This is a genomic window from Sulfitobacter sp. UBA1132 (assembly GCF_002311545.1).
Classification (GTDB): domain Bacteria; phylum Pseudomonadota; class Alphaproteobacteria; order Rhodobacterales; family Rhodobacteraceae; genus Sulfitobacter; species Sulfitobacter pontiacus.
The window spans coordinates 887-55,298 of sequence record NZ_DCAN01000017.1; the positions used below are offsets into that span (position 1 = coordinate 887).

The 54,412-nt window shown below is 57.8% G+C and carries 65 protein-coding genes, 1 tRNA gene and 1 pseudogene; 52 read left to right on the top strand and 15 right to left on the bottom strand.

The genetic code is table 11. The annotated features are described in order from the left end of the window. The 11 genes and pseudogenes from tuf to rplP form a co-directional block, all read left to right on the top strand. Window positions 1–327, top strand: a pseudogene (gene tuf / locus B4F27_RS12610) (elongation factor Tu); the annotation flags it as partial. Window positions 328–647: 320 nt separating this feature from the next. Continuing rightward, on the top strand, window positions 648–965 hold the full coding sequence (rpsJ, locus tag B4F27_RS12615; RefSeq protein ID WP_005849850.1) for a 30S ribosomal protein S10: 318 nt from the start codon (window positions 648–650) through the stop codon (window positions 963–965). Window positions 966–983: 18 nt separating this feature from the next. Beyond that, window positions 984–1,826, top strand: a complete 843-nt coding sequence (gene rplC, locus B4F27_RS12620; RefSeq protein WP_005849843.1) for a 50S ribosomal protein L3 — start codon at window positions 984–986, stop codon at window positions 1,824–1,826. Beyond that, on the top strand, window positions 1,823–2,440 hold the full coding sequence (gene rplD / locus B4F27_RS12625) for a 50S ribosomal protein L4 (RefSeq protein WP_005849841.1): 618 nt from the start codon (window positions 1,823–1,825) through the stop codon (window positions 2,438–2,440). The genes rplC and rplD overlap by 4 nt, the downstream gene beginning before the upstream one ends. Continuing rightward, entirely contained in the window at window positions 2,437–2,733 is a 297-nt protein-coding gene (locus B4F27_RS12630) for a 50S ribosomal protein L23 (protein ID WP_005849839.1), read from the top strand. The genes rplD and B4F27_RS12630 overlap by 4 nt, the downstream gene beginning before the upstream one ends. A 204-nt stretch (window positions 2,734–2,937) precedes the next feature. After that, window positions 2,938–3,813: a DUF1206 domain-containing protein gene (locus B4F27_RS12635; protein ID WP_286759847.1), complete on the top strand. Its 876-nt coding sequence runs from the start codon at window positions 2,938–2,940 to the stop codon at window positions 3,811–3,813. 272 nt (window positions 3,814–4,085) lie between these two features. Beyond that, window positions 4,086–4,928, top strand: coding sequence for a 50S ribosomal protein L2 (rplB, locus tag B4F27_RS12640; RefSeq protein WP_005849835.1), 843 nt, complete (start codon window positions 4,086–4,088; stop codon window positions 4,926–4,928). A 3-nt stretch (window positions 4,929–4,931) separates the two neighbouring features. Continuing rightward, window positions 4,932–5,210: a 30S ribosomal protein S19 gene (rpsS, locus tag B4F27_RS12645; protein ID WP_005849833.1), complete on the top strand. Its 279-nt coding sequence runs from the start codon at window positions 4,932–4,934 to the stop codon at window positions 5,208–5,210. Window positions 5,211–5,213: 3 nt separating this feature from the next. Next, window positions 5,214–5,594: a 50S ribosomal protein L22 gene (rplV, locus tag B4F27_RS12650; RefSeq protein WP_005849831.1), complete on the top strand. Its 381-nt coding sequence runs from the start codon at window positions 5,214–5,216 to the stop codon at window positions 5,592–5,594. Next, complete coding sequence (gene rpsC, locus B4F27_RS12655) at window positions 5,594–6,301, top strand: 30S ribosomal protein S3 (protein ID WP_005849830.1); 708 nt, start codon at window positions 5,594–5,596, stop codon at window positions 6,299–6,301. The genes rplV and rpsC overlap by 1 nt, the downstream gene beginning before the upstream one ends. Before the next feature lie 13 nt (window positions 6,302–6,314). Then, window positions 6,315–6,728, top strand: coding sequence for a 50S ribosomal protein L16 (gene rplP / locus B4F27_RS12660; protein ID WP_005849828.1), 414 nt, complete (start codon window positions 6,315–6,317; stop codon window positions 6,726–6,728). Between the two features lie 92 nt (window positions 6,729–6,820). Here the strand turns inward: rplP and B4F27_RS12665 are convergent, their stop codons facing one another. Then, window positions 6,821–7,285: a hypothetical protein gene (locus tag B4F27_RS12665; protein WP_074634776.1), complete on the bottom strand. Its 465-nt coding sequence runs from the start codon at window positions 7,283–7,285 to the stop codon at window positions 6,821–6,823. Window positions 7,286–7,498: 213 nt separating this feature from the next. On the opposite strand from B4F27_RS12665, the gene B4F27_RS12670 reads away from it, so the two are divergent. Next, complete coding sequence (locus B4F27_RS12670; RefSeq protein WP_005849822.1) at window positions 7,499–7,711, top strand: hypothetical protein; 213 nt, start codon at window positions 7,499–7,501, stop codon at window positions 7,709–7,711. Here B4F27_RS12670 and B4F27_RS12675 read toward each other — a convergent pair. Further along, complete coding sequence (locus B4F27_RS12675; RefSeq protein WP_009825297.1) at window positions 7,708–8,328, bottom strand: TIGR02466 family protein; 621 nt, start codon at window positions 8,326–8,328, stop codon at window positions 7,708–7,710. The genes B4F27_RS12670 and B4F27_RS12675 overlap by 4 nt on opposite strands. A gap of 161 nt (window positions 8,329–8,489) precedes the next feature. Between B4F27_RS12675 and rpmC the strand changes: the two genes are divergently transcribed. The 27 genes from rpmC (at window position 8,490) to B4F27_RS12810 (ending at window position 28,105) form a co-directional block, all read left to right on the top strand. After that, complete coding sequence (gene rpmC, locus B4F27_RS12680; RefSeq protein ID WP_005849818.1) at window positions 8,490–8,696, top strand: 50S ribosomal protein L29; 207 nt, start codon at window positions 8,490–8,492, stop codon at window positions 8,694–8,696. 15 nt (window positions 8,697–8,711) lie between these two features. Beyond that, entirely contained in the window at window positions 8,712–8,951 is a 240-nt protein-coding gene (gene rpsQ / locus B4F27_RS12685; protein ID WP_005849816.1) for a 30S ribosomal protein S17, read from the top strand. 157 nt (window positions 8,952–9,108) lie between these two features. Then, window positions 9,109–9,477: a 50S ribosomal protein L14 gene (rplN, locus tag B4F27_RS12690; RefSeq protein WP_005849814.1), complete on the top strand. Its 369-nt coding sequence runs from the start codon at window positions 9,109–9,111 to the stop codon at window positions 9,475–9,477. Next, entirely contained in the window at window positions 9,477–9,788 is a 312-nt protein-coding gene (gene rplX / locus B4F27_RS12695; RefSeq protein WP_005849812.1) for a 50S ribosomal protein L24, read from the top strand. Before rplN ends, rplX begins: the two co-directional genes overlap by 1 nt. Then, complete coding sequence (gene rplE / locus B4F27_RS12700) at window positions 9,781–10,344, top strand: 50S ribosomal protein L5 (protein WP_005849810.1); 564 nt, start codon at window positions 9,781–9,783, stop codon at window positions 10,342–10,344. Before rplX ends, rplE begins: the two co-directional genes overlap by 8 nt. Before the next feature lie 19 nt (window positions 10,345–10,363). After that, on the top strand, window positions 10,364–10,669 hold the full coding sequence (gene rpsN / locus B4F27_RS12705) for a 30S ribosomal protein S14 (RefSeq protein ID WP_005849808.1): 306 nt from the start codon (window positions 10,364–10,366) through the stop codon (window positions 10,667–10,669). Window positions 10,670–10,681: 12 nt separating this feature from the next. Then, a complete protein-coding gene (gene rpsH, locus B4F27_RS12710; protein WP_005849806.1) occupies window positions 10,682–11,074 on the top strand; it encodes a 30S ribosomal protein S8 in 393 nt (130 codons plus the stop codon). Between the two features lie 10 nt (window positions 11,075–11,084). Then, window positions 11,085–11,618 carry a 50S ribosomal protein L6 gene (gene rplF, locus B4F27_RS12715; RefSeq protein ID WP_005849804.1) on the top strand — a complete coding sequence of 178 codons (534 nt, stop codon included), beginning with the start codon at window positions 11,085–11,087 and terminating at the stop codon, window positions 11,616–11,618. Between the two features lie 11 nt (window positions 11,619–11,629). After that, the gene (gene rplR, locus B4F27_RS12720) at window positions 11,630–11,989 is read left to right on the top strand and encodes a 50S ribosomal protein L18 (RefSeq protein WP_005849801.1); all 360 of its coding nucleotides are present in this window, start codon (window positions 11,630–11,632) and stop codon (window positions 11,987–11,989) included. A 109-nt stretch (window positions 11,990–12,098) separates the two neighbouring features. Further along, window positions 12,099–12,680, top strand: a complete 582-nt coding sequence (rpsE, locus tag B4F27_RS12725) for a 30S ribosomal protein S5 (protein WP_286759848.1) — start codon at window positions 12,099–12,101, stop codon at window positions 12,678–12,680. 2 nt (window positions 12,681–12,682) lie between these two features. Further along, on the top strand, window positions 12,683–12,871 hold the full coding sequence (rpmD, locus tag B4F27_RS12730) for a 50S ribosomal protein L30 (protein ID WP_005849797.1): 189 nt from the start codon (window positions 12,683–12,685) through the stop codon (window positions 12,869–12,871). Window positions 12,872–13,111: 240 nt separating this feature from the next. Continuing rightward, on the top strand, window positions 13,112–13,594 hold the full coding sequence (rplO, locus tag B4F27_RS12735; protein WP_005849796.1) for a 50S ribosomal protein L15: 483 nt from the start codon (window positions 13,112–13,114) through the stop codon (window positions 13,592–13,594). A gap of 120 nt (window positions 13,595–13,714) precedes the next feature. Further along, window positions 13,715–15,079: a preprotein translocase subunit SecY gene (secY, locus tag B4F27_RS12740; protein ID WP_037945112.1), complete on the top strand. Its 1,365-nt coding sequence runs from the start codon at window positions 13,715–13,717 to the stop codon at window positions 15,077–15,079. Next, window positions 15,076–15,723 (top strand): adenylate kinase, encoded by a 648-nt coding sequence (locus B4F27_RS12745; RefSeq protein WP_037965940.1) that lies wholly within the window; start codon window positions 15,076–15,078, stop codon window positions 15,721–15,723. The genes secY and B4F27_RS12745 overlap by 4 nt, the downstream gene beginning before the upstream one ends. 311 nt (window positions 15,724–16,034) lie before the next feature. Then, window positions 16,035–16,403 carry a 30S ribosomal protein S13 gene (gene rpsM, locus B4F27_RS12750; protein WP_005849790.1) on the top strand — a complete coding sequence of 123 codons (369 nt, stop codon included), beginning with the start codon at window positions 16,035–16,037 and terminating at the stop codon, window positions 16,401–16,403. A 15-nt stretch (window positions 16,404–16,418) separates the two neighbouring features. Then, window positions 16,419–16,808 (top strand): 30S ribosomal protein S11, encoded by a 390-nt coding sequence (rpsK, locus tag B4F27_RS12755; protein ID WP_005849789.1) that lies wholly within the window; start codon window positions 16,419–16,421, stop codon window positions 16,806–16,808. Window positions 16,809–16,924: 116 nt separating this feature from the next. Then, window positions 16,925–17,941, top strand: a complete 1,017-nt coding sequence (locus tag B4F27_RS12760) for a DNA-directed RNA polymerase subunit alpha (RefSeq protein WP_005849787.1) — start codon at window positions 16,925–16,927, stop codon at window positions 17,939–17,941. Window positions 17,942–18,072: 131 nt separating this feature from the next. After that, entirely contained in the window at window positions 18,073–18,492 is a 420-nt protein-coding gene (gene rplQ / locus B4F27_RS12765; protein ID WP_005849785.1) for a 50S ribosomal protein L17, read from the top strand. Between the two features lie 138 nt (window positions 18,493–18,630). Continuing rightward, window positions 18,631–20,001 (top strand): trypsin-like peptidase domain-containing protein, encoded by a 1,371-nt coding sequence (locus tag B4F27_RS12770; RefSeq protein ID WP_286759849.1) that lies wholly within the window; start codon window positions 18,631–18,633, stop codon window positions 19,999–20,001. Between the two features lie 4 nt (window positions 20,002–20,005). Continuing rightward, a complete protein-coding gene (locus B4F27_RS12775) occupies window positions 20,006–21,313 on the top strand; it encodes a replication-associated recombination protein A (RefSeq protein ID WP_286759850.1) in 1,308 nt (435 codons plus the stop codon). A 31-nt stretch (window positions 21,314–21,344) separates the two neighbouring features. Next, window positions 21,345–21,725 carry a fluoride efflux transporter CrcB gene (gene crcB / locus B4F27_RS12780; protein ID WP_286759851.1) on the top strand — a complete coding sequence of 127 codons (381 nt, stop codon included), beginning with the start codon at window positions 21,345–21,347 and terminating at the stop codon, window positions 21,723–21,725. Further along, window positions 21,722–22,771, top strand: coding sequence for an RluA family pseudouridine synthase (locus B4F27_RS12785; protein ID WP_005849777.1), 1,050 nt, complete (start codon window positions 21,722–21,724; stop codon window positions 22,769–22,771). The genes crcB and B4F27_RS12785 overlap by 4 nt, the downstream gene beginning before the upstream one ends. After that, window positions 22,768–23,481, top strand: a complete 714-nt coding sequence (locus tag B4F27_RS12790) for an ATP12 family chaperone protein (RefSeq protein ID WP_286759852.1) — start codon at window positions 22,768–22,770, stop codon at window positions 23,479–23,481. Before B4F27_RS12785 ends, B4F27_RS12790 begins: the two co-directional genes overlap by 4 nt. Before the next feature lie 185 nt (window positions 23,482–23,666). Continuing rightward, window positions 23,667–24,683, top strand: coding sequence for an amino acid ABC transporter substrate-binding protein (locus B4F27_RS12795; protein ID WP_037944858.1), 1,017 nt, complete (start codon window positions 23,667–23,669; stop codon window positions 24,681–24,683). Between the two features lie 124 nt (window positions 24,684–24,807). Beyond that, window positions 24,808–26,022 (top strand): amino acid ABC transporter permease, encoded by a 1,215-nt coding sequence (locus B4F27_RS12800; RefSeq protein WP_037944857.1) that lies wholly within the window; start codon window positions 24,808–24,810, stop codon window positions 26,020–26,022. Between the two features lies 1 nt (window position 26,023). Continuing rightward, on the top strand, window positions 26,024–27,319 hold the full coding sequence (locus B4F27_RS12805; RefSeq protein ID WP_009825287.1) for an amino acid ABC transporter permease: 1,296 nt from the start codon (window positions 26,024–26,026) through the stop codon (window positions 27,317–27,319). 15 nt (window positions 27,320–27,334) lie between these two features. Then, window positions 27,335–28,105: an amino acid ABC transporter ATP-binding protein gene (locus B4F27_RS12810; protein WP_005849767.1), complete on the top strand. Its 771-nt coding sequence runs from the start codon at window positions 27,335–27,337 to the stop codon at window positions 28,103–28,105. 31 nt (window positions 28,106–28,136) lie between these two features. Here B4F27_RS12810 and B4F27_RS12815 read toward each other — a convergent pair whose 3' ends face one another. The 9 genes from B4F27_RS12815 to rpmH all read right to left on the bottom strand — a co-directional run bounded on the left by B4F27_RS12815 (window position 28,137) and on the right by rpmH (window position 35,542). Continuing rightward, window positions 28,137–28,634 (bottom strand): SixA phosphatase family protein, encoded by a 498-nt coding sequence (locus tag B4F27_RS12815; RefSeq protein ID WP_340246237.1) that lies wholly within the window; start codon window positions 28,632–28,634, stop codon window positions 28,137–28,139. A 92-nt stretch (window positions 28,635–28,726) separates the two neighbouring features. Then, complete coding sequence (argB, locus tag B4F27_RS12820; protein WP_174226614.1) at window positions 28,727–29,590, bottom strand: acetylglutamate kinase; 864 nt, start codon at window positions 29,588–29,590, stop codon at window positions 28,727–28,729. Between the two features lie 30 nt (window positions 29,591–29,620). After that, a complete protein-coding gene (gene yihA / locus B4F27_RS12825; RefSeq protein WP_286759853.1) occupies window positions 29,621–30,271 on the bottom strand; it encodes a ribosome biogenesis GTP-binding protein YihA/YsxC in 651 nt (216 codons plus the stop codon). A 447-nt stretch (window positions 30,272–30,718) separates the two neighbouring features. Continuing rightward, complete coding sequence (yidC, locus tag B4F27_RS12835) at window positions 30,719–32,533, bottom strand: membrane protein insertase YidC (protein WP_286759854.1); 1,815 nt, start codon at window positions 32,531–32,533, stop codon at window positions 30,719–30,721. A gap of 115 nt (window positions 32,534–32,648) precedes the next feature. Further along, complete coding sequence (locus B4F27_RS12840) at window positions 32,649–33,692, bottom strand: EAL domain-containing protein (RefSeq protein ID WP_286759855.1); 1,044 nt, start codon at window positions 33,690–33,692, stop codon at window positions 32,649–32,651. 117 nt (window positions 33,693–33,809) lie between these two features. Continuing rightward, window positions 33,810–34,637 carry a tRNA 2-thiocytidine(32) synthetase TtcA gene (gene ttcA / locus B4F27_RS12845; RefSeq protein WP_168592998.1) on the bottom strand — a complete coding sequence of 276 codons (828 nt, stop codon included), beginning with the start codon at window positions 34,635–34,637 and terminating at the stop codon, window positions 33,810–33,812. Window positions 34,638–34,732: 95 nt separating this feature from the next. Further along, window positions 34,733–34,954: a membrane protein insertion efficiency factor YidD gene (gene yidD / locus B4F27_RS12850; RefSeq protein ID WP_074634766.1), complete on the bottom strand. Its 222-nt coding sequence runs from the start codon at window positions 34,952–34,954 to the stop codon at window positions 34,733–34,735. Next, complete coding sequence (rnpA, locus tag B4F27_RS12855; protein WP_286759856.1) at window positions 34,951–35,361, bottom strand: ribonuclease P protein component; 411 nt, start codon at window positions 35,359–35,361, stop codon at window positions 34,951–34,953. The genes yidD and rnpA overlap by 4 nt, the downstream gene beginning before the upstream one ends. A 46-nt stretch (window positions 35,362–35,407) precedes the next feature. Beyond that, a complete protein-coding gene (gene rpmH / locus B4F27_RS12860) occupies window positions 35,408–35,542 on the bottom strand; it encodes a 50S ribosomal protein L34 (protein WP_005849748.1) in 135 nt (44 codons plus the stop codon). A gap of 298 nt (window positions 35,543–35,840) precedes the next feature. Here rpmH and B4F27_RS12865 point away from each other — a divergent pair, with 298 nt between their 5' ends. The 4 genes from B4F27_RS12865 (at window position 35,841) to B4F27_RS12880 (ending at window position 39,541) form a co-directional block, all read left to right on the top strand. Beyond that, entirely contained in the window at window positions 35,841–36,575 is a 735-nt protein-coding gene (locus tag B4F27_RS12865) for a TVP38/TMEM64 family protein (RefSeq protein WP_286759857.1), read from the top strand. Next, entirely contained in the window at window positions 36,572–37,990 is a 1,419-nt protein-coding gene (locus tag B4F27_RS12870) for a dihydrolipoyl dehydrogenase family protein (RefSeq protein ID WP_286759858.1), read from the top strand. Before B4F27_RS12865 ends, B4F27_RS12870 begins: the two co-directional genes overlap by 4 nt. An 11-nt stretch (window positions 37,991–38,001) precedes the next feature. After that, entirely contained in the window at window positions 38,002–39,387 is a 1,386-nt protein-coding gene (locus tag B4F27_RS12875; protein WP_074634762.1) for a sensor histidine kinase, read from the top strand. Window positions 39,388–39,464: 77 nt separating this feature from the next. After that, window positions 39,465–39,541: transfer RNA gene (locus B4F27_RS12880), tRNA-Arg, on the top strand. Between the two features lie 208 nt (window positions 39,542–39,749). On the opposite strand, the gene B4F27_RS12885 is transcribed toward B4F27_RS12880, so the two are convergent. The 3 genes from B4F27_RS12885 to B4F27_RS12895 all read right to left on the bottom strand — a co-directional run bounded on the left by B4F27_RS12885 (window position 39,750) and on the right by B4F27_RS12895 (window position 43,111). Continuing rightward, window positions 39,750–40,997, bottom strand: coding sequence for a saccharopine dehydrogenase family protein (locus tag B4F27_RS12885; protein WP_286759859.1), 1,248 nt, complete (start codon window positions 40,995–40,997; stop codon window positions 39,750–39,752). Between the two features lie 30 nt (window positions 40,998–41,027). Continuing rightward, entirely contained in the window at window positions 41,028–42,122 is a 1,095-nt protein-coding gene (gene nspC / locus B4F27_RS12890) for a carboxynorspermidine decarboxylase (RefSeq protein WP_074634760.1), read from the bottom strand. Window positions 42,123–42,250: 128 nt separating this feature from the next. Beyond that, window positions 42,251–43,111: a MurR/RpiR family transcriptional regulator gene (locus tag B4F27_RS12895; RefSeq protein ID WP_009825273.1), complete on the bottom strand. Its 861-nt coding sequence runs from the start codon at window positions 43,109–43,111 to the stop codon at window positions 42,251–42,253. A 114-nt stretch (window positions 43,112–43,225) separates the two neighbouring features. Here B4F27_RS12895 and B4F27_RS12900 point away from each other — a divergent pair, with 114 nt between their 5' ends. From B4F27_RS12900 to B4F27_RS12930, 7 genes are all read left to right on the top strand, one after another. Then, window positions 43,226–43,993: an N-formylglutamate amidohydrolase gene (locus B4F27_RS12900; RefSeq protein WP_005849732.1), complete on the top strand. Its 768-nt coding sequence runs from the start codon at window positions 43,226–43,228 to the stop codon at window positions 43,991–43,993. Next, the gene (locus B4F27_RS12905) at window positions 43,990–44,511 is read left to right on the top strand and encodes a TRAP transporter small permease subunit (RefSeq protein WP_005849730.1); all 522 of its coding nucleotides are present in this window, start codon (window positions 43,990–43,992) and stop codon (window positions 44,509–44,511) included. The genes B4F27_RS12900 and B4F27_RS12905 overlap by 4 nt, the downstream gene beginning before the upstream one ends. Next, the gene (locus B4F27_RS12910; RefSeq protein WP_286759860.1) at window positions 44,501–45,826 is read left to right on the top strand and encodes a TRAP transporter large permease; all 1,326 of its coding nucleotides are present in this window, start codon (window positions 44,501–44,503) and stop codon (window positions 45,824–45,826) included. Before B4F27_RS12905 ends, B4F27_RS12910 begins: the two co-directional genes overlap by 11 nt. A gap of 67 nt (window positions 45,827–45,893) precedes the next feature. After that, entirely contained in the window at window positions 45,894–46,931 is a 1,038-nt protein-coding gene (locus B4F27_RS12915; protein WP_286759861.1) for a TRAP transporter substrate-binding protein, read from the top strand. Window positions 46,932–47,004: 73 nt separating this feature from the next. Then, complete coding sequence (locus B4F27_RS12920; RefSeq protein ID WP_005849725.1) at window positions 47,005–48,366, top strand: glutamine synthetase family protein; 1,362 nt, start codon at window positions 47,005–47,007, stop codon at window positions 48,364–48,366. Between the two features lie 3 nt (window positions 48,367–48,369). Beyond that, a complete protein-coding gene (locus B4F27_RS12925) occupies window positions 48,370–49,746 on the top strand; it encodes an aldehyde dehydrogenase family protein (RefSeq protein ID WP_286759862.1) in 1,377 nt (458 codons plus the stop codon). 5 nt (window positions 49,747–49,751) lie between these two features. Next, window positions 49,752–50,897 (top strand): iron-containing alcohol dehydrogenase, encoded by a 1,146-nt coding sequence (locus tag B4F27_RS12930; protein WP_074634756.1) that lies wholly within the window; start codon window positions 49,752–49,754, stop codon window positions 50,895–50,897. Window positions 50,898–51,049: 152 nt separating this feature from the next. Here the strand turns inward: B4F27_RS12930 and B4F27_RS12935 are convergent, their stop codons facing one another. Then, complete coding sequence (locus B4F27_RS12935) at window positions 51,050–52,168, bottom strand: Do family serine endopeptidase (RefSeq protein WP_286759863.1); 1,119 nt, start codon at window positions 52,166–52,168, stop codon at window positions 51,050–51,052. Window positions 52,169–52,325: 157 nt separating this feature from the next. Between B4F27_RS12935 and B4F27_RS12940 the strand changes: the two genes are divergently transcribed. Continuing rightward, complete coding sequence (locus B4F27_RS12940; protein WP_005849717.1) at window positions 52,326–52,997, top strand: response regulator transcription factor; 672 nt, start codon at window positions 52,326–52,328, stop codon at window positions 52,995–52,997. Beyond that, complete coding sequence (locus B4F27_RS12945) at window positions 52,994–54,337, top strand: sensor histidine kinase (protein WP_286759864.1); 1,344 nt, start codon at window positions 52,994–52,996, stop codon at window positions 54,335–54,337. The genes B4F27_RS12940 and B4F27_RS12945 overlap by 4 nt, the downstream gene beginning before the upstream one ends. Window positions 54,338–54,412: the final 75 nt, after the last annotated feature.

The following is a 54,412-nucleotide window of genomic DNA, read 5'->3' on the forward strand; positions in this document are numbered from 1 at the left end:
GTTGAGCGTGGTCAGGTTCTGTGTAAGCCAGGTTCGGTTAAGCCGCACACCAAGTTCACAGCCGAAGCCTATATCCTCACCAAAGAAGAGGGTGGCCGTCACACGCCGTTCTTCGCGAACTACCGTCCACAGTTCTACTTCCGGACCACAGACGTCACCGGTACCGTTCAGCTGCCAGAAGGCACTGAAATGGTTATGCCTGGCGACAACCTGCAGTTCGACGTGGAGCTGATCGCCCCCATCGCGATGGAAGACGGTCTGCGCTTCGCGATCCGCGAAGGCGGTCGTACCGTTGGCGCGGGCGTGGTTTCCAAAATCACCGAGTAAGCCAACCCGCGGGTCACCCCCGCGCACCGGCAACAAGACGAAGGCCGCTCCCAATCGGGGCGGCCTTTTTCGTGGCTTGAGGGCGTGCGGTGCTAACTGTGACACTACCGCTTTGACCGCGGATTGCGGTCGTACTGGGCGGATTTGAGTGAAACCTCGGATTCCCCCCTTGCCACATGGCGCGACTCGACCTATAGAGCGCAAGTCTCAGCGGGGTGCGTTTTTACGCGCCCCGTTTGATTTACGACAAAACGCAATGAAGGGCCGTGATGAGGCGTCTCTTCCTCTTCGTTTCTACTCCCAATGAGGGATGATGACATATGGCACAAAGCCAAAATATCCGCATCCGTTTGAAGGCGTTCGATTACCGCGTGCTGGATGCGTCCACACAGGAAATCGTTAACACCGCCAAGCGTACCGGTGCATCTGTTCGCGGCCCAATCCCGCTGCCGAACAAGATCGAAAAATTCACAGTTCTGCGTGGCCCACACGTTGACAAGAAATCCCGTGACCAGTTCGAAATCCGCACGCACAAGCGTCTGCTGGATATCGTTGATCCGACCCCCCAGACCGTGGACGCGCTGATGAAGCTCGACCTGGCCGCTGGTGTGGACGTCGAGATCAAGCTGCAGTCATAAGCGTAGGAGGGTAATAATATGTTGCGCTCAGGCGTTATTGCAAAAAAGATGGGCATGACCCGTTTGTTCATGGAAGACGGCAAGCAGATCCCTGTGACCGTTCTTCAGCTCGACAAACTGCAGGTTGTTGCTCAGCGTACCCCCGAGAAGGACGGCTACACAGCTGTTCAGCTTGGTGCAGGTACAGCCAAGGCCAAGCGGACGTCGCAGGCCATGCGTGGTCACTTTGCTGCGGCAAAGGTTGAACCTAAGCGTAAGGTTGCGGAGTTCCGTGTGGACCCCGAAGCCATGTTGAACGTTGGCGAAGAAATCATCGCCGATCACTATTTTGCTGGTCAGTATGTTGACGTTGCAGGCACCTCCATCGGTAAAGGTTTTGCCGGTGCGATGAAACGCCACAACTTTGGCGGTCTGCGTGCGACACACGGTGTTTCGATCTCTCACCGTTCGCATGGTTCGACAGGTCAGTGTCAGGATCCAGGCAAGGTTTTCAAAGGCAAGAAAATGGCCGGTCACATGGGTGCTGCCCGTGTTACCACGCAGAACCTCGAAGTTGTCAAAACTGACAGCGCACGCGGTCTGATCATGGTCAAAGGCGCCGTACCAGGCTCCAAAGGTGGTTGGGTGACTGTTAAGGACGCGGTGAAAAAGCCGTTCCCAGCAGATGCGATCCTGCCTGCCGCTTTGAAATCCGCCGCTGACGAAGCCGCGAAAGCCGCTGAAGAAGCCGCCGCAGCAGCCGCTGCAGAGGCCGAAGCAGAAGCAGCACGCTTGGCAGAAGAGCAAGCAGCGACCGAAGCTGCCGCACTTGCCGAAGCCGAAGCATCCATTGAGTCGGACAAGAAGGAAGGTGACGAATGAAACTTGATGTCATCAAACTCGACGGCGGCGCAGCCGGTTCGGTAGACTTGGACGAGGCCCTGTTCGGTCTTGAGCCACGCGCCGACATTCTGCACCGTGTTGTCCGCTGGCAGCGTAACAACGCGCAGCAGGGTACGCACAAGGTCAAGACACGGTCCGAGGTCAGCTATTCGACCAAGAAGATCTATCGTCAGAAAGGCACCGGCGGCGCACGCCACGGCGCACGTTCTGCACCGATCTTCCGTTCGGGTGGTATCTACAAGGGTCCAACCCCTCGTAGCCATGGCCACGACCTGACCAAGAAGTTCCGCAAACTGGGTCTGCGCCACGCTTTGTCTTCCAAGGCAAAAACCGGCAACCTGGTCATCATCGACGATGTAACATCCGATGGGAAAACAGCTGCTTTGGCCAAACAGGTTAAGAACCTGGGCTGGAAACGCGCGTTGATCATCGACGGTGCCTCGGTAAATGAGAACTTCTTGCAAGCCGCGCGCAACATCGAAGGTCTGGATATCCTGCCGACGATGGGTGCAAACGTCTATGACATCCTCAAGCGTGACACTCTCGTGATCACCAAAGCGGGGATCGAAGCACTGGAGGCCCGTTTGAAATGAGCGCCAAGCACGAACATTACGATGTGATCCGCAAGCCGATCATCACTGAAAAAGCGACAATGGCTTCCGAGCACAATGCAGTCGTTTTCGAAGTTGCGATCGACAGCAACAAGCCAATGATCAAAGAAGCTGTTGAAGCTCTCTTTGGTGTCAAGGTGAAGGCCGTGAACACGACCATCACCAAAGGCAAGGCAAAGCGTTTCCGTGGCCAGATGGGTCGCCGGAAAGACGTGAAAAAGGCTTACGTTACGCTCGAAGAAGGTAACTCCATCGACGTATCCACCGGTCTGTAAGTCAGCCGGGACGTAAAAGTTAAAGGGCCCCTCGCTGCAAGGCGGGGGGCCTTTTCCGTTTTGAGGGCGGTGATGCCTGCATGATACCCGCTGCGCATGTCGCGCGGGAACCTGCCGACCTACGGCGCGTTGACCTTGCACATCACGTCAAAGGAATGGCCCCGCTGAATGGTGGCCGGCTTTGCCCGAAGGGATAGTGCCACTATGTCGACCAACTCCGTCCAGTCCACCCGATCAGAGATCCTGTCCCATAATGACCCCGACGATTTCGCCTGGGCCGTGCCGATCATGCGGACGGGGTATGCCGGGCGCGGATTGGTTTACCTTGTCGTGGCCGGGCTGTCGCTTTGGTCCGTTGTATCTGGCGGTCAGGCCGAGGGCACCAAGTCGACGCTGCAGTCATTAAACGGCGCGACGGGGGTTGCAGTGATCTTCGCGATCGCCACGGGCATGTTCGCCTATGCGATCTGGCGCGCGGTTGATAGCTTTTGGGACCTTGAGGCATATGGCAGCGGGGCCAAGGGCATCGTTGCGCGGTGCGGGATGCTGGTCACCGGCCTGATCCACGGTGCCATCGGTGCACTGGCTGTGACGGTGCTGGGGGTGGCGTCGTCTGGCTCTAGCAGCAAGGAGCTGCTGAACCAGTTTCTGCAGACCACAGCGGGCGTGTGGATCGTGGGCGGGATCGGTCTGGCGACGATGGGCACGGGGTTCTACTATTTCTACAAGGCAGCGTCACAGTCGTACCGGGAGCATCTGGAGGCCAACCACTTTACCCTGCATTGGAATCCGCTGTTGCGTATCGGCGTGGCTGCGCAGGGTGTCGTGGTGCTGATCATCGGTGGTTTGATCGCCTACGCCGCGATGAGTGCCAATGCGTCGAGTGCAGGCGGTATCGATGCGGCGTTTGAGTGGTTGCACCAGCAGGCCTACGGGCGCGTGCTGGTTGGGCTGCTCTGTGCCGGATTACTGATGTTTTCGCTGTTCTGCTTTGTGAATGCGGTCTACCGTATTGTACCGAAGGCTGCCGACCCGTCGGTTGAAAGCGTCGCGCGCAAGGTCAAGGCAATGGCGTCCTGAAGGGCACCGCGTAGGTCTACGTCGGGTTTTCGAGACTATTCCCGAACGCTCCCTTGACCCTCGGCTGATCCTCCCCTAAACGACCCCATCGGCAGTGCCCCGGATTCGTCCGGGGCTGTGTCGTTTTGCGCATTGGTGAGTTCTAGTCAAGCGCGAGGTTGGGCAAAGGGGTTCTTTGTCTGGCATTTCAAATTGGGGACCTTCGGGGCCCTACAACCATCTCGGCACCATCACGACGGGGCCGGGGACAAGCAAAACGGAAGACAGAGAACATGGCACTCAAGTCGTACAAACCGACGACGCCAGGCCAGCGTGGGCTGGTACTGATCGACCGTTCGGAGCTTTGGAAAGGCCGCCCGGTCAAATCCCTTACACAGGGTTTGACCAAATCTGGCGGTCGGAACAACACCGGACGGATCACAATGCGTCGCACAGGCGGTGGGGCAAAGCGCCTTTACCGTATCGTCGATTTCAAGCGCAACAAGCTGGACATGTCCGCGGTTGTCGCTCGCATCGAATATGACCCTAACCGGACCGCATTCATCGCACTGATCCAGTACGAAGACGGCGAGCAGGCTTACATCCTGGCCCCACAGCGTATCGCTGTTGGCGACAAGGTGATTTCCTCGGCCAAGGCCGACATCAAGCCTGGGAACGCTATGCCATTTTCGGGCATGCCAATCGGTACAATCGTTCACAACATCGAAATGAAGCCAGGCAAAGGCGGCCAGATCGCACGCGCCGCCGGTACCTACGCACAGTTCGTAGGCCGTGATGGTGGATACGCTCAGATCCGTTTGTCCTCGGGCGAACTGCGTCTGGTGCGTCAGGAATGCATGGCCACCGTTGGTGCCGTGTCCAACCCTGACAACTCCAACCAGAACTACGGTAAAGCGGGCCGCATGCGTCACAAGGGTATCCGCCCTTCGGTACGTGGTGTTGTTATGAACCCGATCGACCACCCTCACGGTGGTGGTGAAGGCCGTACATCGGGTGGTCGTCACCCTGTTACGCCTTGGGGCAAGCCCACAAAGGGTGCAAAAACCCGCAACAAGAACAAAGCGTCCAGCAAGCTTATCCTACGCTCGCGCCACGCCAAGAAGAAGGGGCGTTAATAGATGTCTCGTTCAGTATGGAAAGGTCCTTTTGTTGACTCTTATGTCCTCAAGAAGGCCGAAGCCTCCCGCGAAAGCGGTCGCAGCGAAGTGATCAAAATCTGGTCGCGCCGTTCCACGATCCTGCCACAGTTTGTTGGCCTGACGTTCGGCGTGTACAACGGTCACAAGCATATCCCAGTAAACGTCAGCGAAGAAATGATCGGTCAGAAGTTTGGTGAGTATTCGCCAACTCGCACCTATTATGGTCACGCAGCTGACAAAAAAGCGAAGCGGAAATAAGCCATGAGCAAGGATAAAAATCCCCGCCGCGTGGCTGACAACGAAGCCCGTGCAAAACTGCGCATGCTTCGCACAAGCCCGCAGAAACTGAACCTCGTCGCCGCGATGATCCGTGGCAAGAAGGTAGACAAGGCCCTGACGGACCTGACCTTCTCGAAAAAGCGGATCGCACAGGACGTGAAGAAATGCCTTCAGTCCGCCATCGCGAACGGCGAAAACAACCACAACCTTGACGTGGATGAACTGGTCGTTGCCGAAGCATATGTCGGCAAGAACCTGATCATGAAACGTGGTCGCCCACGTGCGCGTGGCCGTTTCGGCAAGATCATCAAGCCGTTTTCGGAAATCACGATTGTCGTGCGTCAAGTTGAGGAGCAAGCCTGATGGGTAACAAAGTAAATCCGATCGGTATGCGTCTTCAGGTCAACCGCACCTGGGACAGCCGCTGGTACGCCGATACGAAGGACTATGGTGATCTTCTGCTCGAAGACCTCGCCATCCGTGACTTCATCAAGAAAGAATGTGCACAGGCCGGTATCGCCCGTGTGATCATCGAACGCCCACACAAGAAGTGCCGCGTCACGATCCACACAGCGCGTCCCGGTGTGATCATCGGCAAGAAAGGTGCAGACATCGAAGGTCTGCGTCAGAAAATCGCCAAGATCACCAAATCTGACCTGCACCTCAACATCGTTGAAGTGCGCAAGCCAGAGCTGGACGCAGCCCTTGTTGGTGAATCCATCGCACAGCAGCTGGAACGCCGGGTCTCTTTCCGTCGCGCCATGAAGCGTGCGGTACAGAACGCCATGCGTATGGGTGCCCTGGGTATCCGTGTGAACGTTGCTGGTCGTCTGGGTGGTGCAGAAATCGCGCGTACCGAATGGTACCGTGAAGGCCGCGTGCCGCTCCACACTCTGCGTGCCGACATCGATTACGCGCATGTTGAAGCGTCGACCGCTTACGGCATCATCGGGATCAAAACCTGGATCTTCAAAGGCGAGATCATGGAACATGACCCGGCTGCGCGTGACCGCAAGGCACAAGAAATGCAAGACGGCCCAGCACCACGCGGTGCCGGCGGTCGTCGCTAAGGGGGAATGAAAGATGCTACAACCAAAGCGTACTAAATTCCGCAAGCAGCACAAAGGCCGTATCAAAGGTGTGGCAAAGGGCGGGTCTGACCTGAACTTTGGTACCTACGGTCTGAAGGCTCTCGAGCCCGAGCGTGTAACTGCACGTCAGATCGAAGCTGCTCGTCGTGCCATGACGCGTCACATGAAGCGTCAAGGCCGTGTCTGGATCCGTATTTTCCCGGATGTACCTGTCACCGCAAAGCCCATCGAAGTTCGTATGGGTAAAGGTAAAGGTTCCGTGGATCGTTGGGTCTGCAAGGTCAAGCCAGGCCGTGTTATGTTCGAAATCGACGGTGTCGCCGAGGACGTTGCACAAGAAGCTCTGCGTCTTGCCGCGATGAAGCTGCCTATCAAAACCCGCGTCGTTGTACGCGAAGATTGGTAAGACCTTCGCTTCGACATCTGTCGGAGAATGAATAGAAAAGCCCCCGCTGAGACATCAGCGGGGGCTTTTATTTTTATCGGTCGGTGCGGAGTTTAAGTAAACAGCTTGGCGGGGCGGCGCGCCAGTTTTTGCCAGACCATCGCGATGACAATGGTCATGCCCACGTGCCCCACGAAGGATGACTGCGTGTAGGTGCCAAAACCCATCATGAAGCTACGCCCCATCAGCGGTGCCAAAATACCTTGGGCGACAAACCACAAGATGACTCCGGCCAGGGCGCCCGCGCCGAAATAGCCGAGCTGTGTCATCCGCTTGGTCAGATAGACCACCGCTGCAAATCCTAACGCGCCAATCAGGAAGTGGACGGCGAAGGCCGCGCCGTAAGTCAAGTCGAGGCCCAAAAGCTTTTTGCTTAGCCCGATGACCAGGTTCGCGGGTTCTAGCTTGACGCCGAACAGGACGGGAGAGGCGAGCCATGCGTAGGCCTCGAATGTGAGTTCGCCGACCAGACCGGCAAGGGCAAGGGCGGGCAGGGGGATTTGGTTTGGGGTATCCACGTGGGGCTTCCTTATGTGCGCATCGTTTACGGTAACGGGGTCGAGATGGCACCGGGACACATGCAATCCTAGTCATAAGCTGCTGAACCCGCGGTGACGTGATCCAGCCCGCGGTTTTTGAAACATTAATGCATGATGAATAAGCGGCGGCAGGGTCTAGCCAGCGCAAGGCGTGGCGCATAGGCTCGGGCTAACCTGCCTATAGGAGCTGACATGAAACATGTGCCCAAGCCCACCACCGACGAAGACCTGATCAAAGCGTTTCTTGAGAAGGGGGGGACGATCAAAAAGGGCAAGACCAAGCCGATGCCGGATGATCTGGGGCTTAGCAATAATCAGTGGGGCAATAAGCTGACCAAAGAGGAAAAGGCCGCGATCAAAGAGCAAGAGGCGGCGCGCAAGGCAACGCCGCCCAAACGTGGTTAACCCCAGGCGTAGTTGAACGAGACCGAGATGCGATCGTCTTCGGACATGTTCATCGGCACTTCGTGCCGCAGCCAGCTTTCCCAAAGCAGCACGTCACCGACGACGGGTTCTGCATAGACGAACTGGCGCAGCTCCCGCGGGGCGTCTTTCTTGCGACCGGGGGCAGCCATCATCATCGGCAGCCGCGGATCTTCGAGCTTAAGCGCGCTCGTGCCTTCGGGCATCGCCACATAGGTCGTGCCGGAGATCACCGAATGGGGATGGATATGCGCCGTATGGATACCGCCTTCGGGTAGGATGTTAATCCAGAGGTCTTCCAGCTTGAGCTTGCGCCCGTCCAGATCAAACGCCAGTTCCTTTGCAAAGGCTTTGACGTGTTTATCCAGCGCTTTCTTCACCGTCTTGAAGATCGGGAAGCGCCACGGCAGATCGGTGAGCGACGCATAGCTGGTGTAGCCCGGGAAATCATGCTCCTCGCACCATTCCTGCCCGGCCTCGTCATCCTCGGCGATGGACAGGCACGCGGCCTCCAGCTCGGCCGGATCAACGGGTTGACCGTGCTCGGACAGGGCGGCGCGGTAAAGACGGGTGACGAAAAGGGATTCTATCTGTGACATAGGGTCGTTCTATATCAGCCCGTTCTGGGTGGCGATACGGTTTTATAGAAAGCTTGCTTGCCAAACAGGGGTAGGGCCTGTAGAGGAACCTTTCACATGAACTCCACCAGAATCATGGTCACCCATAAGGGGCCTACTGGTGATGTCGAAAGGAAGAGGCGATGAACGCCAAAGAACTGCACGACAAGACGCCGGATCAACTCCGCGATGAGCTTGTTAACCTGAAAAAAGAATCCTTCAACCTGCGTTTCCAGCAAGCCACAGGCCAGCTGGAGAACTCCGCACGTTTGAAGACCGTTAAGCGTGACGTCGCACGTGTCAAAACCGTTCTGAACCAGAAAGCCGCTGCCGCGGCATCTGCTGAATAATAGGAGCCTGAGAGTATGCCCAAACGTATCCTGACAGGCACCGTGACAAGCGATGCCAACGCACAGACAGTAACCGTATCCGTAGAGCGTCGCTTTACGCACCCGGTTCTGAAGAAAACCATCCGTAAGTCCAAAAAATACCGGGCGCACGATGAGAACAACACATTTAAAGTGGGCGACGCTGTTCGCATCATCGAATGTGCACCAAAGTCGAAAACCAAACGTTGGGAAGTGCTGCAAGCCGCTGAGGCTTAAGGTACTGCTCGCTCGGACCTGAGAGCCTTGTTTCCCTTGACTCTGAGGGCGGCAAGGCCCAAAGGCACGGGCGAGATGCCCATTTCGGGCGGACCAATATAATCGAAACCCTGGGGTTAGGGCACGCATCGCCCCCCAGAAGGTCGGGAGAAACCAAATGATCCAGATGCAGACCAACCTGGATGTTGCTGACAACAGCGGCGCGCGCCGTGTTCAGTGCATCAAGGTATTGGGTGGTTCCAAGCGTAAATACGCATCCGTCGGCGACATTATTGTCGTGTCGGTCAAGGAAGCCATCCCTCGCGGTCGTGTGAAAAAGGGTGACGTGCGTAAAGCCGTCGTCGTTCGCACTGCCAAGGAAGTTCGTCGTGAAGATGGCACAGCCATCCGTTTCGATCGTAACGCCGCCGTCATCCTGAACAACTCGAATGAACCTGTAGGTACACGTATCTTCGGCCCAGTTGTTCGCGAACTGCGCGCCAAAAACTTCATGAAGATTATCTCGCTTGCGCCGGAGGTGCTGTAATGGCTGCTAAACTTCGCAAAGGTGACAAAGTCATCGTGCTTGCTGGCAAGGACAAGGGCAAGACGGGTTCCATCTCGTCCGTTGACCCAAAGGCCAACAAAGCAATCGTAGATGGTATCAACATGGCAATCCGCGCCACGCGTCAGTCCCAGACGTCGCAAGGCGGCCGTATTCCCAAAGCGATGCCCATCGATCTGAGCAACCTGGCGCTGGTTGATGCCAACGGCAAAGCAACCCGCGTTGGCTTTAAAATCGAAGGCGACAAGAAAGTGCGCTTTGCAAAAACCACGGGGGACGTGATCGATGCTTGATAACGCAACATACACACCCCGCCTGAAGGGCGAATACGCGGACAAAATCCGCGCTGCTCTGAAGGAAGAGTTCGGTTACAAGAACGAAATGCAGATCCCGCGTCTGGATAAAATCGTTCTGAACATCGGCTGTGGTGCAGAAGCTGTTCGTGACAGCAAGAAAGCCAAATCCGCACAGGAAGACCTGACAACAATCGCCGGCCAAAAAGCGCTGACAACTGTTGCCAAGAAATCCATCGCTGGTTTCCGTGTACGTGAAGACATGCCTTTGGGTGCGAAAGTGACCCTGCGTGGCGAACGTATGTACGAATTCCTGGATCGTCTGATCACGATCGCAATGCCTCGTATCCGCGACTTCCGCGGCATCAACGGCAACAGCTTTGACGGCCGTGGCAACTACGCCATGGGCTTGAAAGAGCACATCGTGTTCCCCGAAATCGACTTTGATAAAGTTGATGAGACTTGGGGAATGGACATCGTGATCGCCACCACGGCGAAAACCGACGCTGAAGCGAAGGCACTGTTGAAAGCGTTCAACATGCCCTTCACATCGTAAGCGCGGGGAGGATTTAGATATGGCTAAGAAATCCATGATCGAGCGCGAAAAGAAGCGCGAAGCACTGGTCAAGAAGTACGCTGCCAAGCGCGCTGCCTTGAAAGAGATCGTAAGCGACGAATCCAAGCCGATGGAAGAGCGCTTCCGCGCCTCCCTGAAGCTGGCAAAACTGCCTCGCAACTCCAGCGCTGTGCGTCTGCACAACCGTTGCCAGCTGACAGGCCGTCCACACGCTTACTACCGTAAACTGAAAATTTCGCGGATCGCGCTGCGGGACCTTGGCTCTTCGGGCCAAATCCCCGGCATGGTCAAGTCGAGCTGGTAAGGAGCGCATCAGATGAACGATCCTATCGCAGATATGCTGACACGCATCCGTAACTCTTCGCTGCGCGGCAAATCCACCGTCATGACACCTGCTTCCAAGCTGCGTGCATGGGTTCTGGACGTGCTTGCAGACGAAGGCTACATCCGTGGCTACGAAGCAAAAACGGGCGCCGATGGCCACCCCGCGATTGAAATCAGCCTCAAGTACTACGAGGGCGAACCTGTTATTCGTGAGCTGAAGCGGGTTTCCAAGCCCGGTCGCCGCGTCTACATGGGCGTCAATGACATTCCCGTTGTCCGTCAGGGCCTTGGTGTGTCGATTGTCTCCACCCCCAAGGGTGTGATGTCGGATCAGAATGCACGCAGCCAGAATGTTGGCGGCGAAGTGCTCTGCACCGTATTCTAAGGAGAGCAAAATGTCTCGTATTGGTAAAAAACCGGTCGACCTGCCAAGCGGTGTTACGGCATCCGTGAGCGGCCAGACCATCGAAGTCAAAGGCCCAAAGGGAACACGTTCGTTCAAGGCAACTGACGACGTTACATTGGCTGTCGAGGACAACGTGGTCACCATCACACCACGCGGCAAATCCAAGCGCGCACGCCAGCAGTGGGGCATGAGCCGCACAATGGTTAGCAACCTGGTTGCCGGCGTCACCGAAGGCTTCAAAAAAGAGCTTGAGATCCAGGGTGTTGGTTATCGTGCTGCCATGAACGGCAACACGCTGAAACTGAACCTGGGCCTGTCCCATGATGTTGACTATGTGGCACCCGAAGGTGTGACAGTCACAGCCCCGAAACAGACCGAGATTGTGGTAGAAGGCATTGACGAACAGCTGGTTGGTCAGGTCGCTGCGAACATCCGCGCATGGCGCAAGCCCGAACCCTACAAGGGCAAAGGCATCCGCTATAAGGGTGAGTTCGTCTTCCGCAAAGAAGGCAAGAAGAAGTAAGGATCGCACAGATGGCAAACAGCAAAAGACAACTGTTTCTGAAACGCCGCCTGCGCGTTCGGAACAAACTTCGCCGGGTCAACGCAGGGCGTCTTCGCCTCTCCGTTCACCGCTCGAACAAAAACATCAGCGCCCAGCTGATCGACGACGTAAACGGGGTCACATTGGCTTCCGCGTCTTCGATGGAAAAAGACTTGGGCGTTGTTGGCAAGAACAACATCGAAGCAGCGACCAAGGTTGGTTCGGCAATCGCCGAGCGTGCCAAGAAGGCCGGTGTTAGCGAAGCATATTTTGACCGTGGCGGTTTCCTGTTCCACGGCAAGATCAAAGCTTTGGCCGATGCAGCCCGTGAAGGCGGTCTGAAAATCTAAGCGAACGTAGGCGGCGCGGGTCTCGCGCCGCCTCGATGATCCGGGGGCTTTTCCCACTTGGATTGACTCTATGACGCGCGCAAGCGCAGCACCAAAAGGATGATGCCGCATGGCAAGAGATGACAACCGGGGTGGCAACCGCCGCAACCAGCGCGACGAGACACCCGAATTCGCCGACCGCCTAGTGGCGATCAACCGCGTTTCCAAAACCGTTAAGGGTGGTAAGCGCTTTGGCTTCGCTGCACTTGTCGTTGTTGGCGACCAAAAGGGCCGCGTAGGTTTCGGCAAAGGTAAAGCGAAAGAGGTTCCAGAAGCCATTCGCAAAGCCACCGAGCAAGCTAAGCGCCAAATGGTCCGCGTTCAGCTGCGCGAAGGCCGCACTTTGCACCACGACATGGAAGGCCGTCACGGCGCCGGTCGCGTTGTAATGCGCACAGCACCAGAAGGTACCGGGATCATCGCCGGTGGTCCAATGCGTGCCGTATTCGAAATGCTGGGTGTAAAGGACGTTGTATCGAAGTCCATCGGGACCCAGAACCCTTACAACATGATCCGCGCCACCATGGACGGCCTGAAAAAAGAATCTTCGCCACGTGCTGTTGCTCAGCGTCGCGGCAAGAAAGTTGCAGACATTCTGCCCAAGCGTGAGGACAATGTTGAATCGTCCGCACAAGTCGCTGAGGAGGCATAAGCATGGCTAAGACGATCGTAATCAAGCAGGTTGGCTCGCCAATCCGCCGCCCCGCCGACCAGCGCGCTACGTTGATTGGTCTGGGTCTGAACAAAATGCACCGTGTGCGTGAACTGGAAGACACGCCTTCCGTTCGCGGGATGATCCGCAAGATCTCTCACATGGTTGAGATCATCGAAGAAAAAGGCTGAACGCTTTCCTAGAAAGCTAGAGACTTTATAGTGGTCTTGCTGCTCGGTATCGACGCCCCGTGGGAAACTACGGGGCGTTTTCATTTGTCTCGGGCACCTGGGAGTTGGGGCAGGGCTTGAAACCTTTAGGCCTCCCGTCTATACGCCCCAAGTGGCCACCAGTCCGCCACAAGAATCATGCAACGCCGCGTTTGGCCGCTCCCGTCGCTGGGGGCCACATCCGGCAAAAGGAGAAGCGACATGAAACTTCATGAACTGTCTGACAACGAAGGCGCCACCAAGAAACGCAAGCGCGTAGGCCGTGGTCCTGGTTCCGGCACCGGTAAAATGGGTGGCCGTGGTATCAAAGGTCAGAAATCCCGTTCGGGTGTATCGATCAACGGTTACGAAGGCGGTCAGATGCCCTTGTACCAACGTCTTCCAAAGCGCGGCTTTACCAAGCCAAACCGGAAGTCCTATGCCGTTGTGAACCTGGGCCTAATCCAGAAATTCATCGACGCCAAAAAGATCGACGCCTCCGCTGCGATCACCGAGGACGCCCTGATTTCCTCCGGTCTGGTTCGTCGCAAGTTGGACGGTATCCGCGTTCTGGCCAAGGGCGATTTCAACGCCAAGGTTGAACTGCAGGTATCCGGTGCATCCAAATCCGCGGTTGAAGCCGTAGAAAAAGCGGGCGGCAAACTGACCGTCACAGCACCTGCCGCGGCAAACGCAGACGCGTAACCCGACCTTTTGCCTTGTGAGCGGGACGCGTCCCGCTTACATAGTCAATCGAGTTTTCCCAAATGCCGCCCGCCGGAAAACGGCTTGGGCGGCGTTTTTGCAAAGAAAGAGCCCTATATCATGGTATCAGCCGTCGAAAGCATGGCCGCCAACACCAGTTGGTCCGCGTTGGGCAAGGCGACAGACCTGCGCAACCGGATTCTATTCACTCTGGGGTTGTTGATCGTTTATCGCCTTGGCACGTTCATTCCGGTTCCCGGGATCGACGGCACCGCCCTGCGCCAGTTTATGGAAAGCGCGGGTCAAGGCATCGGCGGCATGGTTTCCATGTTCACCGGCGGCGCACTTGGCCGTATGGGGATCTTTGCCTTGGGTATCATGCCCTACATCTCTGCATCGATCATCGTTCAGCTGATGACCTCGATGGTGCCCGCGCTTGAGCAGCTCAAGAAAGAGGGCGAGCAGGGGCGCAAGAAGATCAACCAATACACCCGCTTCGGTACGGTGGCTCTGGCGACTCTTCAGGCCTATGGCTTGGCTGTCTCCCTTGAGGCTGGTGATATCGCCGCTGATCCGGGCATGTATTTCCGCATCGCTTGTATGATCACGCTGGTCGGTGGCACGATGTTCCTGATGTGGCTGGGTGAGCAGATCACTGCACGCGGCATCGGTAACGGTATCTCGCTGATCATCTTTGTTGGCATCATCGCCGAGGTTCCCGCCGCGATCGCGCAGTTCTTCTCTTCGGGTCGTTCTGGTGCGATCAGCCCTGCGATTATCGTTGGCGTGCTGGTTATGGTTATCGCGACGATCATGTTCGTCGTGTTCATGGAGCGCGCCTTGCGCAAGATCCACATCCAGTACCCGCGCCGTCAGGTTGGGCAAAAGATGTACGATGGCGGTTCTTCGCACCTGCCGGTCAAGGTGAACCCCGCCGGCGTTATCCCTGCGATCTTTGCCAGCTCTTTGTTGCTGCTGCCGGTCACGATCAGCACGTTCTCGGGCAATTCTACCGGTCCGGTGATGTCGGTTCTGCTGGCCAACTTCGGCCCCGGCCAGCCGCTGTACCTGCTGTTCTTTGTCGCGATGATCGTCTTCTTTGCGTATTTCTACACGTTCAACGTCAGCTTCAAACCTGACGAGGTTGCGGACAACCTGAAGAACCAGAACGGTTTCGTCCCCGGCATCCGTCCCGGTAAGAAAACCGCCGAGTATCTGGAATATGTCGTGAACCGCATTCTTGTGCTCGGGTCGCTTTACCTCGCAGCGGTTTGTATTCTGCCCGAAATCCTGCGCGGCCAGTTTGCGATCCCGTTCTACTTTGGCGGTACGTCGGTGCTGATTGTTGTGTCCGTGACCATGGACACGATCCAGCAGGTACAAAGCCATCTGCTTGCACATCAGTATGAAGGTCTGCTTGAACGTTCCCAGTTGCGCGGTAAGTCTGGCAAACCACGGAAAAAACGGAGCCCGGTACGTCGATGAACATTATTCTCTTAGGACCACCCGGAGCGGGTAAAGGTACACAAGCGCGTCATCTGGTTGAGACACGCAATATGGTACAGCTTTCCACTGGTGACATGCTGCGTGAAGCCAAAGACAGCGGGACAGAGATGGGCAACATGGTTGCCGATGTCATGGCGCGCGGTGATCTGGTGACCGACGAGATCGTGATCGGCCTGATCCGGGAAAAGCTGGAAGACACCACTGACCACGGCGGTTTCATCTTTGACGGTTTCCCACGCACGCTGGCGCAGGCCACTGCGCTTGGTGAACTGCTGGAAGCGACAGGCAAGCCATTGGATCACGTGATTCAGCTGGGCGTGGATGACGAGGCGCTGGTTGCGCGTATCTCTGGTCGGTCGACCTGCGGCAACTGTGGCGAAGTCTATCACGACGTGACAAAGCCCCAGCCAGCCGACGGAAAATGCGAGAAATGCGGCGCGTCTGACTTCAAACGCCGCGCAGACGATAACGAGGAAAGCCTCCGCAATCGTTTGATGGAATACTACAAGAAGACCTCACCGCTGTTGGGCTATTACTACGCCCACAACATGCTCACGCGCGTTGACGGTTTGGCAGACATTAAAGAGGTGCAGGACAGCATCGCCAAGGTTCTGGACGCTTAATCCAACCTTACGACCGATAGGCAACGGCGCGCTTTTCGAAGCGCGCCGTTTTGCTATTGTATGGGGCAGGGTGGGGCGCTTTCGGTTTGAAAGGGATATCCATACGGCGTACCGCCGCTATGGGTTGACGCGCCGGTCAATTCCTCATAACCAGCCGTATCTCGTAAGAGAATCGAATTGCAACGGGCCCCGATCACGCCCTGCGCATGAACACCTGATCAGCTGGAGCCCGACGGCACATTCGCCTCGGGCTTCACGTTGTGAAAAAAGGGTCTGGCATGACGGACCCGCAACGAAAAGGAAGCACACACGTGGCACGTATTGCCGGCGTAAACATCCCGACTGCAAAGCGGGTTCCAATCGCCCTCACATATATCACCGGTATCGGTAACTCCTCCGCAGCTGCAATCTGCGAAGCTGTTGGCATCGATTCCACACGTCGTATCAACGAACTTTCGGATGCTGAAATTCTGAAAATCCGTGAGTATATCGACGAAAACTACACCGTCGAAGGTGACCTGCGTCGCGACACGCAGATGAACATCAAGCGTCTGATGGACCTTGGTTGCTACCGTGGCCTGCGCCACCGTCGTAACCTGCCGGTTCGTGGTCAGCGTACCCACACCAACGCTCGTACGCGCAAAGGCCCTGCAAAGGCCATTGCCGGTAAGAAGAAGTAAGGGAGGGTCTGATCAATGGCACGCGAAAAGACAAAGACGAAGCGTAAGGTTTCCAAGAACATCGCCGCAGGTGTGGCGCATGTTAACTCCAGCTTCAACAACACAAAGATCCTGATCTCTGACGTTCAGGGTAACGCAATTTCCTGGTCCTCCGCAGGTACCATGGGCTTTAAAGGGTCGCGTAAATCGACACCTTACGCGGCTCAGATGGCTGCTGAAGATGCAGGTAAAAAAGCCCAGGACCACGGCGTGAAAACGCTGGAAGTCGAAGTGCAAGGCCCCGGCTCCGGCCGTGAAAGCGCCCTGCGCGCGCTGGCAGCTGCCGGGTTCAACATCACATCGATCCGTGACGTGACCCCAATGGCGCACAACGGCTGCCGCCCTCCGAAACGCCGCCGCGTCTAAGAGTATAAGTTACAAAAGGGGCCGCGCCATTGCGCACGGCCTCTTACTGCTTTGTTGAAACCTCGGGAGTTCTTCGCCATTTGGACATGGGGCGCAGAACAGGAATGGAGGGACGTATGATCCACAAAAATTGGGCTGAATTGATCAAGCCACAGCAGTTGGACGTCAAGCCGGGCAATGACCCTGCACGTCAGGCTACTGTCATCGCAGAGCCGCTCGAGCGTGGCTTTGGTTTGACAATGGGCAACGCGCTGCGCCGCGTTCTGATGTCGTCGCTGCAAGGTGCCGCCATCACATCTGTACAAATTGATAATGTTTTGCACGAATTTTCGAGCGTTGCGGGTGTTCGCGAAGATGTCACCGACATCGTTCTGAACCTCAAAGGCGTTTCCCTGCGCATGGAAGTCGAAGGGCCCAAGCGCCTGTCGATTTCTGCCAAGGGGCCGGGTGTTGTCACAGCTGGTGACATCTCCGAAAGCGCTGGTATCGAAATTCTGAACCGCGATCACGTGATCTGCCACCTGGATGACAACGCTGACGTTTACATGGAACTGACGGTTAACACCGGCAAGGGCTATGTGGCGGCAGACAAGAACAAGCCAGAAGATGCGCCTATCGGTCTTATCCCGATCGACGCGATCTATTCGCCGGTCAAGAAAGTGTCCTATGACGTGCAGCCGACCCGCGAAGGTCAGGTGCTGGATTATGACAAGCTGACGATGAAAGTCGAAACAGACGGCTCCATCTCTCCTGATGATGCCGTGGCCTTTGCTGCGCGTATTCTGCAGGATCAGCTGGGCATCTTCGTCAACTTCGACGAACCCGAATCCGCATCGCGTCAGGACGACGACGACGGTCTGGAATTCAACCCGCTGCTGCTGAAGAAAGTGGACGAGCTGGAACTGTCCGTCCGTTCGGCAAACTGCCTGAAGAACGACAACATCGTCTACATCGGCGATCTGATCCAGAAGACCGAAGCCGAAATGCTGCGCACGCCGAACTTTGGCCGCAAGTCCTTGAACGAGATCAAGGAAGTGCTGTCGGGCATGGGCCTGCACCTTGGTATGGACGTCGAGGACTGGCCACCAGACAACATCGAAGACCTCGCGAAAAAGTTCGAGGATTCGTTCTAAGAGATTTGTCGGGTGGGGCTCCCCCGCCCGACAATACGACCGGGCATCGGCCCCAAGGAGAGTTGGCGCTACGCACGCCAACCAGACAAAGCAAAACCGCCCGTAGAGGGCATTAAATTGGAGACTAGAAAATGCGTCACGCACGTGGTTACCGCCGCCTGAACCGTACACATGAGCACCGCAAGGCGTTGTTCTCGAACATGGCAGGCTCGCTCATCGAACATGAGCAAATCAAAACAACATTGCCAAAAGCCAAAGAATTGAAGCCAATCATCGAAAAGATGATCACATTGGCAAAGCGCGGCGACCTGCACGCGCGTCGTCAGGCTGCAAGCAAGCTTAAGCAAGACCAGTATGTCGCGAAACTGTTCGACATCCTGGGCCCACGCTACAAAGACCGTCAGGGTGGCTATGTCCGCGTTCTGAAAGCGGGCTTCCGTTATGGCGACATGGCACCTATGGCCATCATCGAATTCGTAGATCGCGACCGCGACGCGAAGGGTGCCAACGACAAGGCGCGCGTCGCGGCCTATGAGGTTGCCGAAGACTAAAGCGACCTGCTTTTGTTAAGAATTCTGAAAGCCCCTGCCAACGCAGGGGCTTTTTGCTTTTATGCCTTCGGCGAGGATTTAAATCCATTTGGAACTCGGGTGTTGCGCAAGGGCCTATGGCTGCGCATATCTGGGGGCATGAGAATACTTCTGATCCTGCTGACCGTTCTGTCTTTCCCTGCCGCCGCGCAAACTGTGCCAAGCTCTGCCGCGCAGATCCAGTTGAGCTTTGCCCCGCTGGTCCGCGAGGCCGCGCCCGCCGTGGTGAACATCTACGCCCGCACCATCGTCGAGCAAAGCCGCACGCCGCTGCAGGCTGATCCCTTCTTTGAACGTTTCTTCCGGCGGCCAGACGCCGGCCGCCCACGGGTTCAGAACTCGCTCGGGTCCGGCGTGATTCTGTCGGAGGACGGGATCGTCGTGTCGAATTATCATGTGGTCGGGATGTCGACGGACATTCGGATCGTCCTGTCGGACCGTCGCGAATTTTCCGCCCGTGTACTGCTGAGCGATGCAGAGAGCGATCTGGCTATCCTGAAAATCGATGACGTAGACGGCCTTACCCCTTTGTCGTTGCGCGATAGCGATACCGTCGAGGTCGGAGAGTTGACGCTGGCCATCGGCAACCCCTTTGGGGTCGGGCAAACGGTGAGTAGCGGGATCGTGTCAGGGCTTGCGCGGTCTGGCGGGATGAACGGTGGCGGGCAGGGATACTTCATCCAGACGGATGCACCGATCAACCCGGGCAACTCTGGTGGTGCGTTGATCGATGTTGAGGGGCGGTTGATCGGGATCAACACCTCGATCTTAACACGCTCTGGCGGGTCAAACGGGATTGGCTTTGCGATACCTGCCAATTTGATCGCGGCGTTCATGGCGCAGGCGCGCGACGGGGCCGTTGAATTTACCCGACCTTGGGCGGGGATGAGCGGGCAGCCGGTGGATGCGGATATGGCGGGCCCGCTGGGGCTGGACCGGCCTGGTGGCATCATCGTGTCGGGGATGCACCCTGCCAGCCCGTTTCTGAAGGCCGGTGTTGCAGTCGGCGATGTGATCACGGCGGTCGATGGGCAAGAGGTACATACACCCGCCGAGATGATCTACCGCATGAGCGTGGCCGGGATGGGCGCACAAGCGCGGATCACGCGGCTGCGCGATGGCGCGGTGGAAGAGGTTGAGGTCGCCTTGATCGCCGCACCGGAAGAGCCATCGCGTGCCGCGCTCACGCTGGATGAAAGCAGCTTGCTACCAGGGTTGGCGTTGGCGCGGATCAATCCTGCTGTGATGGCTGAATTGAACCTCCCGCTTGAGGTAGCGGGTGTGGCGGTGATGGATACCGGGCCCTATGGTGGGCGCGTGGGGTTGCGGCAGGGGGATGTGATCCTGGCCGTGAACGGAGCCGAGGTGCAAACACCGTCGGATGTTAGCGACCAGATGGCGGGCAGCCGTCAGGTGTCGATGGTGGTGCAGCGTGGCGTGCAGCGTCTGTCGCTGCAATTCCGGGTCTAGCGCGATGGCGGACTTATTTGGATCGGACGCACCGGCTGTGGAAAGCGGGCACCGCCCGTTGGCGGACCGGCTGCGCCCGCGAAGCTTGGGCGAGGTCATCGGCCAGTCACAGGTGCTGGGGCCGGACGCGCCGCTGACGGTCATGCTGCAGTCTGGGTCGTTGGGGTCGCTGATTTTCTGGGGCCCGCCCGGCGTCGGCAAAACGACGATCGCGCGACTGCTGGCAGATGAGACGGACCTGCATTTCGTGCAGATCAGCGCGATTTTCAGCGGTGTGCCTGAGCTGCGCAAGGTCTTTGATGCGGCGAAAATCCGACGACAGAACGGGCAGGGGACACTGCTGTTCGTGGACGAGATCCACCGCTTTAACAAGGCGCAGCAGGACGGCTTCCTGCCTCATATGGAGGATGGAACGATCCTGCTGGTCGGGGCCACGACCGAGAATCCATCGTTCGAGCTGAACGCCGCTGTGCTGAGCCGGTCGCAGGTTCTGGTGTTGGAGCGCTTGCCGCTGTCTGATCTGGAACGGCTGGCCCAAAGGGCCGAAAAGGAACTGGGTCGTGGCTTGCCATTGGACGGGCCTGCGCGTGAAAGCCTGCTTGAGATGGCCGATGGCGACGGGCGTGCGTTGCTCAACCTGATAGAGCAAGTCGCTGCTTGGAAGGTCGAGGGCAAGCTGGACGGTAAGGCGCTGTCGGCACGTTTGATGCGGCGCGCGGCGCAATACGACAAAGGGGGGGACGCGCATTATAACCTCATCTCAGCGCTGCATAAATCCGTGCGCGGCTCTGACCCTGACGCGGCGCTGTACTGGCTGGCGCGGATGCTGGAGGGGGGCGAAGACCCACGGTATCTGATGCGCCGGATCACGCGCATGGCGGTCGAGGATATCGGGCTTGCCGATCCGCAAGCTCAGTCTGTTTGCCTGCAATCGTGGGAGACCTACGAGCGGCTCGGTTCGCCCGAAGGGGAACTGGCGATTGCGCAGGCGTTGACCTATCTCGCGCTGGCCCCGAAGTCGAACGCGGCCTACGTGGCCTATAAGGCTGCGCGGCGTGCGGCCAAGCAAACCGGGTCCTCCCCGCCGCCCAAGCACATCATGAACGCGCCCACCAAGATGATGAAAGAACAGGGCTACGGCGCGGGGTATGCCTATGACCATGATGCCGAAGACGGGTTTTCCGGCCAGAACTACTTTCCCGACGGGATGGAGCGACCGCAATTCTATCAACCTGTCGAACGAGGCTTTGAACGTGACCTGAAAAAACGCGTCGATTATTTCGAAAAGCTGCGGGCAACGCGGAAAACTTGACATTCGGGGCGTGAACCGTGAGAGACCGCAGATGATTTCAACCCTGTCCCTTGTCGCTATGGGCGGCGCGATCGGTGCCTCCTTGCGGTATCTGTTTGGTGTCGCCGTGACGCGGCTGGTCGGGCTGTCGGATTTTCCGATCGCGGTCCTGACGGTCAACATCATCGGGTCGTTCTTGATGGGCCTCTTTGTGGTGTGTGCCGCACAAAAAGGGCTGACGCAGATCAGCCCGTTTGTGATGACCGGCGTGCTTGGCGGCTTTACAACGTTCTCGTCCTTCTCGCTCGAGACGGTCACGATGATGGAGCGCGGCCAGATCGGGGCGGCAGGGATATATGTGGCACTGTCCGTCGGGCTATCGGTGCTTGGATTAATGCTGGGCCTTTTCGTGGCCAGAGGGGTATTTGCATGAGCCGGGTTCAACATCTGGTCGTAGAAGAAGGCGACGGGGATCAACGGTTGGACCGTTGGTTCAAACGGACCTTTCCGTTGATTGGCCAAGGGCTGATCGAAAAGATGTGCCGGAAAGGTGACATCCGTGTTGATGGGGGGCGGGTCAAAGCCTCTACTCGGCTTGAGGTCGGGCAGACCGTGCGTATCCCGCCGCTGCCTGATGAAAAGGCTCCGCCGCCGCCCAAGCGCACGCGGATATCAGAGGCGGATACCAAGTTTATCCGATCCTGTGTGATCTATCGCGACGATCACATCATCGCGCTGAACAAACCGCCGGGGCTGCCGGTGCAGGGCGGGTCTGGTCAATCGGACCGCCACGTCGACGCGCTTGCCGATGCTTTGATGTTCGAGCTTGATGAAAAGCCGCGCCTTGTGCACCGGTTGGACAAAGACACCTCTGGCGTGCTGATCATGGCGCGGACACGGTCGATTGCCGCCGCGCTGACAGCGTCGTTCCGCCATCGTGAAACCCGCAAGATCTACTGGGCTGCGGTCGCGGGCGTGCCGCATCCGCGCAACGGGACGATCAAATTCGGGCTGGTCAAAGCCTTCGGTCACGGGGCCCGTGGTGAGGGCGAAAAGATGTACTGCGTCCACCCGAAAGACATGGAAACAACCGAAGGCGCCAAACGCGCGACCACCGATTATGCGACCCTCGCACAGGCCGGCAAGCGGACCTGCTGGATGGCGCTGATCCCTGTGACGGGCCGGACGCACCAGCTGCGTGCGCATATGGCTGAAATCGGACATCCCATTGTCGGAGATGGCAAATATGGTGGTTCAGGTCAGGAAAACATGGGCGACGGATGGGGCGCGCAACTGGGGGGCGATATCTCGAAGAAGCTGCACCTGCATGCGCGATCCCTGACGCTGGAGCACCCTGTCACCAAGGCGCGATTGAACCTCACGGCCCCGCTGCCGGACCACATGGCGCGCACCTGGGACACGTTCCAGTGGGCACCCTCCGACGTGCCTGCTGACCCGTTCGAGGAGGATTGGGGGTGAGCGATTGGAAAGCGAAACGTTTCTGGAAAGAGGCGGCCGTTGTCGAGGCGGAGGGTGGCTATACTGTCGAGCTTGACGGGCGCGGGATCAAGACGCCGGCCAAACGTGCGCTGGTGGTGCCAACCCGCGCTATGGCGCAGAAAATCGCCGCCGAGTGGGAGGCACAGGACGGGGTGATCAACCCCGACACCATGCCCGCCACCAAAACCGCCAATGCCGCGATCGACAAGGTTGCGCTGCAACATGCCGAGGTTGCGGATATGTTGGCGGCCTACGGCGACTGCGATCTGCTGTGCTATCGCGCGGATAGCCCGGCTGAGCTGGTCGCGCGGCAGGCCGATCAATGGGACCCCATGCTGGAGTGGGCCCGCGAGGCCTTGGGCGTGAGCTTGCAGACCCGAGTGGGGATCATGCACGAACCCCAGTCACCTGCGGATGTCGCACGCCTGTCGGCGCGCACCCATGCGTTAAGCAACTTTCAACTCGCTGCCTTCCACGACCTTGTGAGCCTGTCTGGCTCACTAATCTTGGGCTTTGCGGCGGCGCTTGACGCAAAGGAAGCGGAATCGATTTGGGAAATTTCCCGTCTGGACGAGGTTTGGCAGGCCGAGCAGTGGGGCAATGATGACGAGGCAGACGCCTTAGCCGCAGTGAAAAAGACTAGTTTCTTACACGCTAAGTTGATGTTTGACCTGAGCGTGCCCGAATAGGTTTCACGGTGACCCCAATACATAGGATTGAGGGCATTTTTTAAGCACACTGACTTGACGTTCCGGCGTAAATTCGCCCAAACTCCCTTCCACTGACGGGGATAACCCCGCCAAAACATCTCCGGTCCGAAAAGGTGCCGGGTGAACCGCCCTAAAACGTGGCGGAAAATCAGGAAGAGGTTAAAATGAACAAATCCGTATTTTTTGGTGCGCTAACAGTAGCCGGCCTTGCGGCTGGTGCAGCTGCTGCGTCCACGCTTGACGATGTCAAAGCGCGCGGCAAGCTGAACTGCGGCGTTACCACCGGTCTGGCTGGCTTTGCGGCCCCCAACGCCAATGGTGAATGGGAAGGCTTTGACGTGGCGGTATGCCGCGCCGTTGCCGCTGCTGTACTGGGCGACCCCGCAGCTGTCGAATTCATCCCCACAACCGGTAAAACACGCTTCACCGCGCTGGCATCGGGCGAGATCGATTTTCTTGCACGTAACACCACATGGACCTTCAGCCGCGATGTCGACCTCAAGTTCGACTTCATCGGCGTGAACTACTATGACGGTCAGGGTTTCATGGTTCCGAAAGAGCTTGGCGTTTCCTCTGCCAAGGATCTGGATGGCGCGACTGTCTGCATCCAAACCGGCACCACGACCGAGCTGAACCTCGCGGACTTCTTCCGCAACAACAACATCAGCTACGAGCCCGTGCCTGTTGAAACAAACGCCGAAGGCCAACAGCAGTATCTGGCCGGTGCGTGCGACACCTATACTACCGACGCCTCCGGTCTGGCCGCGACACGTGCGACCTTTGAAAACCCAGGTGAGCACATCATCCTGCCCGAAATCATCTCTAAAGAGCCTCTGGGCCCGCTTGTTCGCCATGGCGACAACGACTGGGGCGATGTAACGCGCTGGGTTCTCTATGCTCTGATCGCAGCTGAAGAGCTGGGTGTCACATCGGCAAACGTCGAAGAGATGACAACAAACACCACAAACCCAGAAGTTGCCCGTCTGCTTGGCACCGAAGGTACTTTGGGTGAAATGCTGGGTCTGGAAGCTGACTGGGCGAAGAAAGCCATCGCGTCGCAAGGTAACTACGGCGAAATCTTTGCCAAGAACATCGGCGAAGAAACACCAATCGGTCTGGCCCGTGGCCTGAACGCTCAGTGGACAGACGGCGGCCTGATGTACGCGCCTCCTTTCCGCTAAACACATCCGTCGAGGGGCGCGGAGCAATTCCGCGCCCTTTGCGCCTATACGACGCAAAAATAAAACCCGGCCCGCGACACCGAATGGTGCGTGAAAAACAGGTCCGGCACACAGGGAAAATCTGATGACGACAATGTCCGACCCTCAACAGGGCTCGTTCCGGCTGTCGATGTTGCTTAACGACACCCGCTATAGATCCTACACTTTCCAGTTTATCGCGCTGATACTGCTTATCGCATTGATGTCGTTTCTGGGCATTAACCTGGTACGAAATCTGGCAGAGGCCGGATTGAACATCTCCTACGGGTTTTTGAACGTGCCAGCCGGCTACGATATCAACCAATCCTTAATCGATTATAACAGCCAGTCATCGAACCTGCGTGCCGCAATGGTCGGTATCATCAACACGCTTCTTGTTGCGTTTCTGGCCTGTGTCACTGCGACAATTCTTGGTGTGATCGCCGGTGTGGCGCGCCTGTCCAAGAACTGGCTCGTGTCCAAACTGATGTCGGTCTACGTCGAGATTTTCCGGAATATTCCGGTGCTGATCTGGATCCTGATGATCTACACCTTGATGACGGCCGTATTGCCCGCGCCCAACAAGTTCCGCGGTGACAACGCCACGTCGAGCATGCTTTTCGACGCCTTCGCCTTCACCAACCGCGGCATCTACATTCCCGCACCGGTTTGGGGCCCGGGATCTATGATCGTGGTTGCGACCTTTGTGCTGTCGATCATCGCCGCGATTATCTATCGCCGGTATGCGGTTAGCCTTCTGTTCCGTACGGGCAAGCTGCTGCCTATGGGATGGCCCACTGTCGCGATCTTGCTGGTGCCGACGATTGTGATGTTCTTCATCATGGGCAGCCCCATCGCATTGGATTACCCCGAGCTTAAGGGCTTTAACTTCCGTGGTGGTCTGCAGATCGGCGCGCCGCTGATCGCATTGTGGTTGGCTTTGTCCGTATACACCGGTGCCTTCATCGCCGAAAACGTGCGTGCAGGTATTCAGGCGATCTCAAAAGGGCAGACCGAAGCTGCATCGTCATTGGGCTTGCGCCCGAAGCGGGTCATGAACCTTGTGGTTCTGCCGCAGGCGTTGCGTGTGATCATTCCGCCGCTGATTTCGCAATACCTCAACATCACGAAGAACTCGTCGCTCGCGATTGCCGTAGGGTATGCCGATATCACTGCGACACTGGGGGGGATCACATTGAACCAGACCGGCCGCGCAATCGAATGCGTGCTTTTGCTGATGCTGTTCTATCTCACGATCTCGCTGTCGATCTCTGCGATCATGAACGTTTACAACAACTCTGTCAGCTTGAAGGAGCGGTAAGATGTCAGATACACACGCCGCCTCCGTCCCTTATGTGCGGGACACCATGTTGCCACAGCACGCGCCCCCGCCAACCGCGCAGGGGCCTGTAAAATGGGTCCGCGAAAGCCTGTTTTCGTCGATCCCTTATACCATTCTCACGCTCGCAGCGCTGTACGTTATCTATCTGATCCTTTCCGGCTTCCTTCCTTGGTTGCTGGGCGGGGTTTGGACGACATCCAACATTCGCGAGTGTCGCGAAGTATTGGACGGCGTCCAAGCTGGCTGTTTCTCGGTGCTGACAGAACGCTGGAACCAACTGTTGTTTGGTATCGCCTATCCACAGGACGGCTACTGGCGCCCGACATTGGCATTCGTACTACTGTTCGTCGCCGTGTCACCGGTGCTGTTTAGCAATCTGCCACGTGGGCTCATCCTTTTTACCGTCATCTATCCTTTCATCGCCTTTTGGCTGATCTGGGGCGGTTCCCTTTTGGTGCCATTGTCGGCGTTGCTGGCCGTAGTGGTCGGCTATGTGGTCTACAGCAGAATCGTTAAGACAAGCTTTGCAGGCGGACTTTTTGCGGGTCTCATCGCAGGCGTCGTGACGTGGTTTGTCCTTGGCTTCATTACGCCAAGCCTATCCGGCGTACTCGCGCTGGAACCGGTCGCCTCGCGGAACATGGGGGGCTTTATGCTCAACATGATCTTGGGCGTGATCTGTGTGTCTTTGTCCTTGCCGATGGGCATTCTGCTTGCGCTGGGTCGTCAATCGAGCTTGCCGATCATCAAACTGATCTGCGTTGTTTTCATTGAGTTTATCCGAGGGGTGCCTCTGATTACGTTGCTTTTTGTTGCCAACGTGGTCCTGGCTTATTTCCTGCCACCGGGCACAAACTTCGACCTGATCCTGCGTGTTATCATCATGATCACCATGTTCGCGTCGGCCTATATCGCCGAGGTGATCCGGGGCGGGTTGGCAGCCTTGCCACGTGGTCAATACGAGGCTGCAGACAGCTTGGGCCTTGATTATGCGCAGGCCATGCGCCTGATTATTTTGCCCCAAGCCTTGAAAATCTCGATCCCAGGGATCGTTAACGTGGCCGTCGGGTTGTTCAAGGATACTACGCTGGTGTCGATTATTTCGATGTTCGACCTGGTTGGGATGATCCGCGGGCCGATCCTAGCGTCGACTGACTGGAACGGCGTCTACTGGGAACTTTGGGGCTTTGCCGCCTTGCTCTTCTTCGTCGTCTGCTACGGCATCTCGCAATATTCACAATGGCTGGAACGTCAACTCCAGACCGACCACCATTAAGGAAAGGCTGTAATTATGGCTGAACAAGCACAAGCGCTGAAAGTCTCGAACGAGGTCGCGATCAGCATCGAGAACATGAACAAGTGGTACGGTACGTTTCACGTGTTGCGGGATATTGATCTGACCGTGTACCGTGGTGAACGTATCGTTATTGCCGGACCGTCGGGCTCGGGGAAGTCAACTCTGATCCGCTGTATCAATGCCTTGGAAGAGCATCAGAAAGGCCGGATCGAAGTCGACGGTACAGTGCTGTCTTCGGACGTTAAGAACATCGACAAGATCCGCTCCGAAGTCGGGATGTGTTTCCAGCACTTCAACCTTTTCCCACACTTGACGATCCTCGAAAACTGCACGCTTGCTCCGATCTGGGTGCGAAAAACACCTAAGAAGGAAGCCGAAGAAATCGCGATGCATTTCCTTGAGAAGGTTAAGATCCCGGATCAGGCGGACAAGTACCCAGGTCAGCTTTCTGGTGGTCAGCAGCAACGCGTGGCGATCGCGCGCAGCCTGTGTATGCGTCCGCGTATCATGTTGTTTGACGAACCAACCTCAGCCTTGGATCCGGAGATGATCAAAGAGGTCCTGGACACGATGGTCGAACTGGCTGAGGAAGGCATGACGATGCTCTGCGTAACGCACGAGATGGGCTTTGCCCGTCAGGTGGCCAACCGCGTCATCTTTATGGATGAAGGCCAGATCGTCGAACAGAACGAACCTGAAGAGTTCTTTAACAACCCCCAAAGCCCGAGGACCAAGCTCTTCCTCAGCCAAATTTTGGGCCACTAAGTTTCAAGGGCGGGGATTTCCCCGCCCTTTTCTATTGGGCAAGCATCCGTGGCGTCACGTACGCCTGTACGTCGCCGTTGTGCCAGTGCACGCCCCTCCAGTCGTCCACAGCGAATGACATCACCATTGTCGCACCCGGTGGGGTTCCGGCTGCAAGATGAGCTATGGCACCCACACGGGGCAGGAGGTGCGCCATCTCCGCCACGCCGGGGTTGTGCGCCAGAAGTAATACTGTGGACCCTTCAGCGCCCTGTATGGCCGCCATCAGTCGTTCTGTATCTGCTAGATAAAGGCGGTCTGTGAAGATTCGTTTAACAGCGGAGGGAATTTCCAAAAGTTCGAGCGTTTCCGACGTTCGCCGAGATGCAGAGCATAGCACAAGATCTGGTCTGTAGTCTTCTGCGTCGAGCCATCGCCCGATTGCATGTGCGTCTTGCCGACCTTTGTCATCCAAAGGCCGGTCAAAGTCCGTCGCGATCCCCGCCGGCCAACCTGCTTTTGCATGGCGCATCAGAATAAGGCGTCTCATCAACGTTTCCTAAATGTATCGGCCGCATAAACAAGAAGCTCAAACAGCCGGAAACAGGGGGGGGCATTATGCAGTAATTTATATAGTCGTTGTTACTGGCCGCGGATAATGCTCCCTGCACCATGTTCGGTGAAAAGCTCCAACAAGCAGGCATTAGGGGCTCTCCCGTCCAAAATCACCGCTGCGCGCACGCCACCGTCGATCGCATCAAGCGCAGTTTGTGTTTTGGGTATCATACCACCGGCAATCGTTCCGTCTGCCACCATCTCGCGTATCTGGCTCGCTGTTAGCTCCGTCAGCACGTCGCCTTCGGCATTCTTCACGCCCGCAACGTCGGTAAGCAGCAGCAAGCGGTCTGCCTTCAGCGCAGCTGCAATCGCGCCCGCCGCAGTATCCCCGTTGATGTTAAATGTTTCGCCGTTGCGGCCCATCCCAAGGGGCGCAATCACCGGGATAATCCCTTTGTCGGCTAGATCGCGTAGCAAACGGGGGTTTACTTCAGTCGGTGCGCCAACCAACCCCAGCTCTGGGTCCTCTTGGTCACAGATAATAAGGCCGCTGTCCTTGCCAGACACACCGACGCAACGCCCACCCTGTGCCGTGATCGCTTGCACAATGCGGGCGTTCACAAGGCCCGACAGAACCATTTCAACGATTTCCATCGTGGCAGCGTCGGTCACCCGTTTGCCGTTTACGAATTCGGACTTGATGTTCAGCCGGCCGAGCATGTCGTTGATCATCGGGCCGCCGCCGTGAATGATGACGGGGTTCACGCCGACCTGGCGCATAAGTGCTACGTCGCGCGCGAACTCTTCCATCGCATCGTCGCTGCCCATGGCGTGACCGCCCAGCTTTATAACAACGGTCGCGTCAGCGTAACGCTGCAAGTAGGGGAGCGCTTGGCTCAGGGTGCGTGCGGTGGCGATCCAGTCGCGATTCATGTCTTGTTTTCTCATTCTCTGCCTCGGTAAACGCCGAAGTGCTCGTCACTCCAACGTCGCGATAATGGCACGGAGCGTAGGGATGCCCCAGCCCTTTTCAGAAGATGTAACCACGATTTCGGGATAGGCGGCTGGGTGCTTGGCAAGCGCACCGCGGACCTGATTCAGAACCTTCTGACGCTCTACTTCTTTAACCTTGTCGGCTTTCGTGAGGACACATTGAAAAGTCACGGCTGAGCTGTCCAACAAGGACATGATTTCGTCATCGACCTTCTTTACACCATGCCGCGCGTCGATCAGCACAAACGCACGGCGGAGCGTTTGCCGACCTGAAAGGTAATGTTTCAGCAACCGTTGCCATTTTTCGACGACGGGTAGAGGGGCGTTTGCATAGCCATACCCAGGCAAGTCGACGAGGTAGTGATCGTCGGCCGCGGTAAAGTAGTTGATCTCTTGAGTGCGCCCCGGCGTGTTGGACGCTCTCGCCAGCGCTTTTGTGCCCGTTAGGGCATTGATCAAAGTCGATTTACCAACATTTGATCGCCCTGCAAAACACACCTCCATCCGGTCGGCGGGTGGCAGGCCGTCCATCGCGACAACGCCTTTCACAAACAGCGTTTCGCCTGCAAATAGCATGCGGCCCTTTTCGGCTGCATAGGCATCAGGCTCTTCGGCGATGCTAAATTGGACTTGCATGAGTTAAAGTACCTTTACCTGGTCGCTAATTGCGACGGAGCCCGTGTGAATGACCTCAGCGTATACGCGGAAATCTTGGTGACCCCAAGTGCTCAATACGCGCAACATGCCGATGTCGCGCTCGCCGTTGAGTGGATTCGCGGTGGTAGCTTGGCACCGCTTGATGGATTCCCGTACGCTTAGGACAGTTTCGCCAGCTGACACGTCGTTCCCGACCTAATCAAGCTCGCTTCATGGTGTTGCGGTATCAAACCAATGGTGCTTTTGACCCGGTGCTCAAATTTGCACAATGCGACCATTCGTTCCCATCTAGACGCGCCGCTCCATGCGCCACCGCCCAGGTCTGGTTCCAGGGCATCGACTGCCCCGTGGAGGGCGCTATATGATCCAGCTCTTCGCGACCATGGCTTTTGAGCGGGTGGCGATAGAGCTGGGTCACCGTTGTCATTATTTCGGATCACCCTTCCGTCCGAATTTCATGCTGCCTTTAATATTTCCTAGGATATCAGGCTTATAGCCCTGGCTGCGCATGATCAGGTACTGCTGCGTAAAGGTAATCGTGTTGTTTGCGATCCAGTAGACAACGAGGCCGGATGCGAAACCGCCAAGCATGAACATGAAGACCCATGGCATCCATGCAAAGATCATCTGCTGCGTGGGATCCGTAGGGGCCGGGTTCAGTTTTTGCTGCAGGAACATCGAAATACCCAGCAGCAGCGGTAGGATCCCGATAAAGACCAGGGCCAGAACGGTCCCTGCTTCGGGCGCAGCCCATGGCAGCAGACCATAGAAGTTGAAGATGGATGTCGGGTCTGGGGCGCTCAAATCCTGAAACGGGCCGAAGAAGGGCGCGTGGCGCAGTTCCAACGTGACGAAGATCACTTTGTAGAGGGAAAAGAAAATCGGGATCTGCATCAAAATCGGCAGACAGCCGGCGGCTGGGTTCACTTTCTCGCGTTTATATAGCTCCATCATGCCCTGTTGAAGCTTTTGACGGTCGTCGCCTGCATCCTTTTTCAGCTTCTCCATCTGTGGCTGAAGCTCTTTCATCTTCGCCATCGAAACGTAGGATTTATACGCAAGTGGGAAGAGCAGAGCTTTGATCAGCAACGTCAGGCCGATGATCGCGACACCCATGTTGCCGATCAGCAGGTTTAGATGGTGAAGTACCCAAAAGATCGGTTTGGTCAGGAAAAAGAACCAGCCCCAATCGATGGAGTCGATAAACTTATACACGCCTTGCGCCTCATAGTCGCGCAGAATTTCCCACTCTTTGGCACCGGCGAACAACTGTGTGGTGACCGTTGCTGTCTGCCCGCTTGCGACAGTTTGCGTCGGCATCACGGATTCGGTTTGAAAAATCTCGGTGCGTGGCAGGTACTTGACTGACAAGCGCGTTGGCTGTGCCGGATCCGGGATCAGGTTGGTCATGAAATAATGCCCGGTGAAGCCGATCCAGCCGTTGGTTACACCGTCAATACGTTTGGATGGCACGCCGTTCACGACATCCAGCTCGGGAATGTCATCCCAAGCGGTCTCAAGCAGTTCACCATTGTTCATGGCGACAAGACCCTCGTGAAGAATGAAGAAATTCTGCGCGTCGCTTGGAATACCGTGGCGTGCAATTAGCCCGTAAGGTGCAAGCGAAACTGAGTTTTCGGAAGTGTTCTCAACCTTCTGTTCGATCTTGAACATATAGTTTTCGTCGATTGAGATGGTGCGTGAGAAAAGCTGACCGGCGTTGTTGTCCCAAGTGAGCGTGACCGGGGTTTCGACTGACAGCGTTTCACCTTGGCTAAGTGTCCAAAGGGTGTTTGGTCCTGGAACCTGTTCAGGGGCAATCCCCGCGCCTGGAGCCCAGCCGTAAAGCGCATAGTAGGCGTCGGGTGTGCCTGCAGGTGATAGCAAGCTTACGATAGGAGCATCTTCTTCGATAGTTGTGTTGTAATCCTTCAAATGAAGGTCATCGACCCGCCCCCCTAGCAGTGAGATTGAGCCGGAAATGCGAGCCGTTTCAACGGGAATACGCGGTGCTTCTTCGAGAGCTGCCGTTGCGTCGTCCGACGCGTCGGTCACATTGTCCGCCGCGCCTGCACTTGAAGGGACAACAGCCTCTGTCGAGGTTGCGTCCGTCACTTGCTGTGTGGCAGCCGGGTCGGTGATGGTTTCGGTTTCCGGAGGCGGAAACAACACGAACCACCCTAGGATGACTATGAAACTTAGAACCGTCGCGAAAATGAGATTCTTGTTTTGATCGTCCATGTGACCGTCACCTGATGCCTGTAATATCAGCGTGGGTTCAACAGAGTAAGGCACCAAAGGTCAAGTAGATTCGCCTTTTCCCCTTTGGTGCACACTGATCTGCCGAAGCCAAACATCATCGAATGCCACCTACCACACTGGGCAGACGTGTCAGTTTTTGGCTATGTGTATGCACCCAAGTGGTCGCTTCGTGTATCTGCATGGGCGGCGCGATGCCGTCGCCTTGAACATGGTCGCAGCCCAGTTGAGACAATAAGCTATGCTCTCCGGCGGTTCGTATATCACAGGCCAGGGTTTCGACGCCTAAATCATGAGCCATCGCAACTATCGCTGACAGGATGCGGCGACGGTTGGGGTGTTTATCAACGTCATTGGTGAGAGACGGGTCGATAATAGCTAGGTCAACGCCGCATTTCTGAATGGTCTCAACGCAGTGCGGACCGCTGCCAAAACCGTAAAGCGCGATACCGCATCCTAGCGTAAGAAGGTCACGGGATGTGGAAATCAGTGGGTGAGAAGGCGTATGCTGGCAAAGGTGTTGCGGTAGGGCTAGTCGCAAAGTCGCGGGTTTGACGTCAAGACGATCAAGTTCCCATTCCAGTTTTGCCGCCAGCTGCACGTCATCCACTTGCTCGGTAGAAAGGCTGCATGTGATGATAAGAGGAAAGTGAGACGTTCGTTGCAGGGTTTTGGCCCTGTGCAGCGCGTGAGTCAGATTGCTGAAGTGACTGAAAGGAGTTTCATCCTCTGCAATTTCCGAGGCGTTGAGCGGCGCGGCCATATCGGTGTTCATGCTGGTGTGGCAGGTCGGAACTGCAGAGAATCCGGTGATCATGCCGGAATGGGTGGATATCTGAGGCTGAAATAGAGTTCGAGCGTGCTGCATCGGTTCCCGAGGTGTAGGATCGGTGCCGCCGCTTGGTCGGGGAGTGGCCGTCCTATCCAGGGGGCGCGTTCGCATTGGTTCTGATGGTGTATTTCGCCACCTATCTGAAGCCAAATACACCAAAGGGGGGGCGATAAAGCCGATGATAATCAACCCCTGCCAGCCGAACCAAAATACGGACAGCGCAAACCCAAGCAAGAGCACGAGACCAGCGGGTAGATGGCGGCGGGTTGTGCTGCGCTTGGAAAGATCGGGTTTAAGATCGTGTTGCAAATGAAGCCTCGGCCGACAGTGTTACCGCCATACCGATAGCCCTTGCCTCTGACCAAAAGATTAATGTTCTGCCTTTGATCTACAGAATTTGAATAAAACTCTCAGCTTTTCGAGGGTTTACTTGTCGCGAGTGAGGCCCGCAAAATCAAACAGGTTCGGATCCAACAGATGCGAAGGGCGTGCGTTCATCAGCGCGCGGAACATCACCTGACGGCGTCCGGGGCTATTCGCCTCCCAGCCGTCTAGAATCGATTTTACCTGCTGGCGTTGCAGACCGTCTTGCGAGCCGCACAAATCACACGGAATGATTGGATAATTCATGGCAGTAGAGAATTTTTCGCAATCGACCTCCGCAACATGGGCGAGGGGGCGGTATAGGAACAGATCGCCTTCTTCGTTCACGAGTTTTGGCGGCATGGTTGCCAAGCGCCCGCCATGAAACAGGTTCATGAAAAACGTCTCTAGGATATCATCACGGTGGTGGCCTAGGACAACAGCGGTACATCCTTCTTCGCGCGCGATGCGATAGAGGTGCCCCCGACGAAGCCTACTGCACAGCGCACAGAATGTGCGACCCGCGGGTATTTTATCCATGACGATGGAATAGGTATCTTGGTATTCGATGCGGTGTTTGACACCCATCTTTTCAAGAAACGCGGGCAAGACCGTGGCGGGGAAATTGGGCTGGCCTTGATCGAGGTTGCAGGCGACCAGTTCGACGGGCAGAAGACCGCGCCATTGGAGCTCGTGCAAGATGGCCAGCAGGGTGTAGCTATCTTTGCCCCCGGACATGCAAACCAGCCATTTGCCGCCGGGTTCGATCATCCCGTATTGCTCAATCGCCTCGCGCGTTTGTCGCACAAGACGTTTGCGCAGTTTGCGAAACTCGGTGCTTTGGGGGGCACCGTTGAAGAGCGGGTGAATTTCTTCGGGATGATCAAGCATGGGCTTGGCTTAGTGCAACTGAGTTTGCCGATCAAGCGCCAGTGCATGTGTATGGCGGCGATTGGTGATGTAGGGAACGGAGAGAAGCAGAAGGGCTAGTCAGGTACGTTGTCGATGCCGCTATCGCCCCAAGGGTGGCAGCGAGCGATGCGCCGCAGGGTGAGCCAGCCGCCCTGGATGCCGCCATGTTTAGCAAGTGCTTCCAGCGCATATGCGCTGCATGTCGGGTGGTATCGGCAGTTGTGGCCAACCCAGGGGCTGAAGACGAGGCGATACCCTTTCACAGGCAGTGCCAAAACGCGCGCCAAAGGGGTCACTTTTTTGAACCAGAGCGTTGCTTGCCGTGCAGGATCCCCAAGGCTTTAGTGAAATCCGACTGCAATTTGTCAAAGGGGAGGGATGCCGTGGCATCGCTGCGACCTACGAGGACATAATCCATACCGTCGCGTCCCTCGTGAGGGAGCGTCAGGCGTACGACTTCGCGTAGACGTCGTTTGGCCCGATTGCGCGCGACAGCGTTGCCCACTTTTTTAGAGCAGGTGAACCCAACCCGTATGCCATCGGCTTCGCCCGCTGCGCGTTTACGCATCTGCAGGATGAAACCGGGCATGGCGACCCGAGGGGCACGGGATGCCCGTTGAAAGTCGGGACGATTTTTGAGCGTTTGCACACGTAAAGAAACCGCCGGAAGCGTTTCCTCTGGTGTGGCGATGCTGCCATCCATAGGTGCCTCCGACGGTGTCATATCTTTTTGAAACCGAGGTCGCGTATTACGCGCTCAGTTCCTTCCGGCCTTGTGCACGGCGCGCGTTGATGATCTTGCGACCCGCTTTGGTTGCCATGCGTGCGCGGAAACCGTGGCGCCGTTTGCGCACAAGGTTTGAAGGTTGATAGGTGCGTTTCATCGCTCCGACTCCACTTTATACTTTAGCACGCGACCAGATTCGGCGCGTCACTGTCATTTCAAGCCCTGCTCCTAAAGCTGCAGCACGGGCAAGTCAAACCCTTGGTGCCGTTATTTCGGCCTTTGCAACAAATTAAGCCAGCTTATCTGCGCAATGTTACAGTTTTCTTGGGAATTGCCGTGACATCGTCATAAAAGCCGCCTTCACATCAACCACACGTGAGCACCCTATCTGACTGGCGATATTTGACCCATCTAATAAGGAGCAACTTATACCCTTTTGAAAGTGACCCGACAATATGTCCGCACAAGCCTCTGAAAAGCCTTCATGGTTTCGCTACTTGCCCTTTGTGGCCATCTTGGCGGTCGCGGTGATCGGCTATTTCGCCCTGCGAGATTACCTTACCTTCGAGACGCTGCGCGACAACCGCGAGGCGCTGATCGCTTTTCGTGACCAGCACTACGCGCTGACGATCCTCGTTTTTCTGGGCATTTATATCATGATTGTGGGGTTTTCCCTTCCAGGGGCGAGCGTGGCAACAATCACTGGCGGTTTTCTATTCGGGACAGTGTTCGGCGTTCTGGCAAATGTCACCGGCGCGACACTGGGGGCGGTCGTGATCTTTCTTGCCGCGCGTATGGGTCTCGGAGAGACATTGAAGGCGCGCATGGACGCGTCGGAAGGGCTTGTGCGGAAGGTCAAAGCGGGCATTGACGAAAACCAGTGGTCGATGCTTTTCTTCATACGATTGGTGCCCGTGGTGCCCTTCTTTGTGGCGAACCTTATTCCTGCCTTTCTGGGTGTGCCTCTCTATCGTTTTTTGATCTCTACCTTTCTAGGGATCATTCCCGGGTCGCTTGTGTTCACCTCAATCGGTGCTGGGCTGGGTTCCGTTTTTGCACGGGGTGAAACGCCAGACTTCGGCATTATATTCGAACCTCACATCCTGCTTCCCATTCTGGGGCTTTGCGCTTTGTCGGTGCTGCCCGTCGTGTTGAAAGCTGTCACCGGCAAAAAGGAACTTTTGAAATGAACCGCATCAAAACTGACCTGTTGATCATTGGCGCAGGCTCCGGCGGGTTGTCCGTCGCGGCGGGGGCGTCACAAATGGGGGCGGATGTTGTGCTGCTTGAAGGGCACAAGATGGGCGGCGACTGCCTGAACTTTGGCTGCGTGCCGTCGAAGGCGCTGATTGCTACGGGCAAGGCGGCCTATGGGCAGCGGCACAGCGCGGAATATGGCGTGGCCAATGCGGCGGGCGAGGTGGATTACGCGGCTGCAAAAGATCATGTGGCGGACGTGATTGCGCAGATCGCGCCGGTCGATAGTCAGGAACGCTTCGAAGGCTTCGGGGTCAACGTGATCCGGGAGTACGGGCGCTTCATCTCCGAAGACGAAGTGCAGGCCGGAGATTCGGTGATCAAGGCGCGGCGCATCGTCATCGCGACGGGATCATCGCCGCTGGTGCCCCCGATTACAGGTCTGGATACAACGCCGTACGAGACGAACGAGACCTTGTTCAATCTGCGCGAAAAGCCCGAGCATCTGCTGATCATCGGTGGCGGGCCGATCGGGATGGAAATGGCGCAGGCCCACATACGCATGGGGTGCAAGGTTACCGTGATCGAGGGAGATAAAGCGCTTTCAAAGGACGACCCCGAACTTGCCGCCATTGTTTTGCAAACGCTCAAGGACGAAGGCATCGAGATTGCAGAAGCTGCGCAAGCCGCTGAAATCCGTGGGGATGTCGGCGCGATAGAGGTGGAAGCAAAAGACGGGCGCGTGTTCAAAGGCTCGCATCTTCTGGTGGCCGTCGGCCGCAAGGCAAACACGGATCGTCTGGACCTGGAAAAGGCGGGGATCGAACCGATCAAGAGCGGGATCAAGGTTGACGATTCCCTGCGCACCACCAACCGCAAGGTCTATGCCATCGGCGACGTTGCAGGCGGGATGCAATTTACCCATGTTGCGGGCTATCACGGCGGCGTCGTGATCCGGTCGCTGATGTTCGCGCTGCCTGCCAAGGCGAAGACGGCGCATATCCCTTGGGCCACCTACACCGACCCAGAACTGTCGCAAGTCGGCCTGACCGAGGCGCAAGCCAAAGAGAAACACGGTGACAAGCTGGAGGTCGTGCGCTTTCACTATAACCACAATGATCGCGCCATCGCGGAGCGTAAAACCAAAGGTTTGATCAAGGTTATGGTGGTCAAGGGGCGCCCCGTGGGCGCAAGCATCGTCGGTTACCAAGCAGGAGAGTTGATCAACCTGTGGGCTTTGGCGCTGGCAAATAACATGAAAATGAGCCAGATTGCGTCTATGGTTGCACCTTACCCTACCATCGGCGAAATCAACAAACGTGCGGCGGGGGCGTATTTCAGCCCGCGTCTGTTCGAAAGCGATTTGGTCAAGACTGTCGTTCGACTGGTGCAGCGGTTCATCCCATAAAGCGCGCGCCTATGCTCAAATCCCTCTCTGGCAGGCTTCTTATTCTGACCACCATCTTTGTGATGCTGGCAGAAGTGTTGATCTTTGTGCCCTCTATCGCACGGTTTCGCGAAGAATACATGATGAACCGGCTAGAGAGGGCGCAGATTGCGTCGCTGACCCTGCTCGCAAGCGATATGATCGACCCCGAGCTTGAGGCAGAGCTGTTGCGCACTGCGCAGGTGTTTAATGTGGTGCTGCGGCGCGACCGTATACGACAGTTGGCACTGTCCTCCCCGATGTCGCAGACGATCAAAGAGACATACGATCTGCGCGATGCCTCCGCATGGGTGTTGATTCGCGATGCGTTTCATCAGCTGGCCGAAACAGAGCCGGGGGTGATCCGCGTGATCGGTGCCCCGGTGCAGGATGCGGGCTTGCTGATCGAAATCACGATGGAGGCGGGCTCCTTACGGACCGCCATGATCGACTATGGTATTCGCATTCTGGTGCTTTCTGCCGCCATCTCGATGATCACGGCGTTTTTGCTGTTTCTGACCATGCGGGCGTTTTTGCTGAAACCGATCAAGGGTGTGGTCGGGCATATGCAGAACTACGCTCTTGCCCCCGAGGATGCGCGACGAATCATTTCACCTTCTGCTGGTGTGACAGAGGTGCGCGAGGCCGAAGAAGCTTTGATGAAGCTTGAAACCGAACTGACCCAAGCCCTGCGCCAGAAAGAACGTCTGGCGCAACTGGGGCAGGCGGTGAGCAAGATCAGCCACGATCTGCGTAACATACTGACATCGGCACAACTGTTTACCGACCGGATCGAAATGTCCGAGGATCCGACGGTCAAACGCATGGCCCCCAAGCTGGTCAGCTCAATCACCCGCGCCGTGCACCTGTGCGAATCCACGCTGGCCTTTGGCCGCGCAGAAGAGCCAAGTCCGACGCTGACGGTCACGCCACTGTTGCGCATCGTCGATGACGTCGTTGATAGCGAGCGGCTGGCGATCAACGGGGCGGATCTGACGTTCACCTGCGACGTGCCGCAAGATTTGCACGTGCGCGCCGATCCGGAGCATTTGTTCAGGGTCTTGGCGAATCTTGTGCGCAACGCCCGACAGGCGATCATCGCCACGGGTAAATCCGGCGAAATCATCGTTGCTGCCAGTGAACAGGCCCGCGACTGGGTGATCCGCGTCAGCGACAACGGCCCCGGCCTTCCCCCCAAGGCGCGGGAGCATCTGTTTACTGCGTTCAAGGGCGGTGCGCGCAAGGGGGGCTCCGGTCTGGGCCTTGCGATCGCGGCAGAGCTGGTGCGCGGTCACGGTGGGACGCTCAAACTGTCAGAGACAAGCGCGTCGGGTACGGTTTTCATTGTGACATTGCCCAAGGGCGGCGGGTCTTTCTAATTTGTTTGAAGAAAATTCACGTTAGGCAAAAGAAGGGGTTGCAAACCCCCGCGCCCAGAACTAAACCCCGCCTTAACGGACCGATAGCTCAGCTGGATAGAGTACCTGACTACGAATCAGGGGGTCGGGGGTTCGAATCCTCCTCGGTCCGCCACTTTCAAACATCGTTAGATTTTGAACTTGGCGGCACAACCGTCCACATTATTTCATAATAAAATTGATCACCCTGCACGCATGATCGCGCGCTGGGCTGTTTGTGTTTAATCGTTTGATTTTATGGAGGTACGGCCCCTCGGGGCAAGGTAACCCGCGCGGGTGCAAGGGCGCGCGGGTTGTTGGTGTGGGTGCCTCAGGCGGCAGGCTTAGGCGATGGCCTCGTCCCAGCCGGTGTCCTGATCCGCCAGTTTGACACGGGTCGGCAGGCCGATGGTGTCGAGCAGGGCGAACAGCGGCTTTGGGTCCAGCTCTTCGACGTTCACCATCGTGCCGGTATCGTAGGAGCCATCGGCAATCAGCATCGCCATCGCCACGGGGGGCACGCCAGCGGTATAGGAAATGCCCTGGCTGCCGACCTCGTTATAGGCGTCCTTGTGGTCGGCGACGTTGTAGACAAACACCTCTACATCCTTGCCGTCCTTGGTGCCTTTCACCAGATCGCCAATGCAGGTCTTACCAGTATAGTTCGGCGCAAGGGTCGATGGGTCGGGTAGTACGGCTTTGACCACCTTCAGCGGCACGACCTCGAGCCCTTCGGCGGTCACAACGGGCTGTTCAGACAGCAGGCCAAGGTTCTGCAGCACGGTGAAGACATTGATGTAGTGATCACCAAAGCCCATCCAGAAGCGCACGTCGGCCTGCGGGTAGTTCGCGGCGAGCGAATGCACCTCGTCATGGCCGGACATATAGGCCTTTTGCTTGCCAACGACGGGCAGATCCCATTCGCGGCCGACCTCGAACATCTTGTTCTCTTGCCACGCGCCTTCCTGCCAACTGTAGACCGTGCCGGTGAATTCGCGGAAGTTGATCTCGGGGTCGAAGTTGGTCGAGAAATACTTGCCGTGATTGCCCGCGTTGATGTCGACGATGTCGATGGATTTCACGTCGTCCATGAATTCGTCCACGGCGAAACGGGCGAAGGCGTTAACCATACCGGGATCGAAGCCTGCCCCCAGAATGGCGGTGGTGTTGGCCTTGGCGCAATCCTCGCGGCGTTTCCATTCGTAGTTGCCGTACCACGGGGGTGTTTCGCAGATTTTGGTCGGGTCTTCGTGAATGGCCGTGTCGATATAGGCGACGCCGGTGCGAATGCAGGCTTCGAGCACGGTCATGTTCACGAAGGGCGAGCCGACATTGATCACGATCTGCACGCCAAGCTCGTTGATCAGCGCCTCTACCGCGTCGCTGTCCATCCCTTCGACCGCATGGGCCTTGAATACGCCGTCCTGTTTCATCGCGCCTTTGGCATGCACGCTTTCAATGATCGCTTCGCATTTTGACACGGTGCGGCTGGCGATATGCAGATCGCCCAACACGTCATTATTTTGCGCGCATTTATGCGCCACGACCTGAGCCACGCCACCGGCGCCGATGATAAGAACGTTACGTTTCATGTATTCAGTACACCTCTTGTAAGGGAAGGGTTAGGAGAGGGCGGATTTGAAATCCTCGTAGTCGAATGACCGGACCGATGTGATCGTTCCATCAAGTTCACGAATGGCGATTCCGGGCATCTTGACGCCGTTGAACCAGTTCTTCTTGACCATAGTATAGCCCGCCGCGTCCTGAAACGAAATGCGGTCACCGGGTTTAAGCGGGGCGTCGAACTTGAACTCGCCAAAGATGTCGCCCGCAAGGCAGGATTTGCCGCAGATCATCCAGTCGTGGTCGCCGGTGTTCGGGGCCACTTTGGCGGGCTCGCGGTAGATCAGCAGATCAAGCATATGCGCCTCGATCGAGCTGTCGACGATGGCAAGGTTCTTGCCGTTGTGCAGCGTGTCGAGCACGGTCGTCTCTAGCGTGGCAGCACCGGTAATCGCGGCTTCGCCCGGTTCGAGGTAGACCTGCACGCCATAGGTATCCGACAGGGTTTTCAACCGCGCGGCCAGACGGTCCAGCGGGTAGCCTTCGCCGGTAAAATGGATGCCGCCACCAAGGCTGATCCAGTCCATCCGGTGGATCGTGTCGCCAAAACGGTCCTCGATCAGCGTCAGCATGTCAGCGAAACGGTCAAAATCGTCATTCTCGCAGTTGTTGTGGAACATCAGCCCGGTGATGCGGTCGGCCACGGCGGCGATCTGCGCCGGATCATGTTCCCCCAAACGGCTGAAGGGGCGGGCGGGGTCGGCCAGATCGAATTCCGATGTCGACACACCGGGGTTCACCCGCAGCCCGCGCGTATGCCCTGCCGATGCCACATCGAAACGGTCCAGCTGGCCGATGGAATTGAAGATGATCTTGTCGCTATTGGCCAGCACCTCGGCGATCTCGTCATCGTCATAGGCCACTGAATAGGCGTGGGTTTCGCCGCCGAATTTCTCGTACCCCAGTTTGACCTCATAGAGCGAGGAGGACGTGGACCCATCCATATACTGCGCCATGAAGTCAAAGACCGACCATGTGGCAAAGCATTTCAACGCCAGCAAGGATTTCGCGCCGGATGCCTCGCGCAGCCAGGCGATCTTTTCCATGTTGGCCTGAAGGCGGGATTTGTCGATCAGATAATACGGGGTCTTCATGGCAGATCCTTTACAAAACGACGCAGACGCGGTGCGCGTTCCGATTAGGGGATGTTGCCGTTCAACGCAAACTCTGATGTGCCACGAATGGAGGACGCAGTGGCGGCGTGCGGGGATGCGGCTGGTGCTTAGTTGCTGCGAAAAATGCGCGACTCGCCGATCATCTGTTCCAGCGCCGCGATCCTTTCGGCACTTTGGTCGGAGCTGCGCGATTGCACGTCGGCGACCAGCGCTTCGATCAGAAAGTTAATCGCCAGCGTTGAGTCCCAGCTCGACGGCACCTCGACCATGGCGCGGAAACAGTGGCGGGCGTGTTTTTCTATAGGCGACCCCCAGGCATCGGTGAACAGCACGATGGTCGCGCCTTGCTTGACCGCAAGATCGGCGAGCTTTTCCAGCTCTTTTTCATAGCGGCGGATGTCAAAGACGATCAGCACCGAACCCGCGTCCATATCCAGCAAGGATTGCGGCCATGCACTGGGGGAGGAATCGAGCAGGGTGACCTGCGGCCGGATGATCTGCAGGTGGTTGAAAAAGTAATGCGCGTTAGACCGCGTGATCCGCCCACCCAGCAGATAGAGCCTGTGCGACGGATCGGACAGCAGCGCCGCAACCTCGTCGAATTCAGCCAGATCAAGCCGTTCAAGCGTGCGGTTCACATTGCCCGATACCGCCTGAATAAAGCGCGATACCACGTGGTCGCTGCTGTCACCGGGGGTGTCGAGCTTGGCCAGCGGCTTTTTCATCCGTGCGCCGATTTCGTCGCGGATGGCGTCCTGCATATCCGAGAAACCGTCGAACCCCAGCTTGCGCGCCAGCCGGATGATGGTGGGCGATGACACCTCGGCCAGCTCGGCCAGCCGTGTGATGGATTGCAGCCCCGTGAGCAACTGGTCGTCCAGCAGAACAGCCGACAGTTTACGCTCTGCCGCCGTGAGCTCGGTCTGCTTTTCTTTCAGCAGATCGCGGACCAGTGCTTTTTTGTGCAACTCATGTTCCTTTCGGTACAGCGCAGATCAGTGTGAAGCAAAGATTACAGAAAAAATCTTGACAGGCTAGAAAATTCTGTAGTGATTGTGAGGCAACAAGACGATAGGGGCACCGTGACCAATACCGACTGGAATGCCGTAAACATCGTGAACCCGCAGGGGCAGGGGGGCTGGCTGCTGGTGTGTGAACACGCCTCGCGCCGGATACCCGATGCGTTGGACGGGTTGGGGTTGTCCCCTGCGGCAAGCTGTTCGCACGCCGCGTGGGACATCGGCGCGCTGGATGTGGCGCACGCGCTGTCAGATGCTCTGGACGCGCCTTTGGTGGCCGGTGACATCTCCCGTCTGGTCTATGATTGCAACCGCCCGCTTGCGGCCCCGGACTGTATTCCAGCGCGCAGCGAGATCTATGACATCCCCGGAAATGCCGCTTTGGACGATGCCGGACGACAGCAGCGTTTTGATCAGGTGCATACGCCATTTCACGATGCGGTCGCCCGTGTTCGCGAAAGCTGGCAGCCCGCCCAAGCCGCGCCGGTGCTGGTCACGATCCACAGCTTTACGCCTGTCTATAACGGGGCGACCCGCGCGGTTGAACTCGGCTTTCTCTATCACGCGCAGCCCGCCGCCGCGCAGGCCTTGCTGGCGGTTGAACAGGCGCGGGGGCGATATGCGTCGGCGTTGAACGAACCCTATGCCGCGACGGACGGGGTGACCTATACGCTTGAAAAACATGGCGAGGCGCAGGCGCTGCCCGCCGTGATGATCGAGATTCGCAATGATCTGATCGATACACCCGAAAAAGCGCAGGACATGGCGCGGCATCTGGCCGAAAGCCTGACCCAAGCCTTTCCCATCCCCGACAGCGAGGCCGCAGAATGAACGCGATGCGCAGATATATCCGGGTGGTCGACGGCTTTAACTATGGCCTTGGCCGGATCATGATGTACGGGATTTTTGTGCTCATGGGGATCCTGCTGTGGTCGTCCTATAACAAGACATTCGCCTCGCCGCAGATCTGGACGCTGGAAATGGCGCAGTTCGTGATGGTGGGCTATTACATCCTTGGCGGGCCTTATGCTTTGCAGATGGGCGCGAACGTGCGGATGGACCTGTTCTATGCCGAATTGACCCCGCGCAAGAAGGCCTGGACGGACTGTATCACCGTCTTTTTCCTGCTGATCTATCTGGTGATCCTGCTATGGGGCGGTATCGAATCCACGATGTATTCGTTCAAATACGGGGGGGAGCGCAGCCCGACCGCGTGGCGCCCCTATATGTGGCCGGTCAAAGTGACCATGTGCATCGGCATCACCCTGATGCTGCTTCAAGCTGTCTCTGAACTGTTCAAGGACATCCTTTTCCTCAAATCGGCAGAGGAGACCCGCGATGCCCTATGAGTTGATCGCCATCCTAATGTTTTCGACCATGATGCTGATGTTGCTGACGGGGCAGCGTGTGTTCGGGGCGATCGGCTTCGTCGCGGTGATGGCCGCCCTATTTTTGTGGGGCGACCGGGGCGGCTATGACATCGGGTTTTCTGCCGCAATCAAGCTGATGCGTTGGTATCCGCTGCTGACCCTGCCGATGTTCATCTTCATGGGGTACGTGCTGTCGGAAAGTAAAATTGCCGACGATCTATATAAAATGTTTCACGTGTGGATGGGCGGTTTGCGCGGCGGGCTGGCCATCGGGACGATCGGGCTGATGGTGCTGATCTCTGCTATGAACGGCCTGTCGGTGGCGGGCATGGCGATTGGGGCCACGATTGCGCTGCCCGAGCTTTTGAAACGCAATTATGACAAGCTGATGGTGACAGGGGTCATTCAGGCGGGGTCCAGCCTCGGCATCCTTGTGCCGCCGTCGGTCGTGCTGGTGCTGTATGCCATGATCGCGCGGCAACCTGTGGGGCAATTGTGGCTGGCTGGCGCGATCCCGGGGCTGATGATGGCCACGATGTTCATCATCTATATCGCCATCCGCTGCCGCCTGAACCCCGATCTGGGCCCCGCCCTTTCCGCCGAGGAACGTGATGTGGGCTGGCCCGAAAAGCTGCGCTTGCTGCGCGCGGGCCTGCTGCCGGTTGTGATCTTTGCCGTGATGATGGTGCCCTTTGTGAACGGCTGGACCTCGCTTGTCGAAAGCTCTGCCATTGGTGCGATTGCGGCCTTTCTGGCTGCGGTGCTCAAGGGGCGGATGACGCGGGCGGTGTTCGAGACTTCGGTGCGCCAGACCCTTGCGATCACGTGCATGTTCATGTGGATCATCCTCGCCGCGCTGGCCTTTGGTGCGGTGTTCGACGGGCTTGGGGCGGTCAAGGCGATTGAAAACCTGTTTACCGAACAATGGGGCCTGAACCCTTGGGTGATCCTGATCCTGATGCAGCTGTCGTTTCTGGTCATGGGGACGTTTCTGGACGACACGGCGATGCTGGTCATCGTGGCTCCGCTTTACGTGCCGCTGGTGGGTGCGCTCGGGTTCGATCTGGTGTGGTATGGTGTGCTTTATACGATCACCTGCCAGATCGCCTATATGACGCCGCCCTTTGGCTATAACCTGTTCCTGATGCGCGCCATGGCCCCGCCAGAGATCACGATCCGCGATATCTACCGGTCGATCATACCCTTTGTCGGGGTCATGGTGCTGGCGCTCGCGGTGGTCATGATCTTCCCGCAGATCGCGCTTTGGCTGCCGGACTATGTCTATGGAAAATAAGCATTAACAACCAAGCGGTCAGAGCAACTGGCCCTTTTCATCCCAACCCCAACAAGGAGTATGAGACATGACAACAAGACGTAAGTTCCTGAAAGGTGCCGCCGTTGCCGGTCCGGCAACCCTTGCCGCACCATCGATCCTGCACGCCCAAGAGCCGATCCGCTGGCGTTTCCAGACCTATGCGGGGTCTGCACTGGGCGAAGAGGTGACGAAACCCGCCATCGACGCGATCAACGCCGCTGCCCAAGGTGAGCTGGAAATCGAGCTGTTCTATGCCGACCAGATCGTCCCCACGGGCGAGCTTTTCCAAGCACTTCAACGCGGCACCATCGACGGCGTGCACTCGGATGATGACTCCATGGCGTCGCCCACGCCTGTGCGGTCCTTCGGCGGGTATTTCCCGTTGGCGACGAAACACGCGCTCGACGTGCCGGTGCTGTTCAACCAATACGGTCTGGGAGACATCTGGCGCGAGGAATACGCCAAGGTTGGCGTGCATTGGCTGTCTGCGGCGGGGCAAGACCCGTGTAACTTCAACACCGTCAAGCCGATCAAATCGCTGGCCGATATGGACGGGCTGAAGCTGTATACCTTCCCGACGGCGGGCCGCTTCCTGTCGCAATTCGGCGTCGTGCCGGTCAACATCCCTTACGAGGACGCTGAAGTCGCGGTGCAGACGGGCGAGCTGGACGGTATGGCGTGGTCGGGCATCACCGAAGACTACACCGTCGGCTGGGCCGATGTGACCAACTACTTCTGCACCAACAACATCTCGGGCGCATGGATCGGGTCGTTCTTTGTCAACGCCGAGAAATGGGCAGAGCTGCCGGATCACCTCAAGCAGATCGTGAACTCCGCGATCGAGGCGAGCCACACCTACCGCAACCAATGGTACTGGGGCGGCGAGGCGCGCCTGCGTGCATCGGGCGAGAAGCTGGAGCTGACATCCGTACCGCAGGATGAATGGAAAGTGGTCGAGGAAGCGGCGGTGAAATTCTGGGACGAGATGGCGGAAGAAGGCGAAACCGCCGCCAAGATCGTGCAGATTTTCCGCGACTATAACAACGTCATCTCGAAAGCGGGCCCGCCCTATACTTTCGGCTGATCCGGCTTTGACATCATGACCATCGGGGCGGCGCATCTGTGCCGCCCCCTCACATCAAAAGGGACGTTTGCAGATGGGCAACCTTACTTTCGACACGCTCAAGGACCTGGCCGCCAAAGGCGAGGTGGACACGGTGCTGGTGGCACTGGTGGACATGCAGGGCCGCCTGATGGGCAAGCGTTTTCACGTCACGAATTTCATCGATCATTCCCACGCGGAGACGCATTGCTGCAACTATCTGCTGGCAACCGATCTGGTAATGTCCACGCCCGAGGGCTTTGCCTCCACCAGCTGGGAAACCGGCTATGGCGACTATGTGCTGCGGCCTGATCTCTCGACCATGCGCCATGTGCCGTGGCTGGACAAAACCGTGCTCGTGCTTGGCGACGTGCTCGATCACCACACCCACGAACCTGTCTCCCATTCGCCGCGCGCCATGCTGAAAAAGCAGATCGCCCGTCTGGATGCGCTTGGTTTTGACGCGATGATGGCAACCGAGCTTGAGTTCTTTCTGTTCGAGGGCGACTACCGCACCTTGCAGAAAGAGAAATACGCCAACCTCGTGCCCCTGAACGGCCACAACGAAGACTACTGCCTGTTCCAGACCACGAAAGAGGAAAGCTTCCTTCAGCCACTGCGCAACCATCTTGTGGGGGCGGGGATTCCGGTAGAATGCACCAAGGGCGAGGCCGAGGTCGGCCAGCAAGAGCTTAACATCCGCTATGCCGACGCGCTGGCCTGTGCCGATCACCACACGATTTCGAAACAAGCGGTGAAAGAGATCGCCTATCAGCAGGGATTCTCGGCCTCCTTCCTGCCCAAGTGGTCGGCGGATAAGGTGGGGTCGTCCAGCCACGTGCATATGTCGCTGTGGAAAGACGGCACGCCTGCATTCTATGACAAGGACGCCAAGCTGGGCATGTCGCAGATGATGCAGCATTTCATGGCCGGTCTGATCGCCTATGCCCCTGATATTACGTATTTCTTCGCGCCCTATATTAACAGCTACAAGCGCTTTGCCAAAGGCACTTTTGCGCCTACGAAAACCGTCTGGTCTGTCGATAACCGCACCGCGGGCTTCCGGCTGTGTGGCGATGGCACCAAGGGGATTCGCGTTGAATGCCGCATCGGCGGGTCTGACCTGAACCCCTATCTGGCGCAGGCTGTGCTGCTTGCGGCAGGGCTGAAGGGGATCGAAGAAAAGCTGCCCCTGCAAGAGCCGACGATGGGCGATGTCTACGAAGACGCCAACGTCACCGAAATCCCCCGCACCCTGCGTGCCGCGACCCAAACGCTGCGCAACTCTGCCATGCTGCGCGAGGCCCTTGGCGACGACGTGGTTGACCACTACACCCGCGCAGCCGAATGGGAGCAGGAGGAATACGACAAGGTCGTGACCGACTGGGAAATCAACCGCGGATTTGAGCGAGCATAAGCCATGACAAACACTTTGAAATGTATCTCACCGATTGACGGATCGGTTTACCTTGAACGCCCTGTCCTGTCGCTGGATGCGGCACGCGATGTCTGCGCCCGCGCCAAGGCAGCACAAGGCGCATGGGCCGCGCGCCCCTTGGCCGAACGTGTCCAACTGGTGCGCGATGCCATTGCCGAGGTGGGCAAAACCACCGATCGTATGGCGCAGGAACTGGCGCATCAGATGGGCCGTCCCGTGCGCTATGGCGGCGAGTTCGGCGGCTTTGCCGAGCGCGGCAACTATATGGCCGACATCGCCGAAAAGGCGCTGGCCCCGACGATTGTCGAAGACAGCGACAAGGCCACCCGCAAGATCACCCGCGAGGCGCGCGGCGTTGTGCTGGTCGTGGCCCCGTGGAACTATCCCTATATGACGGCGATCAACACGGTCGCGCCAGCGCTGATCGCGGGGAATACCGTGGTGCTGAAACACGCCACCCAAACCCTGCAAGTGGGTGAACGTCTGGCCGAAGCTTTCCACGCCGCCGGCATCCCCGATGATGTGTTCCAGAACGTCTTTCTTGATCACGACACCACCTCGGCGCTGATCGCCGAACGGCAGTTCGGTTTCGTGAACTTCACCGGCTCGGTCGGGGGCGGCAAGGCGATGGAGATTGCAGCCGCAGGCACCTTCACCCCCGTCGCGACCGAACTGGGGGGTAAAGACCCCGGCTATGTGCGCGCCGACGCGGATGTTGACGCCGCCGTTGACGGGCTGATGGATGGGGCGATGTTCAACGCGGGGCAGTGCTGCTGCGGGATCGAACGGATTTATGTGCACGAAAGCCTGTATGATGCCTTTGTCGAAAAGGCTGTGGCTTGGGTCAATGCGCTCAAGCTTGGCAACCCGCTTGAGGCGGATACCGATATCGGCCCCATGGCAAACGTCCGTTTCGCCGCCGAGGTTCGCGCCCAGATATCCGAGGCCGTCGCCGCCGGCGCGACTGCGCTGATCGATACCTTTGAGGCGGATGACGGCGGCGCGTATCTCACGCCGCAGATTCTGACCAACGTCACCCACGACATGCGGGTAATGCGCGACGAGAGCTTTGGGCCTGTCGTGGGCATCATGCCCGTCAAGGACGACGCCGAAGCGATTGCGCTGATGAACGACTGCCAGTTCGGGCTGACCGCCGCGATCTTTACCAAGGATGCCGATGCTGCCGATGCGATCGGTGCGCAGCTGGAAACCGGCACCGTGTTCATGAACCGCTGCGATTACCTTGATCCAGCCCTTTGCTGGACCGGTTGCAAGGACACAGGGCAGGGCGCGGGCCTGTCCGAGCTTGGCTATCAGGCGCTCACGCGTCCCAAATCTTACCACCTGAAAAAGGCTTGATCCTTATGGCATTGCAAAACAACTGGTCCTACCCCACCGCCATCCGATTTGGTGCGGGCCGTATTTCTGAAATCGGAGAGGCCTGCGTGGCCACGGGGATGAAAAACCCCTTGCTGGTGACGGACAAGGGCCTTGCCTCGATGGAGATCACGACGCGCACGCTGGACCTGCTGGACGGCGCAGGCTTTGGCCGTGCGATGTTCTCGGAAGTGGACGCAAACCCGACCGAGCTGAACCTCGAGGCGGGGCTGAAGGTCTACCGCGAGGGCGGGCATGACGGTGTGATCGCCTTTGGCGGTGGTTCCGGCCTTGATCTGGGCAAGATGGTCGCCTTCATGGCGGGACAGTCGCGGCCTGTGTGGGATTACGAGGATGTGGGCGATTGGTGGACCCGCGCCGATTCCGACGCCATCGCGCCGATCATCGCCGTGCCCACCACGGCAGGCACCGGGTCCGAAGTGGGGCGCGCGTCGGTGCTGACCAACTCTGAAACCCATGTGAAAAAGATCATTTTCCACCCCAAAGTGCTGCCCAGCATCGTGATCTGCGATCCCGAGCTGACGGTGGGGATGCCCAAACATATCACGGCAGGCACCGGCCTTGATGCCTTTGCCCATTGCGTCGAGGCGTTTAGCAGCCCGCATTACCACCCCATGTCGCAGGGTATCGCGCTGGAGGGCATGCGGCTGGTCATCGACTATCTGCCGCGGGCCTATGCAGACGGCAACGACATTGAAGCGCGCGCGCAGCTGATGTCGGCGGCGGCGATGGGGGCGACGGCGTTCCAGAAGGGTCTGGGCGCGATCCACGCCATGAGCCACCCGATCGGCGCGGTGTTCAACACGCACCACGGGACCACCAATGCGGTCTGCATGCCCGCGGTGCTGGACCTGAACGAGCCTGAAATCCGCGAACGCTTTGACCGCGCGGCAGGGTATCTGGGGATCGACGGCGGCTATGACGGCTTCCGCGCCTTCGTGCAGGAGTTCAACGATAGCTTCGGTATCCCGCGCAAACTGTCGGAAATGGGCGTGAGCGCTGACCGGATCGACGATCTGGTCGCGATGGCGCTTGAAGACCCGTCTTGCGGTGGCAACCCTGTGACATTGACCACGGAAAACCTGCGCAAGCTGTTCGAGGCGACAATCTAAGCCTCTGCAGAGGACCCAAACGAAAACCACCCCCGACGGTCTGCGTCGGAGGTGGTCTGCCGCACCGGGGGGACGGGCGGTGGGGCCCGCCGCGTTGGGGAACGCGGTCGGGCAAATCCAGCAGGGAACGAGGTAAGCCCGCTGGAAGACGCTTACGCTTTTTGATCGGCCAATGTGCCGATGGTGACCGTCCGCGTGACCTCTTTGCCCTTGTGCAGGACCATGACCTCGGCTTTCGCTTCCGGGTCGGTTTCGGCCACAGCGCGGGTCAGATCGCGCAGTTCCTTGATCTCTGTGTCGTTGAACGACAGGATGATATCGCCTTTCTCAAGACCCGCTTTCTTGGCGGGGCTGTCATCGCCGATGGCTTCGATCACCGCCCCTTTCGGCGCGTCCAGCCCCAGCACTTGCGCGACCTCTGCCGTCATCGGGCGGATTTGTACGCCAAGCCAGCCGCGGGTGATCTCGCCGTCGTCGGACAGGTCGGCCACGATGGTTTGCACCAGATCGGACGGCACAGAAAAGCCGATGCCCACGGATCCGCCATCAGGTGACAGGATCGCGGTGTTCACGCCAATCACTTCGCCGGCGTTGTTGAACAGCGGCCCACCCGAGTTGCCACGGTTGATCGCCGCATCGGTCTGGATAAAGTCATCATAGGGGCCCGCGTTGATATTGCGCGACTTGGCCGAGATGATGCCAGTGGTGACCGTGCCACCCAGACCAAAGGGGTTGCCCATGGCGACCACCTCGTCGCCGACGCGCATGTCATCGGAAGACCCGAATTTCACCGCTGGAAGGTCCACATCCGCTTCAACCTTGAGCACGGCAATATCTGTCAGCACATCGCTGCCGACCACCTTGGCGTCAAAGCTGCGGCCATCGGCCAGCTTGACCTTGACCGTGTCAGCACCGGCGACAACGTGGTTGTTCGTCACGATCGATCCGTCCTTGGACACGATGAAGCCCGACCCAAGCCCGCGCATCGGCTGTGCGCCAGTCGGTCCTTGTGGCATCAGTTGTTCAAAACGTTTGCGCAGTTCCTCTGGCATGCCTTCGGGGAGTTGCACCTGCGCGCTGGCCTGCTTTGCCGTGCCGGTCACCTCGATGAATACAACAGCGGGTGAGATTTGTTCTACCAGATCGGCATAGCCGCCAGCGGGGACCGCCAGAGCCGCCGTCGGGGCAAGCGTCATGGCCGAGGTAGAGGCGAGGGCCGCTGCGAGCACAAAAGGTGCGGCGCGGCGGGGGGAGGAGAAAAGAGATGTCATGCGTGGTTCCTTCGTCTTCAGGGATGACACCCAAATGGCAGCCCATTCTAACAGCGGGTTTTTGCGGGCTATACAAATGTGTAAACTTGTCTCTCGCAGGTGGCAGCACGCCCTATATCAGGTATCGAAGGATCAAAGCCTCAATGGACCATTGTATATGAAACTGCTTGTCGTCGAAGATGATGCCACCACCGGAACCTATATTGCGCGGGGGTTGCGCGAAGAAGGGCATACCGTTGATCTTGTCGCCGAAGGGCGCGAGGGGCTGATACAGGCGACCTCGGGTGCTTACGACGTGCTGATCGTCGACCGGATGCTGCCAGAGATCGACGGGCTGACCCTGGTCAAGACCTTGCGTGGCGCGGGTAACCTGACGCCGGTGCTGTTTCTGACCGCCATGGGCAGCGTCGATGACCGTATCAGCGGATTGAACGCAGGCGGCGACGACTATCTTGTCAAACCCTTCGCCTTTGGCGAGCTTTCGGCGCGTGTCACCGCTCTCGCACGGCGCCCCCAAGCGATGGAGCAGGAAACCGTGCTGCGTGCAGGCGATCTTGAAATGCAACTGATCACCCGCAAGGTGACCCGCGCCGGACAGGAGATCGACCTGCTGCCTCGTGAATTCGCGCTGCTTGAACATCTGCTGCGTCGCAAGGGCAGGGTGCAGACCCGGACCATGTTGCTGGAAGCAGTCTGGGACATCAGCTTTGACCCGATGACCAACGTTGTCGAAACCCACATCAGCCGTTTGCGGGCCAAGGTGGACAAACCCTTTGACCGCGAGCTGATCCAGACCGTGCGCGGTGCCGGCTACCGGATCGACGGATGATTGCGCGTCTGGCGCAGCTTTGGCGGTCCATGCCGGTGCGGTTGGCGCTGCTGCTGGTCTTGCTGTTCTCGACCGTCAGTCTGATGGGGTTGGCGGCCAGCTATGCGGTGACGCAGAATTCATTTGAAACCGCGATCCGTGCGGATCTTGAACAGGATATCGCGGGATTTCGCGCGGCCCCCAATGCCCGCGCCGTGGCCCTGCTAGTGGACGCTGAATCGCGCGACGCCGATCCCAGCCGCGTTGTGCTTAGCTATATAACCCCGTCGGGGCGCATCTATGGCAACGGGGCCATCGCGCGGGATGACGAAGGCTATCATATCGTGTCGTTGGCCGAGGGGCGGGCCGAATATGACGGGGTCTACCTGTCGCTGACAACGCCGCTGTATGGCGGGCAGCTGACCGTCGCCCGTAGCCGTGCACAGATCGAAGGTCTGCGCACGGTGTTTCTCAATATCCTGCTGATCAGCCTGCTGCCCACGGTGCTGGTCGCCTTGTCGGGCGGGCTTTATCTGGCGCGGCGCAGCAAGCGGCATGTGGATGTCATCGGGCGCACGCTGGATGACCTGACGACCGGCGATCTTGCCGCGCGGGTGACCGTGTCGCCGGGATGGGCGGATGATCTGCAGCGTATCGGCAGCAAGGTGAACCAGATGGCAGGCGCACAAGAGGCGCAGACCCAGATGCTGCGGCAGGTATCGTCGGACATTGCCCATGACCTTAAAACGCCGATCCAGCGCGTCGCGGTGCATCTGGACGATCTGGCGCGCAGCCTGCCCGAAGACACCGACGAAGGCATCTTGCTGGCCAAGGCGCAGGAGGAGGTCGCGGGCATCGCTTCGGTCTTTCAATCGCTGCTACAGATCGCTTCGGTCGAGGCAGGGTCGCCCAAGACGCATTTCGCGTCTGTCGATCTGAACCAGCTTTGCGAGACCCTCAGCGAAGTGTACGAGCCCGCCGCCGCGGCCAAGCAGCAGCGGTTGCACAGCGTCGTGCCCGACGCGCAAATCACCGTCTCGGGCGATAAAAACCTGTTGGGACAGATGATGTCGAACCTGCTGGAAAACGCCATGCGCCACACGCCCGAGGGAAGCGAGATCACCCTGACGCTTTCCCGTGCGCAGGGGCGGCCTGTGATCGAGGTGGCCGACAATGGCCCCGGCATCCCCGAAGACGCGCGCGACAAAGTGCTGCGCCGCTTGTACCGATTGGATGCCAGCCGCCACACGCCGGGCAACGGGCTGGGGCTCAGCCTTGTGGAGGGGGTGGTAAAACTGCACGGCGGGCAGATCGCGCTGCTGGACAATGCGCCGGGGCTTCTTGTGCGGATCACCCTATAGCACGCCCGTCTTCTGCGGCGATTTGAGCATGTGACTTATGAGGGGTGCAGCGCTATCTAGGGTGTAAGGGCCGAA

Excerpts from the sequence above, each read along its gene's own strand:
- rpsH (WP_005849806.1), top strand. The coding sequence starts at position 10,682 with ATGAACGATCCTATCGCAGATATGCTGACACGCATCCGTAACTCTTCG.
- ttcA (WP_168592998.1), bottom strand. The coding sequence starts at position 34,637 with ATGCTTGATCATCCCGAAGAAATTCACCCGCTCTTCAACGGTGCCCCC.
- argB (WP_174226614.1), bottom strand. The coding sequence starts at position 29,590 with ATGAGAAAACAAGACATGAATCGCGACTGGATCGCCACCGCACGCACC.
- rpmD (WP_005849797.1), top strand. The coding sequence starts at position 12,683 with ATGGCTAAGACGATCGTAATCAAGCAGGTTGGCTCGCCAATCCGCCGC.
- B4F27_RS12925 (WP_286759862.1), top strand. The coding sequence starts at position 48,370 with ATGACAAACACTTTGAAATGTATCTCACCGATTGACGGATCGGTTTAC.
- B4F27_RS12675 (WP_009825297.1), bottom strand. The coding sequence starts at position 8,328 with ATGTCACAGATAGAATCCCTTTTCGTCACCCGTCTTTACCGCGCCGCC.
- rpsE (WP_286759848.1), top strand. The coding sequence starts at position 12,099 with ATGGCAAGAGATGACAACCGGGGTGGCAACCGCCGCAACCAGCGCGAC.
- nspC (WP_074634760.1), bottom strand. The coding sequence starts at position 42,122 with ATGAAGACCCCGTATTATCTGATCGACAAATCCCGCCTTCAGGCCAAC.
- B4F27_RS12630 (WP_005849839.1), top strand. The coding sequence starts at position 2,437 with ATGAGCGCCAAGCACGAACATTACGATGTGATCCGCAAGCCGATCATC.
- B4F27_RS12635 (WP_286759847.1), top strand. The coding sequence starts at position 2,938 with ATGTCGACCAACTCCGTCCAGTCCACCCGATCAGAGATCCTGTCCCAT.
- rplN (WP_005849814.1), top strand. The coding sequence starts at position 9,109 with ATGATCCAGATGCAGACCAACCTGGATGTTGCTGACAACAGCGGCGCG.
- rplR (WP_005849801.1), top strand. The coding sequence starts at position 11,630 with ATGGCAAACAGCAAAAGACAACTGTTTCTGAAACGCCGCCTGCGCGTT.
- rpsC (WP_005849830.1), top strand. The coding sequence starts at position 5,594 with ATGGGTAACAAAGTAAATCCGATCGGTATGCGTCTTCAGGTCAACCGC.
- rplD (WP_005849841.1), top strand. The coding sequence starts at position 1,823 with ATGAAACTTGATGTCATCAAACTCGACGGCGGCGCAGCCGGTTCGGTA.
- B4F27_RS12935 (WP_286759863.1), bottom strand. The coding sequence starts at position 52,168 with ATGACATCTCTTTTCTCCTCCCCCCGCCGCGCCGCACCTTTTGTGCTC.
- B4F27_RS12915 (WP_286759861.1), top strand. The coding sequence starts at position 45,894 with ATGACAACAAGACGTAAGTTCCTGAAAGGTGCCGCCGTTGCCGGTCCG.
- rplX (WP_005849812.1), top strand. The coding sequence starts at position 9,477 with ATGGCTGCTAAACTTCGCAAAGGTGACAAAGTCATCGTGCTTGCTGGC.
- B4F27_RS12810 (WP_005849767.1), top strand. The coding sequence starts at position 27,335 with ATGGCTGAACAAGCACAAGCGCTGAAAGTCTCGAACGAGGTCGCGATC.
- B4F27_RS12865 (WP_286759857.1), top strand. The coding sequence starts at position 35,841 with ATGTCCGCACAAGCCTCTGAAAAGCCTTCATGGTTTCGCTACTTGCCC.
- B4F27_RS12815 (WP_340246237.1), bottom strand. The coding sequence starts at position 28,634 with ATGAGACGCCTTATTCTGATGCGCCATGCAAAAGCAGGTTGGCCGGCG.
- yidC (WP_286759854.1), bottom strand. The coding sequence starts at position 32,533 with ATGGACGATCAAAACAAGAATCTCATTTTCGCGACGGTTCTAAGTTTC.
- B4F27_RS12885 (WP_286759859.1), bottom strand. The coding sequence starts at position 40,997 with ATGAAACGTAACGTTCTTATCATCGGCGCCGGTGGCGTGGCTCAGGTC.
- rpsJ (WP_005849850.1), top strand. The coding sequence starts at position 648 with ATGGCACAAAGCCAAAATATCCGCATCCGTTTGAAGGCGTTCGATTAC.
- rpmH (WP_005849748.1), bottom strand. The coding sequence starts at position 35,542 with ATGAAACGCACCTATCAACCTTCAAACCTTGTGCGCAAACGGCGCCAC.
- rplE (WP_005849810.1), top strand. The coding sequence starts at position 9,781 with ATGCTTGATAACGCAACATACACACCCCGCCTGAAGGGCGAATACGCG.
- B4F27_RS12670 (WP_005849822.1), top strand. The coding sequence starts at position 7,499 with ATGAAACATGTGCCCAAGCCCACCACCGACGAAGACCTGATCAAAGCG.
- B4F27_RS12770 (WP_286759849.1), top strand. The coding sequence starts at position 18,631 with ATGAGAATACTTCTGATCCTGCTGACCGTTCTGTCTTTCCCTGCCGCC.
- B4F27_RS12870 (WP_286759858.1), top strand. The coding sequence starts at position 36,572 with ATGAACCGCATCAAAACTGACCTGTTGATCATTGGCGCAGGCTCCGGC.
- rnpA (WP_286759856.1), bottom strand. The coding sequence starts at position 35,361 with ATGGATGGCAGCATCGCCACACCAGAGGAAACGCTTCCGGCGGTTTCT.
- rplQ (WP_005849785.1), top strand. The coding sequence starts at position 18,073 with ATGCGTCACGCACGTGGTTACCGCCGCCTGAACCGTACACATGAGCAC.
- rpmC (WP_005849818.1), top strand. The coding sequence starts at position 8,490 with ATGAACGCCAAAGAACTGCACGACAAGACGCCGGATCAACTCCGCGAT.
- B4F27_RS12875 (WP_074634762.1), top strand. The coding sequence starts at position 38,002 with ATGCTCAAATCCCTCTCTGGCAGGCTTCTTATTCTGACCACCATCTTT.
- B4F27_RS12745 (WP_037965940.1), top strand. The coding sequence starts at position 15,076 with ATGAACATTATTCTCTTAGGACCACCCGGAGCGGGTAAAGGTACACAA.
- B4F27_RS12905 (WP_005849730.1), top strand. The coding sequence starts at position 43,990 with ATGAACGCGATGCGCAGATATATCCGGGTGGTCGACGGCTTTAACTAT.
- rplV (WP_005849831.1), top strand. The coding sequence starts at position 5,214 with ATGAGCAAGGATAAAAATCCCCGCCGCGTGGCTGACAACGAAGCCCGT.
- rplO (WP_005849796.1), top strand. The coding sequence starts at position 13,112 with ATGAAACTTCATGAACTGTCTGACAACGAAGGCGCCACCAAGAAACGC.
- B4F27_RS12800 (WP_037944857.1), top strand. The coding sequence starts at position 24,808 with ATGACGACAATGTCCGACCCTCAACAGGGCTCGTTCCGGCTGTCGATG.
- B4F27_RS12920 (WP_005849725.1), top strand. The coding sequence starts at position 47,005 with ATGGGCAACCTTACTTTCGACACGCTCAAGGACCTGGCCGCCAAAGGC.
- crcB (WP_286759851.1), top strand. The coding sequence starts at position 21,345 with ATGATTTCAACCCTGTCCCTTGTCGCTATGGGCGGCGCGATCGGTGCC.
- rplP (WP_005849828.1), top strand. The coding sequence starts at position 6,315 with ATGCTACAACCAAAGCGTACTAAATTCCGCAAGCAGCACAAAGGCCGT.
- yihA (WP_286759853.1), bottom strand. The coding sequence starts at position 30,271 with ATGCAAGTCCAATTTAGCATCGCCGAAGAGCCTGATGCCTATGCAGCC.
- B4F27_RS12930 (WP_074634756.1), top strand. The coding sequence starts at position 49,752 with ATGGCATTGCAAAACAACTGGTCCTACCCCACCGCCATCCGATTTGGT.
- B4F27_RS12760 (WP_005849787.1), top strand. The coding sequence starts at position 16,925 with ATGATCCACAAAAATTGGGCTGAATTGATCAAGCCACAGCAGTTGGAC.
- rplF (WP_005849804.1), top strand. The coding sequence starts at position 11,085 with ATGTCTCGTATTGGTAAAAAACCGGTCGACCTGCCAAGCGGTGTTACG.
- B4F27_RS12785 (WP_005849777.1), top strand. The coding sequence starts at position 21,722 with ATGAGCCGGGTTCAACATCTGGTCGTAGAAGAAGGCGACGGGGATCAA.
- B4F27_RS12805 (WP_009825287.1), top strand. The coding sequence starts at position 26,024 with ATGTCAGATACACACGCCGCCTCCGTCCCTTATGTGCGGGACACCATG.
- B4F27_RS12910 (WP_286759860.1), top strand. The coding sequence starts at position 44,501 with ATGCCCTATGAGTTGATCGCCATCCTAATGTTTTCGACCATGATGCTG.
- secY (WP_037945112.1), top strand. The coding sequence starts at position 13,715 with ATGGTATCAGCCGTCGAAAGCATGGCCGCCAACACCAGTTGGTCCGCG.
- rpsS (WP_005849833.1), top strand. The coding sequence starts at position 4,932 with ATGTCTCGTTCAGTATGGAAAGGTCCTTTTGTTGACTCTTATGTCCTC.
- B4F27_RS12775 (WP_286759850.1), top strand. The coding sequence starts at position 20,006 with ATGGCGGACTTATTTGGATCGGACGCACCGGCTGTGGAAAGCGGGCAC.
- rplB (WP_005849835.1), top strand. The coding sequence starts at position 4,086 with ATGGCACTCAAGTCGTACAAACCGACGACGCCAGGCCAGCGTGGGCTG.
- B4F27_RS12945 (WP_286759864.1), top strand. The coding sequence starts at position 52,994 with ATGATTGCGCGTCTGGCGCAGCTTTGGCGGTCCATGCCGGTGCGGTTG.
- rpsQ (WP_005849816.1), top strand. The coding sequence starts at position 8,712 with ATGCCCAAACGTATCCTGACAGGCACCGTGACAAGCGATGCCAACGCA.
- B4F27_RS12940 (WP_005849717.1), top strand. The coding sequence starts at position 52,326 with ATGAAACTGCTTGTCGTCGAAGATGATGCCACCACCGGAACCTATATT.
- rpsN (WP_005849808.1), top strand. The coding sequence starts at position 10,364 with ATGGCTAAGAAATCCATGATCGAGCGCGAAAAGAAGCGCGAAGCACTG.
- rplC (WP_005849843.1), top strand. The coding sequence starts at position 984 with ATGTTGCGCTCAGGCGTTATTGCAAAAAAGATGGGCATGACCCGTTTG.
- rpsK (WP_005849789.1), top strand. The coding sequence starts at position 16,419 with ATGGCACGCGAAAAGACAAAGACGAAGCGTAAGGTTTCCAAGAACATC.
- B4F27_RS12795 (WP_037944858.1), top strand. The coding sequence starts at position 23,667 with ATGAACAAATCCGTATTTTTTGGTGCGCTAACAGTAGCCGGCCTTGCG.